Source organism: Cypionkella sp. (assembly GCF_030652235.1).
GTDB lineage: Bacteria > Pseudomonadota > Alphaproteobacteria > Rhodobacterales > Rhodobacteraceae > Cypionkella.
In genome coordinates this window covers 1-56,115 of record NZ_JAUSBA010000027.1, presented here as the reverse complement: position 1 = coordinate 56,115, position 56,115 = coordinate 1, and the positions used below count along the sequence as shown (strand labels likewise).

At 59.7% G+C, this 56,115-nt stretch carries 56 protein-coding genes, 1 tRNA gene and 1 pseudogene (1 of these 58 only partly in view); 36 read left to right on the top strand and 22 right to left on the bottom strand.

Annotation, left to right across the window (positions count from 1 at the left end; all coding sequences use genetic code 11):
- Positions 1-577, top strand: the 3' portion of a protein-coding gene (locus tag Q7V03_RS08715) for a 3-hydroxyacyl-CoA dehydrogenase NAD-binding domain-containing protein (RefSeq protein ID WP_304925211.1). Its footprint begins 368 nt before the window's first position; only the last 577 of its 945 coding nucleotides appear in the window; its start codon lies beyond the left edge, outside the window; the stop codon is at positions 575-577.
- A 2-nt stretch (positions 578-579) separates the two neighbouring features.
- Here the strand turns inward: Q7V03_RS08715 and Q7V03_RS08710 are convergent, their stop codons facing one another.
- Positions 580-1,698, bottom strand: coding sequence for a GlxA family transcriptional regulator (locus Q7V03_RS08710; protein ID WP_304925210.1), 1,119 nt, complete (start codon positions 1,696-1,698; stop codon positions 580-582).
- A 78-nt stretch (positions 1,699-1,776) separates the two neighbouring features.
- Here Q7V03_RS08710 and Q7V03_RS08705 point away from each other — a divergent pair, with 78 nt between their 5' ends.
- From Q7V03_RS08705 to Q7V03_RS08670, 8 genes are all read left to right on the top strand, one after another.
- The gene (locus Q7V03_RS08705; RefSeq protein WP_304925209.1) at positions 1,777-2,667 is read left to right on the top strand and encodes a 3-keto-5-aminohexanoate cleavage protein; all 891 of its coding nucleotides are present in this window, start codon (positions 1,777-1,779) and stop codon (positions 2,665-2,667) included.
- A gap of 2 nt (positions 2,668-2,669) precedes the next feature.
- Complete coding sequence (locus tag Q7V03_RS08700) at positions 2,670-3,677, top strand: ABC transporter ATP-binding protein (RefSeq protein WP_304925208.1); 1,008 nt, start codon at positions 2,670-2,672, stop codon at positions 3,675-3,677.
- 76 nt (positions 3,678-3,753) lie between these two features.
- Entirely contained in the window at positions 3,754-4,860 is a 1,107-nt protein-coding gene (locus Q7V03_RS08695; protein ID WP_304925207.1) for an extracellular solute-binding protein, read from the top strand.
- 67 nt (positions 4,861-4,927) lie between these two features.
- A complete protein-coding gene (locus tag Q7V03_RS08690) occupies positions 4,928-5,779 on the top strand; it encodes an ABC transporter permease (RefSeq protein ID WP_304925206.1) in 852 nt (283 codons plus the stop codon).
- On the top strand, positions 5,776-6,567 hold the full coding sequence (locus Q7V03_RS08685) for an ABC transporter permease (protein ID WP_304925205.1): 792 nt from the start codon (positions 5,776-5,778) through the stop codon (positions 6,565-6,567). The genes Q7V03_RS08690 and Q7V03_RS08685 overlap by 4 nt, the downstream gene beginning before the upstream one ends.
- Before the next feature lie 9 nt (positions 6,568-6,576).
- Positions 6,577-7,734 (top strand): acyl-CoA dehydrogenase family protein, encoded by a 1,158-nt coding sequence (locus Q7V03_RS08680; RefSeq protein WP_304925204.1) that lies wholly within the window; start codon positions 6,577-6,579, stop codon positions 7,732-7,734.
- Entirely contained in the window at positions 7,731-9,830 is a 2,100-nt protein-coding gene (locus tag Q7V03_RS08675; protein WP_304925203.1) for an acetate--CoA ligase family protein, read from the top strand. The genes Q7V03_RS08680 and Q7V03_RS08675 overlap by 4 nt, the downstream gene beginning before the upstream one ends.
- Positions 9,827-10,954: a serine hydrolase gene (locus tag Q7V03_RS08670; RefSeq protein WP_304925202.1), complete on the top strand. Its 1,128-nt coding sequence runs from the start codon at positions 9,827-9,829 to the stop codon at positions 10,952-10,954. Before Q7V03_RS08675 ends, Q7V03_RS08670 begins: the two co-directional genes overlap by 4 nt.
- Before the next feature lie 652 nt (positions 10,955-11,606).
- Here the strand turns inward: Q7V03_RS08670 and Q7V03_RS08665 are convergent.
- Genes Q7V03_RS08665 through Q7V03_RS08635 form a run of 7 tightly spaced genes read right to left on the bottom strand, consistent with a single transcriptional unit; the run spans position 11,607 to position 19,725 of the window.
- On the bottom strand, positions 11,607-13,613 hold the full coding sequence (locus Q7V03_RS08665) for an FAD-dependent oxidoreductase (RefSeq protein ID WP_304925201.1): 2,007 nt from the start codon (positions 13,611-13,613) through the stop codon (positions 11,607-11,609).
- A gap of 11 nt (positions 13,614-13,624) precedes the next feature.
- Positions 13,625-14,464, bottom strand: coding sequence for an ABC transporter permease (locus Q7V03_RS08660; RefSeq protein WP_304925200.1), 840 nt, complete (start codon positions 14,462-14,464; stop codon positions 13,625-13,627).
- Complete coding sequence (locus Q7V03_RS08655; protein ID WP_304925199.1) at positions 14,457-15,320, bottom strand: ABC transporter permease; 864 nt, start codon at positions 15,318-15,320, stop codon at positions 14,457-14,459. The genes Q7V03_RS08660 and Q7V03_RS08655 overlap by 8 nt, the downstream gene beginning before the upstream one ends.
- Positions 15,317-16,363, bottom strand: coding sequence for an ABC transporter ATP-binding protein (locus tag Q7V03_RS08650; RefSeq protein ID WP_304925198.1), 1,047 nt, complete (start codon positions 16,361-16,363; stop codon positions 15,317-15,319). The genes Q7V03_RS08655 and Q7V03_RS08650 overlap by 4 nt, the downstream gene beginning before the upstream one ends.
- A gap of 60 nt (positions 16,364-16,423) precedes the next feature.
- Positions 16,424-17,557 carry a PotD/PotF family extracellular solute-binding protein gene (locus Q7V03_RS08645; protein WP_304925197.1) on the bottom strand — a complete coding sequence of 378 codons (1,134 nt, stop codon included), beginning with the start codon at positions 17,555-17,557 and terminating at the stop codon, positions 16,424-16,426.
- A gap of 39 nt (positions 17,558-17,596) precedes the next feature.
- Positions 17,597-19,369 (bottom strand): choline dehydrogenase, encoded by a 1,773-nt coding sequence (gene betA, locus Q7V03_RS08640; RefSeq protein ID WP_304925196.1) that lies wholly within the window; start codon positions 19,367-19,369, stop codon positions 17,597-17,599.
- Entirely contained in the window at positions 19,366-19,725 is a 360-nt protein-coding gene (locus tag Q7V03_RS08635) for a cupin domain-containing protein (protein ID WP_304925195.1), read from the bottom strand. The genes betA and Q7V03_RS08635 overlap by 4 nt, the downstream gene beginning before the upstream one ends.
- 139 nt (positions 19,726-19,864) lie before the next feature.
- Here Q7V03_RS08635 and Q7V03_RS08630 point away from each other — a divergent pair, with 139 nt between their 5' ends.
- Entirely contained in the window at positions 19,865-20,821 is a 957-nt protein-coding gene (locus Q7V03_RS08630) for a LysR family transcriptional regulator (RefSeq protein ID WP_304925194.1), read from the top strand.
- A gap of 261 nt (positions 20,822-21,082) precedes the next feature.
- Here the strand turns inward: Q7V03_RS08630 and Q7V03_RS08625 are convergent.
- Positions 21,083-21,361: pseudogene (locus tag Q7V03_RS08625) on the bottom strand (transposase); the annotation flags it as partial.
- 136 nt (positions 21,362-21,497) lie between these two features.
- Here Q7V03_RS08625 and Q7V03_RS08620 point away from each other — a divergent pair.
- The gene (locus Q7V03_RS08620) at positions 21,498-21,890 is read left to right on the top strand and encodes a hypothetical protein (RefSeq protein ID WP_304925193.1); all 393 of its coding nucleotides are present in this window, start codon (positions 21,498-21,500) and stop codon (positions 21,888-21,890) included.
- A gap of 309 nt (positions 21,891-22,199) precedes the next feature.
- Here Q7V03_RS08620 and Q7V03_RS08615 read toward each other — a convergent pair.
- Together Q7V03_RS08615 and Q7V03_RS08610 are read right to left on the bottom strand one after the other, a co-directional pair.
- Positions 22,200-22,274, bottom strand: a tRNA-Asn gene (locus Q7V03_RS08615).
- 69 nt (positions 22,275-22,343) lie between these two features.
- Positions 22,344-23,237, bottom strand: coding sequence for an MBL fold metallo-hydrolase (locus Q7V03_RS08610; protein ID WP_304925192.1), 894 nt, complete (start codon positions 23,235-23,237; stop codon positions 22,344-22,346).
- A 19-nt stretch (positions 23,238-23,256) separates the two neighbouring features.
- On the opposite strand from Q7V03_RS08610, the gene Q7V03_RS08605 reads away from it, so the two are divergent.
- From Q7V03_RS08605 to Q7V03_RS08580, 6 genes are all read left to right on the top strand, one after another.
- The gene (locus Q7V03_RS08605; RefSeq protein ID WP_304925191.1) at positions 23,257-24,597 is read left to right on the top strand and encodes an ATP-binding protein; all 1,341 of its coding nucleotides are present in this window, start codon (positions 23,257-23,259) and stop codon (positions 24,595-24,597) included.
- Positions 24,598-24,964: 367 nt separating this feature from the next.
- Positions 24,965-25,594: an ATP-dependent Clp protease proteolytic subunit gene (locus Q7V03_RS08600; protein ID WP_304925190.1), complete on the top strand. Its 630-nt coding sequence runs from the start codon at positions 24,965-24,967 to the stop codon at positions 25,592-25,594.
- A gap of 196 nt (positions 25,595-25,790) precedes the next feature.
- Positions 25,791-27,056 (top strand): ATP-dependent Clp protease ATP-binding subunit ClpX, encoded by a 1,266-nt coding sequence (gene clpX / locus Q7V03_RS08595; protein ID WP_304925189.1) that lies wholly within the window; start codon positions 25,791-25,793, stop codon positions 27,054-27,056.
- A 304-nt stretch (positions 27,057-27,360) separates the two neighbouring features.
- Positions 27,361-27,735 carry an NADH:ubiquinone oxidoreductase subunit NDUFA12 gene (locus Q7V03_RS08590; protein ID WP_304925188.1) on the top strand — a complete coding sequence of 125 codons (375 nt, stop codon included), beginning with the start codon at positions 27,361-27,363 and terminating at the stop codon, positions 27,733-27,735.
- A 46-nt stretch (positions 27,736-27,781) separates the two neighbouring features.
- Complete coding sequence (gene mlaD / locus Q7V03_RS08585) at positions 27,782-28,282, top strand: outer membrane lipid asymmetry maintenance protein MlaD (RefSeq protein WP_304925187.1); 501 nt, start codon at positions 27,782-27,784, stop codon at positions 28,280-28,282.
- Entirely contained in the window at positions 28,279-28,719 is a 441-nt protein-coding gene (locus tag Q7V03_RS08580; protein ID WP_304925186.1) for a DUF2155 domain-containing protein, read from the top strand. The genes mlaD and Q7V03_RS08580 overlap by 4 nt, the downstream gene beginning before the upstream one ends.
- On the opposite strand, the gene aat is transcribed toward Q7V03_RS08580, so the two are convergent.
- From aat to accB, 3 genes are all read right to left on the bottom strand, one after another.
- A complete protein-coding gene (gene aat / locus Q7V03_RS08575; protein ID WP_304925185.1) occupies positions 28,683-29,312 on the bottom strand; it encodes a leucyl/phenylalanyl-tRNA--protein transferase in 630 nt (209 codons plus the stop codon). The two genes, Q7V03_RS08580 and aat, sit on opposite strands and share 37 nt — an antisense overlap.
- A 136-nt stretch (positions 29,313-29,448) precedes the next feature.
- Positions 29,449-30,798, bottom strand: a complete 1,350-nt coding sequence (accC, locus tag Q7V03_RS08570) for an acetyl-CoA carboxylase biotin carboxylase subunit (RefSeq protein ID WP_304925184.1) — start codon at positions 30,796-30,798, stop codon at positions 29,449-29,451.
- A gap of 4 nt (positions 30,799-30,802) precedes the next feature.
- A complete protein-coding gene (accB, locus tag Q7V03_RS08565) occupies positions 30,803-31,282 on the bottom strand; it encodes an acetyl-CoA carboxylase biotin carboxyl carrier protein (protein ID WP_304925183.1) in 480 nt (159 codons plus the stop codon).
- 226 nt (positions 31,283-31,508) lie between these two features.
- On the opposite strand from accB, the gene Q7V03_RS08560 reads away from it, so the two are divergent.
- Together Q7V03_RS08560 and preA are read left to right on the top strand one after the other, a co-directional pair.
- Positions 31,509-32,813 (top strand): NAD(P)-dependent oxidoreductase, encoded by a 1,305-nt coding sequence (locus tag Q7V03_RS08560; protein ID WP_304925182.1) that lies wholly within the window; start codon positions 31,509-31,511, stop codon positions 32,811-32,813.
- A gap of 10 nt (positions 32,814-32,823) precedes the next feature.
- A complete protein-coding gene (gene preA, locus Q7V03_RS08555; protein ID WP_304925181.1) occupies positions 32,824-34,125 on the top strand; it encodes an NAD-dependent dihydropyrimidine dehydrogenase subunit PreA in 1,302 nt (433 codons plus the stop codon).
- Positions 34,126-34,135: 10 nt separating this feature from the next.
- Here preA and Q7V03_RS08550 read toward each other — a convergent pair whose 3' ends face one another.
- A complete protein-coding gene (locus tag Q7V03_RS08550) occupies positions 34,136-34,750 on the bottom strand; it encodes a hypothetical protein (RefSeq protein ID WP_304925180.1) in 615 nt (204 codons plus the stop codon).
- A 249-nt stretch (positions 34,751-34,999) separates the two neighbouring features.
- Here Q7V03_RS08550 and Q7V03_RS08545 point away from each other — a divergent pair, with 249 nt between their 5' ends.
- Complete coding sequence (locus Q7V03_RS08545) at positions 35,000-35,980, top strand: LLM class flavin-dependent oxidoreductase (protein WP_304925179.1); 981 nt, start codon at positions 35,000-35,002, stop codon at positions 35,978-35,980.
- A 76-nt stretch (positions 35,981-36,056) separates the two neighbouring features.
- Here the strand turns inward: Q7V03_RS08545 and Q7V03_RS08540 are convergent, their stop codons facing one another.
- Together Q7V03_RS08540 and Q7V03_RS08535 are read right to left on the bottom strand one after the other, a co-directional pair.
- On the bottom strand, positions 36,057-37,886 hold the full coding sequence (locus Q7V03_RS08540; protein WP_304925178.1) for a potassium transporter Kup: 1,830 nt from the start codon (positions 37,884-37,886) through the stop codon (positions 36,057-36,059).
- Positions 37,887-38,059: 173 nt separating this feature from the next.
- Positions 38,060-38,701 carry a TetR family transcriptional regulator C-terminal domain-containing protein gene (locus Q7V03_RS08535; protein WP_304925177.1) on the bottom strand — a complete coding sequence of 214 codons (642 nt, stop codon included), beginning with the start codon at positions 38,699-38,701 and terminating at the stop codon, positions 38,060-38,062.
- Between the two features lie 143 nt (positions 38,702-38,844).
- On the opposite strand from Q7V03_RS08535, the gene Q7V03_RS08530 reads away from it, so the two are divergent.
- The gene (locus Q7V03_RS08530; protein ID WP_304925176.1) at positions 38,845-39,129 is read left to right on the top strand and encodes a cupin domain-containing protein; all 285 of its coding nucleotides are present in this window, start codon (positions 38,845-38,847) and stop codon (positions 39,127-39,129) included.
- A 7-nt stretch (positions 39,130-39,136) separates the two neighbouring features.
- Here Q7V03_RS08530 and Q7V03_RS08525 read toward each other — a convergent pair whose 3' ends face one another.
- The 4 genes from Q7V03_RS08525 to Q7V03_RS08510 form a co-directional block, all read right to left on the bottom strand.
- The gene (locus tag Q7V03_RS08525; protein ID WP_304925175.1) at positions 39,137-39,592 is read right to left on the bottom strand and encodes a heme-degrading domain-containing protein; all 456 of its coding nucleotides are present in this window, start codon (positions 39,590-39,592) and stop codon (positions 39,137-39,139) included.
- Between the two features lie 12 nt (positions 39,593-39,604).
- Positions 39,605-40,498, bottom strand: a complete 894-nt coding sequence (locus tag Q7V03_RS08520; protein ID WP_304925174.1) for a hypothetical protein — start codon at positions 40,496-40,498, stop codon at positions 39,605-39,607.
- 4 nt (positions 40,499-40,502) lie between these two features.
- Entirely contained in the window at positions 40,503-41,399 is an 897-nt protein-coding gene (locus tag Q7V03_RS08515) for an FkbM family methyltransferase (protein ID WP_304925173.1), read from the bottom strand.
- 76 nt (positions 41,400-41,475) lie between these two features.
- Complete coding sequence (locus tag Q7V03_RS08510; RefSeq protein WP_304925172.1) at positions 41,476-42,105, bottom strand: TetR/AcrR family transcriptional regulator; 630 nt, start codon at positions 42,103-42,105, stop codon at positions 41,476-41,478.
- A 130-nt stretch (positions 42,106-42,235) separates the two neighbouring features.
- Here Q7V03_RS08510 and Q7V03_RS08505 point away from each other — a divergent pair, with 130 nt between their 5' ends.
- From Q7V03_RS08505 to Q7V03_RS08440, 15 genes are all read left to right on the top strand, one after another.
- The gene (locus Q7V03_RS08505) at positions 42,236-43,486 is read left to right on the top strand and encodes a Zn-dependent hydrolase (RefSeq protein ID WP_304925220.1); all 1,251 of its coding nucleotides are present in this window, start codon (positions 42,236-42,238) and stop codon (positions 43,484-43,486) included.
- Positions 43,483-43,788, top strand: a complete 306-nt coding sequence (locus tag Q7V03_RS08500) for a hypothetical protein (RefSeq protein ID WP_304925171.1) — start codon at positions 43,483-43,485, stop codon at positions 43,786-43,788. Before Q7V03_RS08505 ends, Q7V03_RS08500 begins: the two co-directional genes overlap by 4 nt.
- The gene (locus Q7V03_RS23830) at positions 43,788-43,976 is read left to right on the top strand and encodes an MJ0042-type zinc finger domain-containing protein (protein ID WP_370651091.1); all 189 of its coding nucleotides are present in this window, start codon (positions 43,788-43,790) and stop codon (positions 43,974-43,976) included. The genes Q7V03_RS08500 and Q7V03_RS23830 overlap by 1 nt, the downstream gene beginning before the upstream one ends.
- 20 nt (positions 43,977-43,996) lie before the next feature.
- On the top strand, positions 43,997-45,448 hold the full coding sequence (hydA, locus tag Q7V03_RS08495) for a dihydropyrimidinase (RefSeq protein ID WP_304925170.1): 1,452 nt from the start codon (positions 43,997-43,999) through the stop codon (positions 45,446-45,448).
- Positions 45,448-46,239 carry an ABC transporter ATP-binding protein gene (locus Q7V03_RS08490; RefSeq protein WP_304925169.1) on the top strand — a complete coding sequence of 264 codons (792 nt, stop codon included), beginning with the start codon at positions 45,448-45,450 and terminating at the stop codon, positions 46,237-46,239. Before hydA ends, Q7V03_RS08490 begins: the two co-directional genes overlap by 1 nt.
- A 60-nt stretch (positions 46,240-46,299) precedes the next feature.
- A complete protein-coding gene (locus Q7V03_RS08485) occupies positions 46,300-46,635 on the top strand; it encodes a hypothetical protein (RefSeq protein ID WP_304925168.1) in 336 nt (111 codons plus the stop codon).
- Between the two features lie 67 nt (positions 46,636-46,702).
- Positions 46,703-47,233 carry a hypothetical protein gene (locus tag Q7V03_RS08480; protein ID WP_304925167.1) on the top strand — a complete coding sequence of 177 codons (531 nt, stop codon included), beginning with the start codon at positions 46,703-46,705 and terminating at the stop codon, positions 47,231-47,233.
- Positions 47,226-48,086 carry an ABC transporter permease gene (locus Q7V03_RS08475; protein ID WP_304925166.1) on the top strand — a complete coding sequence of 287 codons (861 nt, stop codon included), beginning with the start codon at positions 47,226-47,228 and terminating at the stop codon, positions 48,084-48,086. The genes Q7V03_RS08480 and Q7V03_RS08475 overlap by 8 nt, the downstream gene beginning before the upstream one ends.
- The gene (locus Q7V03_RS08470; protein WP_304925219.1) at positions 48,086-48,931 is read left to right on the top strand and encodes an ABC transporter permease; all 846 of its coding nucleotides are present in this window, start codon (positions 48,086-48,088) and stop codon (positions 48,929-48,931) included. Before Q7V03_RS08475 ends, Q7V03_RS08470 begins: the two co-directional genes overlap by 1 nt.
- 36 nt (positions 48,932-48,967) lie before the next feature.
- Positions 48,968-49,963, top strand: coding sequence for an ABC transporter substrate-binding protein (locus Q7V03_RS08465; RefSeq protein WP_304925165.1), 996 nt, complete (start codon positions 48,968-48,970; stop codon positions 49,961-49,963).
- A 154-nt stretch (positions 49,964-50,117) separates the two neighbouring features.
- A complete protein-coding gene (locus Q7V03_RS08460; protein ID WP_304925164.1) occupies positions 50,118-51,353 on the top strand; it encodes an XRE family transcriptional regulator in 1,236 nt (411 codons plus the stop codon).
- 122 nt (positions 51,354-51,475) lie between these two features.
- Positions 51,476-51,841 (top strand): response regulator transcription factor, encoded by a 366-nt coding sequence (locus tag Q7V03_RS08455; protein ID WP_304925163.1) that lies wholly within the window; start codon positions 51,476-51,478, stop codon positions 51,839-51,841.
- Positions 51,841-52,095, top strand: a complete 255-nt coding sequence (locus Q7V03_RS08450; RefSeq protein WP_304925162.1) for a hypothetical protein — start codon at positions 51,841-51,843, stop codon at positions 52,093-52,095. The genes Q7V03_RS08455 and Q7V03_RS08450 overlap by 1 nt, the downstream gene beginning before the upstream one ends.
- Entirely contained in the window at positions 52,095-54,782 is a 2,688-nt protein-coding gene (locus Q7V03_RS08445) for an ATP-binding protein (RefSeq protein WP_304925161.1), read from the top strand. The genes Q7V03_RS08450 and Q7V03_RS08445 overlap by 1 nt, the downstream gene beginning before the upstream one ends.
- Before the next feature lie 66 nt (positions 54,783-54,848).
- Entirely contained in the window at positions 54,849-55,808 is a 960-nt protein-coding gene (locus Q7V03_RS08440) for a FliM/FliN family flagellar motor switch protein (RefSeq protein ID WP_304925160.1), read from the top strand.
- Between the two features lie 3 nt (positions 55,809-55,811).
- Here Q7V03_RS08440 and Q7V03_RS08435 read toward each other — a convergent pair.
- Positions 55,812-56,115: hypothetical protein (locus tag Q7V03_RS08435; protein ID WP_304925159.1), on the bottom strand; the 304-nt coding region annotated here is incomplete at its 5' end.

Sequence of the window (56,115 nt, the reverse complement as noted above, 5' to 3'; positions counted from 1 at the left end):
GACGATGAGCCAGATTCAGGCCAACTGCATGACCCCGCAGCGCACGGTTATCGGCCACCCCTTCAACCCCCCCTATCTTTTGCCCTTGGTCGAAGTGGTCGGCGGCAAAGGCAGCAGCCCTGCGGCTGTGGCTTGGGCGGTTGCGTTTTACCAGATTGCGGGTAAAGCGCCGCTGGCGATGAAAAAGGAAATCCCGGGATTTGTCGCCACTCGCCTGCAAGAAGCGCTCTGGCGTGAAGCGCTGCACATGGTCGCCAACGGCGAAGCAACCCCCGCCGATATTGACAACGCCCTGATGAACGGCCCTGCGCCACGGATGGCGGTGCAGGGACAATGCATGGCGTTTCATGTGGCCTGTGGCGAGGGAGGCATGGCGACCAATCTGGACCAATTCGGCCCAGCCTTGAAATGGCCTTGGACGCGTCTGGAAGCGCCTGAACTGACCCAAGAGTTGCGAGATCGCATGGTGGACGGCTGCAATGACATCGCCGCCGGACGACATTTTGAAGATTTGGCGGTCACGCGTGACCGCGAAATCGTTGCTGTTCTGAACGCGATCCGCGACGTCCGCCGCTAGTTTCAGCTTTTGCGCAGAACCTGAATCGGTTTCGCAGTGCCCCGGTTCTGCAACGCCAGCAAAAATTTCGACAGTGTCCCCGGCCAACTGGGGGCGCTGTCTTTTTCCGGCCAAGCCTGACGGTATTCGCTGGGCCTGCGTCCAAAGCACTTTCCGAACGAAAACGCGAAATGCGACAGCGTATTAAACCCGGATGCCGTCGCAATGTCGCGCACGCTGAGGGTGGTCGAGATCAGCAAAACCCGTGCGTGCTGCAACCGCAAAAGCAAGCCAAACTGCACAACCGTGCAGCCAATCGTCTGCTTGAATTGCCGCTCCATCTGACGTTGTGATACCGCCAACGCATCGGCAATATCCGGAACGCTTAGCGGTTCGGTGATATTCCGCTCAATCAGGGCAATCGCCTCGCGCACCATTGGCACCATCGTATCGGTGCTGCGTCCCATCGTGCGGCGTTGCGGAGCCGTCGCCGGACGCACGGGGTGATGCATAAGTTGGTCCGCGATCTCACCGATAAGGCTTTCCCCATGGGCTTCACCAATCAGGCGCAGCATCATATCTACCCCCGCCATCCCGCCGCCGCAGGTCATCATCCCATCGTCACCGGTATATATTTGTTCGACAAATGTGATGTCGGGAAATTGCTCCTGAAATCCCGGCCCGTAGGACCAATGCGTGGTCACGCTGCGCCCCGACAAGATTCCGGATCGCGCCACCAGATAGGTGCCAAGTTCCACCGCGCAAATCCGTGCGCCCTCACGGGCCTGCCTGCGAATCCATGAAAACAACGTGGTGTTGCGATAACTTTCAGCGCCCCAACTGCCCATGACGAAGATCACCTCGCCGCGCCGATTGCGGTTTGTAGGCGCATGTGCGGGCAAAGAAAAACCATTGCTTGCCACGATCTCATCGCCGTCAAACGAGACAATTTCCCAGCTGTAAATTGGCCGTGGCGACAGATAATTCGCGATCCGCATCGGCTCGATCACGGTCATCAGCGTCGCCATGTTAAAGCGCGGCACGATCAGGAACGTCACGTTTGTAAGGGCGATTTCCTTCACATCCATCGAAGGGCTGGAAGCCGTGGGATCATCTGGATAGGTGGTGCGATTTTTCGACATCGATGAAGGATATATGGCGAATAAATGAAAGGAAATCGAAATCTTGCGCACAAGATAAAGCGAAACAGGGAGACCGAAATGAACTTCGAAGTTGTGGTGACATGTGCTGTAACCGGAGCAGGCGATACTATGGGCAAGAGCCCGCATGTGCCTGTAACACCAGCAGAAATTGCGCATGCAGCCATAGAGGCCGCGAAAGCCGGCGCCGCCATTGCCCATATTCATGTCCGCGATCCTGAAACCGGAAAGGGCTCTCGCGACCCTGCCTTGTTCCGCGAAGTGGTTGAACGCATCCGCGACAGCGGCACCGATGTTGTCATCAACCTGACCGCCGGAATGGGCGGAGATTGGACGCCAGATGCCCTGAACTGGGCGATGCCGGGGCCTGGAACCGACATGATCGGGCCAGACGAACGGCTGGCCCATGTGAAGGATTGCATGCCGGAAATTTGCTCGCTGGATTGCGGCACGCTGAACTTCGGCAATGATAACAGCATCTACATTTCCACGCCTCCGATTCTGCGCCGAATGGCGGCGCTGACAAAGGAATGGGGCGTAAAGCCCGAGCTTGAGGTTTTTGAACTAGGCCACATCCGCTTTGCCCGCCAGATGGTGGCTGAAGGCCTGCTGGCTGATCCGCCGATGTTCCAACTGTGTCTGGGGATTCCGTGGGGCGCGGATCAAACCGTCGAAACCATGAAGGCCATGAAAGAGCATCTGCCGCCTGACGCAAGCTGGGCAAGTTTCGGCATTAGCCGCATGCAGATGCCAATGGCAGCCGCCGCCGTCGCGATGGGCGGCAACGTCCGGGTGGGGTTGGAAGACAATCTGTTCCTTGATCGGGGTGTGCTCGCGACCAACGCCCAACTGGTCGAACGGGTGATTGGCATTGTCGAACGCATGGGCGCACGGGCGCTGACGCCGCAAGAGGCGCGCAACAAGTTGAAACTTCGCGGCGCGGTCGCCTGAGCATGGCAGAGCTCGGCAAAAGCGGCAGCCTGCAGTTGAAGGCGCTGACCAAGCACTATGGCACCTTCACCGCCGTTGAAAATGTTGATCTTGAAATCCAAAGTGGTGAGTTTCTGACGCTGCTTGGCCCGTCTGGTTCTGGCAAGACCACGCTTTTGATGATGATGGCCGGGTTTCAGGACATCACCTCGGGCGATATCTTGCTGGACGGCCGCTCTATTGCCGCCATGCCGGCGGAAAAACGCAACTTTGGCATGGTATTTCAAGGCTACGCGCTGTTTCCCCACATGACTGTGCGCGACAACATCGCCTATCCGTTGTCGGTGCGCAAACGCCCCAAGGCCGAGATTGATGCCCGTGTGGGCGAGATGATGGAGTTGGTGCGCTTGGGCGACTTCGCGCATCGTCTGCCAAAAGAGCTTTCGGGTGGCCAACAGCAGCGCGTCGCTTTGGCACGGGCGCTGTGCTTTGCGCCTCCGGTGTTGTTGCTGGATGAACCCTTGGGGGCTCTGGACAAAAACCTGAGAACCGAAGTGCAGGCGCAGTTGAAAGACATCCACCACCGCATCGGCACTACGTTTGTTTATGTGACACATGATCAGGAAGAGGCGCTGTCGATGTCGGATCGCATTGTGATCATGCGAAATGGTCATATCGAACAGTTGGGCACACCGACAGCTCTCTATCAGCAGCCAACCACGCGCTTTGCGGCAAGTTTCCTTGGCAAAAGCAACTTCCTGCACCGGGACGGCGCAGTTTATGCGCTGCGCCCGGAGAAAATCGATCTTGCGGCGGCTGGCCACGGGCAGGGGGCCAACAAGGTGGCCGGCATTGTGCAGTCAGTCACCTATTTTGGGTCGGTGCTTAAATATCAGGTCGAAGTGCTGGGCATGGGGCTGATCGAAGTCGATGTGGATGCTTGGCGCGGTGGTGCGCCGCTGCCGGAACACAGCCCCGTCGATCTGACCTGGGCGGACAACGCCGCCGTGCGGCTGAACGACCAAAGCTAATTGATAAGCCAAAGCCGGGATCAACCCGGTGACATGAAACAGGGTCGTTCTGACCCACTCAACAGGAGGAATGAAAATGCACGACAAACAGTTTATGCGTGAATCGCTGCTGCAAGGCGCTCAGGCTTTCCAAGCGGGCAAGATGGGGCGGCGCAGTTTTCTGGCACTTTGCGGCATGGCGGGATTCGCTAGCGCCTCGGTGTTGGCAGGCCGCGCCGAAGCCGCCGCCGGTGAGATCGTGATGTGGAACTGGGGTGGCCAGTCGGAAGAATGTCACACCAGCGCCATCGGCAACGCCTTCACCGCCGAAACCGGTATCCCGTTGAAGTTTGACACATCCGGCCCGCTTCAGGGCAAGATCAAGGAAATGGTCGACAGTGGCAATGTCACTGCCGATGTCTGCGATGGTGATCTGTTCGATGCCGTCGCTTTGGGCAAAACTGGCCATCTGGAGCCAATCGACTACACCGTGGTCGACAAGGCCAAGACCATTGACGGTTATGCGTTGGAGTTTGGGGTCTCAATCATCCTTTACGGCTACGCCTTCATGTATGACACCCAAACGTACCCGGATGGCGCGCCAAGCACTTGGGCAGATTTTTTCGACACCACCAAATTCCCCGGCACCCGTTCACTTTACAAATGGGCCAACGGTTCACTTGAAGCCGCTTTGATGGCCGATGGCGTTGCAAAAGACGCCCTTTACCCTTTGGATATGGATCGGGCGCTGGCCAAGATCAAAGCGATCAAGGCAGACACGATTTACTGGGGGTCGGGTGCCGAAGCCCAGCAGATGATCGTGAACGGCGAAGTTTCCATGGGCATGGTCTGGCAAAACCGGGGCCGCTCGATTGAGAATGATACCAATGGCCGTTACAAGTTGGTCACGAACCAAGCCATCGCGATGCCGGGCGCTTACATCGTGCCCAAAGGCAATCCGGGTGGGGCCGCGGTGATGAAGTTCATCGCAACGGCACAATCGGTTCAGGCCCAGCTTGATCTCTTCGCCTGTCTTGGCATGACCCCGACCAATCCCGAGGCAATCGCCGCCTTGGCCGAAGCAGATCAGCCCTATTCCATCACCTCGGCGGCGAACTTGCCGAATGTGGTGATGAATGATCCCACGTGGTGGGGCGAAAATACCGATGCCGCTGTGAACGCCTTCCTTGCAGCGATTAGCTGATATCTCCCGCCCGGCCGCGTGAAACTTGCCCTGCCGGGCACCCCTTTCCCTGATCAGGTAGCCGCAGATGAGCGCTTTGCCACGTCATGTCTTGAATACCGGATGGATTCTAGTGCTGCCCTTCCTCGTGTTGGTGGTCGCCCTGTTTCTTGGCCCAATTGTGAACATACTTTGGCTGAGTGTCAGCGAACCCACCCCGGGGCTTGGCAACTACGCCAAACTTTTCACCTCTGATTCCCTTGGCCGGATTATCGGGACAACCGTCCGGATCTGCGTGATATCCACTGCGATCAGCGTCGCGCTGGGCTATTCCATCGCCTACGCCATGGTTCATGCCGCCGATGCCTCACGCAATAAAATGCTTGGGCTCTTGCTGATGTCATTCTGGATTTCGGTCCTTGTGCGCACCTTTTCATGGCTGATGCTTTTGGGTCGCAATGGTGTTGTGAACAACGGCCTCGAAGCCCTTGGCATTATCTCACAACCGATTTCATTCATGCGAAATGAGTTGGGCGTGCTGATCGGCATGGTCCATTATATGGTTCCCTATGCGGTTCTGCCGATCCTGGCCTCGATGCAAAGCATTGACGGGCGCGTGGTGCAGGCGTCTCGCTCGCTTGGGGCCACCGGAGCGCAGACGTTCTGGCGCGTCTATCTGCCGCTGACCCGCGCAGGCATAGTTGCCGCCTCACTTTTGGTATTTATCATCAACCTCGGCTTTTATGTCGTGCCTGCGGTCCTGGGGGGCGGCAAAGTGCTGATGGTCGCCGAATACATCTCGGTTCAGGTCTTGGTCACGCTGCAATGGGGCACGGCGGCGATGCTGGCGGCGCTCATGTTGTTTGGCGTGTTGGCGCTCTTGTTCCTGATGTCGCGTTTCATGAAGCTTTCAACCGTTTTTGGGGGGGGTAAAGCATGAAGGCCGGCCTTCCCGCGCGGTTCAACTCGGGCCTGTCATGGGTCTTGCTGGTGTTTCTTGTCGCCCCGGCTTTGGTCGCCATTCCCGTATCGCTTACCCCGAAACGCTTTCTGTCTTTCCCGACAAACGAGCTTTCGCTGCAATATTACATCAAGCTTTTCAGCAGCCCGGAATGGATGTCCAGCTTCTGGCAAAGCGCGGTGATTGCCATCGCCTCAACCCTGCTGGCCACCGCGATTGGCACGCTTTGCGCCATTGGGCTGTGGCGCGTGTCCTCCAAAGCCGGTGAGGTGGTGCGCGCGATCCTGCTGCTGCCGCTGGTGATCCCGCCGATCATCGCTGCGATGGCGTTCTACCGCCTGTTCGTCCCTTTGGGCCTGATAGACAGCTATGCGGGCCTGATCCTTGCCCACACCGTTTTGTCAGCGCCCCTCGTGCTGATCACCGTCTCTGCGTCCTTGGCGGGCTTTGATCCAAGGCTGGAACAAGCCTCGCGCAATCTTGGGGCGTCAAACTGGACCACAATACGCCGCGTGATCGTTCCGGGCATCAAACCCGGCATTCTGGCGGGGGCTGTGTTCGCGTTCATCTCGTCTTGGGACGAAATCGTTGTCACGTTGTTTTTGTCAAAATTCAGCGTCTACACCTTGCCGCGCCGGATGTGGAACGGCATCCGCGAAAATACCGATCCAACCGTTGCTGCTGCTGCTGTGGTTCTGATGGCCGTCACCTTGGTGGCGTTCACCGTCTGGGCCTTGGCCGCGCGGCGCAACCGAACCACCAAATAGGGGAACCCTGTGACCAGCGATGTCCACGAAACCGAACTTCTGCTCAGCACCGTTCGCGCCTTCATGGCGGCCGAGATTTATCCTCACGAAGACATGGTGGATCGTACCGGCAGCGTCCCGCCAGAACTTGGCCTGCAAATTGAAACCCGCGCCAAACAGGCAGGGCTTTATTCCGCCAACATGCCCGAACGTGTCGGCGGTGGCGGGCTGTCGATGAAGGCGATGTCCTTGATTGAACGGGAATACGGCAAATCCACCCATGCACTCCATTCATGGATCGGACGGCCCACCGAACTGCTGTTGGCCTGCAAAGGCGATCAGATTGAAAAGTACTTGATGCCAGCTGTACGTGGCGAAAAGCGCGAGTTGTTCGCACTGACCGAACCCGAAGCAGGGTCCGATGCGATGGGGATGAAATCCAACGCCCACCGCGACGGCGCGGATTGGATTTTGAACGGATCGAAACACTTCATCTCTGGTCCACGGATGCCAGATTTTGCGATCGTCTTTGCTGTTACCGGCGTTGATGAAACCAAACGCGGCCCGCGCAAGCGCATCACAGCCTTTCTGGTTGACGTAGGCACTCCCGGCTTCGACGTCCGAGAAGGCAATAAATCGGTCAGCTATCGCGGCTACAAAACTTTTCAGCTTGCTTTCAACGACGTCCGTCTTGGGCCAGATCAGATTTTGGGCGAAGAGGGCAAAGGCTTTGAACTCGCAGGAGAATGGCTGGGGATGGGCCGGGTCTGGGTTGGCACCTGCTGCTGTGGCAAGGCCGAGCGGATCATCGGGCTGGCCACCGACTGGGCGGCCAACCGCAAACAATTCGGCCAACCGATTGGCCAGTTTCAAGGCACCGGGTTCAAGCTGGCGGATATGGCCATCGGCCTGCGCACCGCAGATTTGCTGGTGGCTGACGCAGTTGTGCGCGCAGAGGAAGGCCGCTTGACCGATGCCGATGTGTCTATGGTAAAAGTCTATTGTTCCGAAATGCTCAACCGGGTCGCAGACGACGCCGTCCAAATCTTTGGTGGCATGGGCCTGATGGAGGAATTGCCGATCCAACGCCTCTGGCGCGATAGCCGGTTGGAACGGATCTGGGACGGCACCTCGGAAATTCAGCGCCACATCATCACCCGCTCTATCCTAAGGCCGCTGGGCGCATGACAACGAAGCGCTCTGAAAACCTGCGCCGCCTGCTGTCGCCACGCCACATTGCCTTTGTCGGTGGGCGCGATGCCGAAGTGGCGATCCATGAGGCCGAACGCATCGGCTTTCAGGGCCAAATCTGGCCGGTGAACCCGCGCCGCGAAACCTTGGCGGGCTACCGCTGTTATCCCTCGGTCGATGATCTGCCCGAAGCCCCCGACGGCTGTTTTCTGGCTGTGCCTGCCGCTGCCGCCATCGCCACCACGGCAAAACTGGCTGCACGTGGCGCGGGGGGCATTGTTTGCTACACCGCCGGTTTTCGCGAAGCGGGGTCTGTTGGGGCGGCGTTGGAGGCCGATCTGATCAAGGCCGCCGGTGATCTCGCCCTTGTCGGCCCCAATTGTTACGGCGTGATCAACTACCTTGACCGCGCCGCGATGTGGCCCTTTGCGCATGGCGGCGGCGCGCCCGGCTACGGCGCCGCCATCATCACTCAAAGCGGTATGCTGTCCTCCGACATCACCATGAGCCAGCGATCGCTGCCATTGACCCATATGATTTCCTGCGGCAATCAATCCGTCCTAAGCCTTGAAGATTTTGTCGATCACCTGATCGACCACCCCGCCGTGCGCGCCATCGGCATGCATATCGAAGGTCTGCGCGACGTGCCCCGCTTTGCGGCAGTGGCGTTGCGCGCGGTGCAAAAGGGCATCCCCTTGGTGGCGTTGAAAACCGGGTCCTCGCAAATCGGGGCATCGCTGACGGTCAGCCATACCGGATCACTGTCCGGCACCGATGATCTTTACGATGCCCTTTTTGTCCGCGTCGGGGTCATTCGGGTCAACAGCCCGGCGCAACTGCTGGAGACTCTGAAATTCCTCTGTGTGGCCGGAGCCCCCAGCGGCAACCGGATCGCGGGTTTCACCTGTTCAGGCGGTGGTGCCACCATGTTGGCCGATCATGCCGAAACCATCGGCCTGGGCTTTCCAGCCTTCCCCGACGCGGCGCACACCACACTCACCACCCTGCTGCCCGATATCGCCACAGTGTCAAATCCGCTGGATTACACCACCCCGATCTGGGGTGATCCGGCGCGCACTGGCCCGGTGTTTCGCGCGGCGATAGACGGCTTGTCCGCCGACGCTACCCTGCTGGTGCAAGATTACCCGGCGGCGGGTTTGGACGAATCCAAAGGCTTCTACCGGGCCGACGCCTCCGCCTTCATCGCCGCCGCCCAAGCGCGCGGCATCCCCGCAGCCATCTGCGCCACCTTGCCTGAAAATATCGACGCTGAAACCCGCACGTGGCTGGTGTCGCAAGGCATCGCCCCGATGCAGGGTCTGACCGAGGCCCTGAACGCAATCCGCAGCGCCGTACTGTGGAGCGCGCGACGCGCCCAAATCCTGCAAGCGCCGCCAGACCTCCTGCACACCCCACCCGCCAACGCCGCCATCAAGGTTCTGGACGAGGCCGAAGGCAAAGATCATTTGCGCCAGCTTGGCTTGCCCATTCCGCAAGGCGAGGTCGTCTCCGCCGCAGGCATCATCGCCGCCGCAGCGCGCGTAGGCTACCCCTTGGTGCTTAAAATGATGGGCGCAAGACTTGCCCACAAATCCGAAGCGGGGGCCGTGGCCATTGGCCTTGATACCACTGCCGCGCTGAGCCAAGCCTTGGATAAGATGTGCGCCGATGTTCTGCGCCATGATCCTTTGGCTGTGACAGACCGCTTCCTTGTCGAACGCATGGCCCCGCGTCCTTTGGCCGAACTGCTGGTCAACCTGCGCCGCGATGCACAGTTTGGCCTGATCCTGACGCTTGGTGCGGGCGGCGTTTTGGTGGAACTGCTGAACGATGCCGAAACCCTGCTGCTGCCCACCACCGAAACCGATATTCTGCACGCCCTGTCGCGGTTGAAAATCTCCCCCCTGCTGACAGGCTTTCGCGGTGCCGCCGCCGCCGACATGCCCGCCCTTGCAGGCTTTCTGGCACAGCTTGCGACAACCTTTGAAGCCAACGCCCACAGCCTGACGGAAATAGAGATCAACCCGCTCTTCGTCACCCCAGCCGGAGTTTGGGTGGTGGATGCCCTGATCCAGAGTGCGGTGCAACCGTGACCCTGATCAGCCATCCAAACCCGGCGCTGACGGTGGGGGCCGATAACAAACAGGGCTGGAATCAGCCGCACCAGCGCCGCGCCGGGTTTCATAACGCGCATCTGTTGTTTCGCCGTACCTTGATGGTCCGCGCGCGCCGGGTGCTTGACCTGACGCACGCCCCAGATCCCGATATCGCCGGCCGCGCTCAAGCATCTGGTCTGACCGCACACCCCGCCTTTAGCGCCCTCGTGATAGCCCAAGGCACCAACTGCCTTTTTGAGGCCGCAGCGCCTGATTTTTCCACCAATCGCGTCCACTCGCTGCAATCCATCAGCAAGATGCACATCCACCTGATCATCGGAGAGCTGGTTGCGGCCGGCCACCTTCGCCTTGATGCCTACGTCGGGGATATCTTGCCGTGGATTGGCTCTGCCTATGCCACAGCAAGCCTTCAGAACGTGCTTGACATGAATGTCGAAAACGATTTTTCGGAAAACTACAGCGATTCGAACGCCGACTGCTTTCGCGAAGAACAGGCGCTGGGCTGGCGGCTTCCATCGGACGATCAGCCAGAATTAACCCTGCGCAGTTTCATTGGCAGCCTGACGGGAAGCGGCGCAGCGGGCCAAACTGCCTTTGCCCGCTATAAATCCGCCAACACCGATGTGTTGACGCTCATTGCCGCTGGTTTCGTTGATCTGCACGCGAAGATTGAGGAAATCGTAGACGCCGCTGGCTACGAAGCCGCGTTCCATATCAGCCTTAGTCCAGAACACCTTCCGGCCTTTTCGGGCGGCGGCTGCCTTTCGTCCCGCGATCTTGCCCGTTTTGGGTTGCTTTTGGCGCGGCAAGGGCAGGCAGTGTTTGGACCGTCGGTCGGGTCGCCGGATTTCCTGCGAGCCTCGATACGTCGCACTGCCCCCCTGCTTGGGCCAAAACGCGGTGCAATCCGGTATTCCAACCACCTGATGACCAACGGCCACTGGATCGGCCATGCCGGATATGGCGGCCAGTTCGTCATGGCAGACATGGCATCAGGCCGGGTAGCTGCGTTTCAAAGCGTCCTTGAGAACGACTCCGGCTATGATGATGACTATATGACAGACGTGATTGCAGGCCTCGAAGCGATCTGTTGCGGCTAAACAAGACAGGCCGCACCCTTTTCACATAAAGCTGCAACAACGTGTAGCCCGCCCACTCACACAGTCGAAGCGCCAATAAGTAAGCGATTTGAAGAAAAGCCTCACTTCATTGGCCTGCATCAAAAAAGGCTATCGGGTTTATGGGAACGATTAATTTTGCGCGTTGCAGGTGGTTTTCAACTCTAATCATGTCGCAACCGTTGCCAGAAAACGGACCCGATGCGTCGGCTTAAAATAGGCAGCCTAGCGCGGCCGTCGCGCGATATATGTGCCGTGCCTGCTGATCGCAAACCTGATGGCCAGACGGAAAACGCTCAGCTTTGCGGCGGGATCAACCGCAGTCTGGCGTGCGCAAATCGACCCGCCTTGGTAAGCGCTCCGGATAAAAGATCTTGTTCTGATGTCGTGACTTCAAGCACTGCAAGAAGCGGCGCACCTCAGTCACAGGCTGCGGCAGGCCTTTGAAGCCTCGTCAAATACCTCGGACGCTCCCACAAAGATCGACGCGCCACAGCTTGGTCTGCTTCGGGCGCTTTTCAACTGCTTACGAAACCTCAATTTTTTCGCCCTCGATTGCGGCTAGCGCTGATATCAGCATGAAGGCCGGGCATTTTGTAGAACACGTCGCCACAGGCCCGATCAGCCAGTAGCCTTAAAACAAACGCGCCAAGCGATGCGCTGCGTAGATGGCATGGGCAATCAGGCCAGGCGCCACGCAATCACCCACAGGGACGACAGATTGAATACTCGCCTCGGTCAGCCGGTTCCGGTCTGACAGCAACTGCGTTGCCAGCCCATCTTGCGGAATTCGGTCTGCGACCAACACAAGGTGATCTATCCGGCACTCCAACACCGGACCGCCGAGCTTAGAGACAAGCAGGGCTTCTCCTTCGGAAACACCGGCCAAATCGCGTCCCGCGATAAGTTCAACCCCAAGGCTTGTCAGACGGCGCAACACGCGATCCTGTTCTAGAGTCAAGCTCAGAAAGCCCGAATGTGACATCGCCGGGGTGGAAAATATAACCTCCGCCCCGGAAAGCCGCAGTTTTTCGGCAATCAGGCCGCCGATATAGCCGCCTTCGGTGTCATGCACCAAAATCCGGCCTTTGGGGCAGAGGCCATCCATAATGTCATCTGGTGTCAAAATCGGACAGGTAAACTCCACGCCACTCCGCCCATCACGCGCCATCGGCCCACGTCGCCACTCCGCACCGGTGGCAATCACCACGCGCGCGGCCCCAAAGCCCAGAATATCGGCAACCTCCATCCGGCTGCCGGGGTAGAGTTCGACATTGGGCAGCTTGGCCAACTGGCCCAAACGGTAATCGCGCACCCGGCCCCACGCAGCAATGCCCGGCAAGGCCGCTTCGCGCGACACCCGACCACCAAAGCTGTCGCGGGCTTCTGCCAGCGTGACGTGATGGCCGCGCCGCGCCAACGACAGCGCACATTCGAGCCCGGCTGGCCCGCCGCCCACAATCAACACCCGATCGTCAGAGCGGCGGGCGGGCATGATTTCAGGATGCCAACCCGCACGACCTTCCTCCATCATCGTGGGGTTCTGCGTGCAGCGGATCGGTACAAAGCTGTTTTCGCACGACAGGCAGATATTGCAGCCAATACATTCGCGAATATCGTCGATGCGGCCTTCGGCAATCTTTAGCGGCAGGAACGGATCGGCAATCGAAGGCCGCGCGGCCCCGATGAAATCCAGCACGCCCCGCCTGATCTGGCTGACCATGGTATCGGGCGAGGTAAAGCGCCCCACGCCTACAACCGGCTTGCCGGTGATCTGTTTGACAAATCGCACGAACGGCTCTTGATAGCCTTCTTGCGAAAACCGCGCGGTCTGGCTGTCATTTGACCAATCGGAAAGGTTGACGTCCCAAAGATCGGGCAAATCTTTCAGCAGCTCAACCACCTCTGCCCCTTCGCCATCGTGGGTCAGACCATCCGGGCCAAGGAACTCTTCCACGGCGAAACGCAGCGCCACGGCACAACGATCCCCTACCGCGTCTTTGGTATCCTCCAGCAGTTCGCGCAGCAGCCGGGCGCGGTTTTCCAGATTGCCGCCATATTCGTCGCTGCGGTCGTTGAAACGCCGGGCCAGAAAATGCGAGGCGATGGACAGGTTGTGGCTGGCATAGACATAGATGATATCGAACCCGGCCGCCTTGGCGCGCAAGGCGGCGGCGCGGTGATCTTGACGCAGGGTGCGGATGTCGGCTTTGTCCATCGCGCGAGCCTGAACCGGCTCGATCGCCTCGATCAGCAAACGCGACGATGGGCCGATGCTGGGCCGCCGTGACGTGCGGTTGGCCGAATAAAGCCCCATATGGGCCAGTTCCGCCCCCGCAAGCGCGCCATGCTTATGCACCAGATCTGCCATGCGAGCTTGGCGCGCAATGTCTGTGTCACTGGAAAACCGCAGGGCGGGATAGGGCGAGATATCTGCATCCTGCGAAATTTCGATATTCTCGGTGCAAACCACGCCCCAGCCGCCCATCGCCTTCATCTCGCGCATGGCGGCCACGTCGGCGGGGGCGCGATCTGCGATGCCGGTGCAATGCGGCACCTGGTAAAATCGGTTTGGCGCGGTGACAGGGCCGATGCGCACAGGTTCAAACAGCACGCTATAGCGGGGATCCATACGGGACATATCAACGCCTTTCATCGGGTGATTTTGCGCAATTGGCGGACATACCAAACCATGATCAGGCTGAGGCATGCAAAGACCGACAGGCTAATCACCACCGACGCCACCGCAATCTGTGGGGTGGCTGCGGATCGCAGGCCAAGCCACATCAACACCGGCAGGGTTTGAGTGTCGCGGTCGGTCAAAAACAGCACCATGACGAATTCGTTCAACGAGATGACAAAGGCGAACAACAGCGACGATATCAGACCAGTGGATATCATCGGCACTTCGATCTCGAAGAATGTGCGAAGCGGCGGGCAGCCCAGATCCTGCGCGGCCTCGATCACCCGGCGGTCAATCATCCGAAACACCGCCTCCATCAGCAGGAACACCAGCGGCATCGCCCAAAGTGAATGCGCGATCATCACCAGCAGATGCGATCCCAACAGGCTGTAGCCGCCAATGCTGAACCGGCTGAAGGTCAAAGCCACGCCCAACCCCAGAACGATGCCGGGCATGAACAGCGGCAACATCAACAGCACATAAAGCAAAGTGCTGAACCGCAAAGTATAGCGCGTGTAGGCGTAGGCCGCAGCCACTCCGGCGACGCTGGACATCACCGCCGTGCCAGTGGCGATGATCAGACTATTGATCAATGCCCCGGTCCATTGCGGGCTTGCCGCAAACTCGGCGTACCAACCCAAAGACCATGACCTGATGGGAAACCGCAGTTGTGCCGCACCACTGAACGACATGGCCAGCGTCACCAGCACCGGGATCAGGATATAGGCCACAAGACTGAGGGTGAAAACCGCCGCAATCGCCCGCAGCAAGCGCGGTCCGATCCGGGGTGCGCGCAGGGCGTCAGACATGGAACGACCTTTGCTGCAGTTGCAGCCACCGTGTCAGCAGAACCACCAGCGCCACCCCGACCACCAGCACCATCGACAGGGCGGCGGCCATCGGCCAATGGTGTTTGCCAAGCATCTGGGCCTGAATGAGAAATCCCAGCGTCCACAGCGTATCTGGCCCCAACGCCATCGGCGTGGCGTAGGTACCCATGGTCCAGATGAACGCTTGCGCGAAAGCCGCAAGCAACCCGGCCCGCGTTTGCGGCAACAAAACCTCGTAAAGGGTTGTCAGGGGCGGCGCGCTCAAATCTAACGCAGCCTCAAGAACCCGGCGATCCAGTCCATCGAACACGGAAAGCAGGATGAAAAAGCAATAGGGCAGGGTGATGTAGACCTGCCCGACCAACGCCGCACCCTCGGTATACGTCAGGCTGATCTTGTCGGTGATCAGGCCCGAAGACATCAGGGCGACACTCAGCAGCCCATTCCTTGGAAACACCATCCACCAGCCGAAAATGATTGCGATTTCGGAAATCAACAGCGGCAACAAGGCCAGCCCGATAAACCAAAGCCGCCAACGCGCGGGTTTCAGCCAGACAATCAACGCAAAGCCATAAGCCAGAACAATCGTCACTGCCGAGCCGATCAAGGCCAGCCAGATCGTGTTCCAGATTGCCCCCGCAATCACCGGATCGTGGGTCAGGCGGGCATAGTTCTCGAAGGTGAAGCCGGGGGTGAAATAGCTTTGCGGCGCGTGGGCGTTGACGCTCATCCGCGCCATGTAAAGGGCGGGCACACCAAAAAACACCACCGCAAGGATCTGCGCCGGGGTCAGCAACAGCCAAGGCGCAAGGCGGCTGCGTTTTGGGCCAGTCATTGGAATATCCGCATCGCGCTGGAATCCCAACCGATCAGAGCGTCTGCGCCCGACTCTGCCGTCAAGGCACCCGGCTGGTCACCCACAATCTCGCAGGGGCCTGCCATCAAATGGTGGCGGTATTTTTCACCCAGAAACGCGACAAAGCCAAGCCGTGCGATCACGCGGTTTGGCATGGCCTGCGCCGCCTGTCCAAGGCTGGGCTGCGAGGGGCGCAAATAAAGCCTGTAGGCGCCATCCGGCAAAGGTTGCGCCAGATGCAGGTCCAAAGTACCTGTTGCTGGATCAACTCCCCGTCCGCCCTCTATCCGGAATGTCAGACAACAGGTTTCCCCGACAAAGGTGTGAATGAACTCGTTTGCCGCCGCGTTGAACACGGTTTCGGGGCAGTCAGTCTGTTCGATTTTGCCGCTGCGCATTACCGCGACGCGGTCCGACATCGCCATCGCCTCACCTTGGTCATGGGTGACGTAGATTGCGCTAAAGCCGATTTCATCATGCAGACGTTTGATTTCAGAGCGCAATTGCAGGCGCAATGATAGGTCAAGCGCCGACAAAGGCTCGTCGAACAACAAGATCGCGGGCCGCACAGCCATAGACCGCGCCAGCGCGACCCGCTGCTTTTGTCCACCCGAAAGCTGGTCGGGATAGCGGTCTTCCAGCCCTTGCAGCCGCACCACTGCCAACGCTTCGGCAACACGAACCGCAATATCGGCCTTTGCAATCCGGCGCATCCGCAAGCCAAACGCCACGTTTTCGGCCACGGTCTTGTGTGGAAACAGCGCGCCGGATTGGAAAATCGTCGCGGTGTCGCGCAGATAGGGCGGCAGATGATCCACCCGCCCGCCGTTGAGGCCGATAGCCCCTGAATCGATGCTTTCAAACCCACCAATCAACCGCAAGGTCGAGGTTTTGCCAGCCCCCGAAGGCCCCAGCAGGGTCACGAATTCGCCCTTGGCCACGGTCAGCGACACGTCATCCACGGCCACGACCGGGCCGTAGTTTCGGCAGATGTGATCCAGATCAAGGGCTGTTTGTGGCACGGGGCAACTTTCTTGATTTCAAAAGCGGACGGCGGCATCTGCGGATGCCGCCGTTTCGGTTCAGCCCGCCGAGCGGGTGATGGTTTGTTTCATCCGATCATCGAAGGCCTGATAATTGGCGTTGATCTTGGCCCAGCCATCAATGGTGATCAGTTGGAACATCTTGTGGAAATCGGCGTTTGATTGCGGATAGCCAGTCCAATGCGGCGGCACCGTCACGTCCTTGCGCGACATGAACACCATGGACTTTGCAAGGAACCGGCCCTGCGTTTCTTTTTCCAGCAGATAGTTCAAAAAGAAATCCGCCAGATCGTTGTGCCGGGTGCCGCGCACCTTGATGAACCAGTCGGTCCAAGCCGAAGTGCCCTCTTTCGGCACGCCAGCGACATATTCATCGGGGCTATCGGTCAGAAAACCAAGCGCATCCGAGGAATAAGTCAGCGCCGCATCCGCCTCTTTTTGGTTGAGAAGGTTGGCCTGTTCGGCGCCGGTCATGTACCAGCGCGCGACTTTCAACTGACCCATCTTGGCAAACAACGGCTCGGCAGTGGCGAGTGCGTACATTTCATCAAGGCCCGGATGTGCCGTGCTCATCGCGGCCGGAACCGAAAGCGACCACCACCACGATGACCCATCCGCCGTGACCTTGCCTGCAAGCCGGTCATCCCACAGCACGCCCCAGGTATCAGGTGCAATTTCCAGGCGTTTGCGCACAATCAGCATCGACGTGCCCCCGGCAAATGGCACGCCCCAGCTTTCATAGCCAGGCCGGGTTTCGGCGAAATACGGATAGACCGCGTCAAGATTGGGAATCGAAGCGCGATCAGCCTTGGCCCACAGCCCTTCGGACTGGCCCTGGCCTGCGATGAATTCCTCGGTCACGGTGATATCGAATGGGGGATTGTCGGCCGGGGCTGCAATGATCTGCGGCACCATTTGATCCCAGCCGCCAACGCTTTCAACCTTGGTGCCGTATTGCGCGTTGAACGGGTCAATCACGGTTTCCTTGAACACCAGTTCATAATTGCCCGACCACGGCACAACGATCAGGCTTTCACCGGCAAAGCTGGTTTGTGCGGTGGCAAGCGCGGCTCTGCCGATGATTGCGGGCATCGCCAACAGGCCGACGCCTGCCGCAGTATATTGCAGCAAGCGGCGACGGTTCAAGGATTGGTCCTGGCGGATACGGCTCATCTTTGGCTCTTTGCTGTGGGTTGCGAAGGCGGGCGCGTGTCAGGTTGGCAGCGCCGTGCCCCGTGCGTTGGCCAGCAAAACGTCGCGCAAGGCGGCACGGTCGTTGGAATAATCCTGCAGGATGTGCGGCGACCGCTGAGCGGTGGCCCAGTCTTGCGCGGCCAAAAGCGGGGCATCGGTGGCCACAGGCAGGTGGCGACCCCGGATCAGATCGGCCATCCGTTCGGCTATCACCAAGGTTGGCGCGTTCAGATCGCCCGCGGTGGCCTGCGGCATGACCGAGGCATCAACCACCCGCAGCGCCTCCAACCCATGCACCCGGCCATCAGGGTGGGTGACTGCTGCCGCATCGGTGCCCATCCGGCAAGTGCCGCTGGGATGATAGGCGCTTTCCAGTTTACGCTTCAAAAACGCATCCAACGCCTCGTCGGTGGTCACATCGGCCCCCGGAGCCAGCTCTGCCCCGCGATAGGGGGCCATGGCGGTCTGTGCGAAAATCTCCCGCGTCAGGCGGATGCAGGCGCGGTAGTCCAGCCAGTCGTCCGGATGTGTCATGTAGTTGAACCGCACCCGCGGCAGGCTTTGCGGCCTTGCATCGCGCAGCCGCACCCAACCGCGGCTTTTTGAGCGTTTGGTGCCAACATGCACCTGATAGCCGTGGCCGCGCACCGCCGATTTGCCATCATAGGAAATCGCCAGCGGCAAAAAGTGATATTGAATATCGGGGTAAACAATTCCGGCGCGACTGCGGATATGGCCACCGCTTTCAAAATGGTTGGTGGCGCCCAAGCCGCGATGGGTCAGCAGCCATTCCACACCGATCCGCGCTTTGCCCAGCAAACTGATCGCTGGATAAAGGCTGATCGGCTGGGTACATTCCTGTTGGATATAGACCTCAAGATGATCCATCAGGTTTTCGCCCACCCCCGGGCTGTCGTGCCGCACCGTAATGCCGTGCTCTCGCAATTCGGCAGATGGCCCCACACCCGAGCGTTTCAGGATCACCGGCGACATGATCGCGCCGGCAGACAGAATAACCTCCCGCCCAGCACGCGCCCGGCAAGCCTGACCGTTGACCGCAAACACCACCGCCGTGGCCCGGCGGCCTGCAAATTCGATCTTGTCCACCAGTGCTTTTGTGATCACCCGCACATTGCCGCGCGCCATCGCGGGGCGCAGATAGGCCACGGCGGCGCTGCAGCGCGCACCACCGCCGACGTTCATCTCCATCGGGCCAAAGCCTTCGTGCTGGCGTTGGTTCATGTTCGGGCTTTGCGCATAGCCTGCCTGCACCCCGGCCTGCACAAACGCGTGGTAAAGTGGGTTGGTTTCCCGGCCACGCGTCACTTTGATCGGCCCATCGGTGCCCCGCAACGGCCCACCGCCTTGCACATCTTCCAGCCGCTGAAAATACGGCAGCACGTTGGACCATCGCCAGCCGTCGGCACCCAAAGCTTCCCACAGCTCATAGTCCATCGGATTGCCGCGCACCCAACACATGCCATTGATCGAGGACGACCCGCCGAGCCCCTTGCCGCGCGGCAGGTTCATCACCCGCCCGTCCAGACCTGGCTCGGGTTCGGTGGTCATGCCCCAGTTAAACCGGGTGGTGTTCATCGGGATTGACAGCGCCGAGGGCATGGCCACGATCGTGGCGCGGTCGTTGCCGCCAGCCTCCAGCACCAGAATACGCACCTTGGGGTCTTCCCCCAACCGATTGGCCAAAACACAGCCCGCCGATCCGGCCCCAATGATGACGTAATCGTAGCTGCCCTCATCGCGCAACGCAGGTTCAGCCTGACGCTGTGTCATTCGACGATCACATAGAATTTCAACATCGCCACAGGCTGCCGCCAGATGCCCTTGAAGCCTTTCGGAACCAAAAAAGCATCGCCCTTGCGGTAAGTTTCGCAGATTTCGTCATTCTCCAGCGTCACTTCACCTTCCAGAACGATCATGAATTCATCACAAGGATAGTTTTCGTAGTGTTCGGTATAAGCGGTAGATCGCCAGATTCCGGCGCGAAGTTTTGCCTCGGGGCGCTGAAAATAGCTGAAATCCTGACCCAGTGGCAGGCCAGCCAAAAGTTCTGCGTGATCCAGCGGCACGTCGGCCAAAGCACCCCAACCTGTTGGCCCTGATGATGAAAACCGGATCGGAACAACCATGCGAAGTCTCCTTTTACAGGCAAAGCCCTGCGGTATCTGCCAAAAGGCAGTGCCGCGGAACTATGCGGGTCGGCGATCAAGGGTGACAAGTGACAAGATTTCAGTCAGCGTAACCTCAGGTTATTCCAGAGGTGGCAGAATGCGGAAATGGCGATCCCTTACCGCCTTGCGGGCCTGTGACGCCGTGGCGCGCACCGGCAGCGTTTCGGCGGCCGCAACAGAGTTGCACGTCACCCGCCCTGCAATCAGCAAGCAGCTTGCCTTGCTGGAGCAGGACCTTGGCTGCGCGCTGTTTGAACGCACCGGCAACAGAATCCGGCTGACAGACGCCGGGCAAGAGCTATGTCACGGCTTGAAACAGGCGTTTGATCTGATCTCTTCCACAACCGAAAGCGTCGTCCGGCGGTCAGGTCAGGGCCAGCGCGTGCGGGTTCTGGTCTGCCGCGATTTCGCCTCGGGCTGGCTGGCGGGGCAGGTAGGGTCATTTCTGGTGGCCAATCCGGGCATTTCGGTTGAAATAACCGCCGAAAAGAATGGCAGTTTTCGCCATGACGAGGATTTCGATTTTCGCATCTTCTATGGGATGCATGGCGAACATCCGTCGGGTCTGCTGATGGAAAGCGAACTGTGCCGGTGGATTGACATGCCAGTTTGCACACAAGGCTTTGCCGACCGGTTTTTGCAGCCCGGTCAGTGCGTCGCACAAGCCCCGTATTTCATCGACAACAACTATGACGTCTGGGAAGAATGGTGCGCGTATTCAGGATTTGATCCGGGAGGCGCGCGCCTGCACAGGACCCTGTTCAACGAAACGACGCTGAGCATTTCGGTTGCAACCTCTGGCGGCGGGCTGGCGATGGGGGACAGCTTTCTGACATTGCCGCTGATCCGTCTGGGCGAACTGATTGTGCCGTTCGATGCGGGTTTGATCAGCACGCAAACATATTCCCTGTTTTCGTCGCCGAGCAGTGTCAGGTCAAAGGCTGCAAACCGTTTTGAACACTGGTTGCGCGCGGCTGTTGCGAGCTATCAATCGACGGTGCTGGAGCAGCTGGCTCTACGCGGAATTCGCGTGCTGGATAGGTCAGCGGCATAACGTCATCGGCCTTTTGAGCAAGCGGCAGCTTCGTCTTGCAGGGTCACTGATCGCCAAATCTGGCCAAGCAAACTCTACTCTGGCCAAACATGGTCGCATAGCGCTGTTGTCGCCTGTGATTTAAGGGTTTGGATTTCATTTGGCCCCAAATCGTGATCAGTTCAGCTCAAAGAGACGCGAAGATCAGCGACACTCAGAGACCCAGAACTGGTCCGGTGCATCCGTTGCCCGGCAGTTGATTGCTTGCAATCAACGAGAGGGGACATCGAACTCCCGGTTTAGAGTATTGTCCGCCACGACAGCGGCGCAGCCACCATAAGAACCGGGCTTCTTTTTGTAACCGATTTGGACCCTTATGCCCGCCAGCCGCGCCAAACGCCAAGCCCGGTTGGGGCTGATGTCTTCGCCGATGTCGCACAGACCATCATGCAGTTTGGGGTATCCATAGGCTTCACCACTTTTCTCCCAAGCTGTTTGGAGCAGCTTGGTTTGCCGCTGATCTTCCAACGCTCGTAGGGAAAACGGGTCGCGCAGCCTTGCAAGCATCGCCCAGATTTGCCGGGCCATCTTGTTGGCCAGTGCTATGGCTGCCAACATCTTCGGTTTACGCTGCATCATTCATGGATGTCCTCTTCTTCTGTGATGGCTTCAACACTCATCACATTGGCACTTTGCGATGCCGTCAGGAGGGGGCATCCACGCCATCAACAGAGCCGCTGCCCGCCATAAAGGCGTGCCCCTTGTTGAGGTCTGTGCCGAGTTTGGCGTCAATCTGCGCACCGGCCAGCGCATGATCCGGGGCTTGGAGGCAGCGTTTCCGAGCGTTGAGTTCTCGACCGACCAGGATCGATGGCGCTGGTGGAAGCTGAGTGACACGAGAACTCTGGGGATGCAGGGTATCCGTGACGGCGAGTTGGAGGCTTTGGAGATGAGCATTCGCCGCGCCCAACGCGAAGGGGCCATCAGGCATGTGGGGTGGCGCTGTTGTATGCGGTGCCAGCGCTCCTTCTGGAGCGATGACGTTGTGCGGTCGCGAATCTGCGCGCCTTGCAAGATGCGGATCGAATAGGAACACCCCTCGATGTGCCCAATGCACAGCGAGGGTCCGGGCTGGTGCCTCTAACGCCCGGCGGAGATAGGAAACCGAGCCTCCGTGACAAATATCGGACCCAGCAGCGCGGTTTGCTGCTCTTTGCTGCCTGGCGCTGTAGCACCCTCTGCCGAAAGGCTGGGGGTGTTTGCTTTCGCGCAAGCGAGCCAGTGACTTATGGCCGCCTACCGACCTCCTGCAAAACCTACGGTATTCTTACGGCTCGGTCATAAACTACGAGAAACCCCCTGAGGGGTTTCCGTAAGTAGCTGAAATCTTTGTAAGATTTGGCTCCGGCGGTAGGGATCGAACCTACGACCAATTGATTAACAGTCAACTGCTCTACCGCTGAGCTACGCCGGAACACGAGGGGTCTATAGCAAGGGTGTTTGGGGGCGTAAAGGGGGGGCACGCATAAAAATGCATTGCAGCTCAGATGATTTTGAACTGGGCCTCGGGGCCAAGCGGACCTGCCGAGGTCACGACACTTCTGTCATGCAGATCAATAAGATGCGCAAGAATGTTGCGGGCGGCGGCAGGCAGTAGGGCGGGCGGGGTATCGGTGTAAAGCTGCAAGGCGAGATCGGCGGGGCGGGCGGGGCCTGCCTGCAATGCGGCACGGATCGCGGTTTCGCGGGCGCGACGGTGGGCGACAAGCTCGGCCAGACGCGCAGCCGGATCGGCGATTGTCTCGCCATGGCCGGGCAAAAACTGCCGCCATCCGCGCGTGGCCAACCGCTGCAGCGACGTCCTATAGTCCGCCATATCGCCATCGGGCGGCGAGATCAGCGTGCTGGCCCACCCCATCACATGATCGCCGCTGAACAGATCCTCCCCCAGCGCGAAGCACAGATGCCCGCCCATATGGCCAGGGGTGTGCACAGCCTCAATCTGCAGGCCTGCCAGCGCCAGCACCGCACCATCCGCCACCCGCACATCCGGCGCAAAGCCCAGATCAACGCCCTCGCCGCCGCCCTGCAACCCAACCAAAGCCAGCCGTTGCATCACTGCCGAGCGCCCCGCCAAAGCTCGGCCAAAGCCGTAGACCTGCGCCCCGGTCGCCGCCCGTAACTTCGGCACCAGCGCGGAATGGTCCAGATGCGGATGTGTCAACAGAATCGCCCGCAACGGGGCATCCCGCAAAGCCGCCAGCACCGCCGCCAGATGATCGGGCAGGGCAGGGCCGGGGTCGATCACCACCGCGCCATCGCGCCCGCGCAGCACATAGGTGTTGGTGCCAGTCCCGGTCATCGGGCTGGGGTTTGCCGCCCTGATCCGCCACACGCCATCCGCTACTTGCATCCCGGCCTTCCCATCTTGCCGCATCCTCGCTAATCTTGCCGCTATGCAGCGCCGCCTCAAGCCCCTTCTGCCCCGCAGCCTGTTTGGGCGTGCAGCGCTTATTCTGGTGCTGCCGGTGGTGGTGGTGCAGCTGATCGTCTCGATCGCCTTCATCCAGCGGCATTTCGATGGCGTCACCCGGCAGATGACCGGCGGCGTTAGCATCGAGATTCGCTACATCCGGGCCCGTATTGATGCGGTTGAGACGCAAGCCCAAGCAAAAGCCCTCGCCTATGATCTCACGCGCGGGCTGGATCTTGGCCTGAAATTCCCGCTGAACGCGGCTGAAATCCCGCAAGCCGACAGCCGTGCGTGGTTCGACTATGCCGGGCGTGCCGTCGCCCTGACGCTGTATGAGCGGCTGTCGGGTGTGCGTGCGGTCGATCTGACCAGCAATCCCTTGGCGGTGCAGGTCTATCTGGATACCAACAAAGGCCCAATCCGGTTTGAGATAAAACGCTCGCGCATCTCGGCCAGCAACCCACACCAACTGCTGGTCTGGATGGTATTTACCTCGGCGCTGATGACCTTCATCGCCTATATTTTCCTGCGCAACCAACTCAGCCCGATCACAAGGCTTGCCCGCGCCTCGGACGCCTTCGGCAAGGGCCAAACCGTGCCCTACACCCCGCGCGGCGCCACCGAAGTCCGCGCGGCGGGCAATGCGTTTTTGAACATGCGCGCCCGGATTGAACGCCAGATCGAAAGCCGCACCCAGATGCTGTCGGGCGTCAGCCACGATCTGCGCACGCCGCTGACCCGGCTGAAACTTGGCCTGTCGTTCTTGCCCGAAGACGATGACACCCGCGCGTTGCAGCAGGATGTCGCGGATATGGAGCGCTTGGTGGATGAATTCCTGTCCTTCGCGCGCGGTGATGCGATGGAAGAGGCCGAGCCCACCGATCCCATCGCCTTGCTGCAACATGTGGTGGATAACGCCCGCCGCATGGGCCAACCGGTCACGCTTGGCGCCGCCAAATTTGACTCGGGTGATGCGCTGGATGTCGCCCGCCTGCGCCCGCAGGCCATCACCCGTGCGTTAGAGAATCTGATCGGTAATGCGGTGCGCCATGCCAAACATGTCGAGGTCAGCCTGCAAATCTCTGACCGCGCCTTGCGCTTTATCGTCGAAGATGACGGCCCCGGCATCGCCAAAGACCGCCGCGACGAGGCGCTAGAGCCGTTCAAACGGCTGGATCCGGCGCGCAACCCCAACAAGGGCGGCGGCGTGGGGCTGGGCCTGTCGATAGCCTCTGACATCGCCCGCAGCCATGGTGGTGCTTTACGTTTGGGCGACAGCGAGCGCATGGGCGGTTTGCGGGCAGAGATCAGCGTGGCACGCTGACCCACCGCCCTTCGGCCCTGTCAGGCCGCCTCGCTTGCCACGATCGCACCCCACAACAGCGGCGTGGCCTGAAGCGGCCAATAAGCGGCCAAATGCCTGCGCAGAATTTGTGTTCGCGTCGAGCGCGCAGCGGGGCCGCCCATACGTTGGCATCCCATTGAAACACCGCCGCCGCGTCCTATTTCAGCGAAGTTGAAATTCTTGTACGAACCAAATTTTCAGCACATCCCAGCTAAACCCAAACGCAACCCATCGCCGATTGCAGCAATGCGCCCGACCGCCCTTGCACCCCCCCGCGCGCGCCTCTAAGACTCTGCAAAGCATCCGGCGATAAAACAGTTCCACGGACCTAAACAGGCAGGTTTCCATGCGCGATCCAGTTGACCACTACATGAATACGCTCGTGCCGATGGTGGTCGAACAGACCAGCCGCGGCGAACGCGCTTACGACATTTTCAGCCGCATGCTGAAAGAACGTATCATTTTCCTGTCCGGCCAGGTGCATGACGGCATGTCATCGCTGATCTGCGCCCAGCTTTTGTTCCTTGAGGCGGAAAATCCGTCAAAGGAAATCTCGATGTATATCAACAGCCCCGGTGGCGTTGTGACAAGCGGTCTCTCGATCTATGACACCATGCAATACATCCGCCCCAAGGTTTCAACCTTGGTGATCGGGCAGGCGGCCTCGATGGGTTCGCTTTTGCTGCAAGCGGGCGAAAAGGGCATGCGCTTTAGCCTGCCGAACAGCCGCGTCATGGTCCACCAGCCTTCGGGCGGCTACCAAGGCCAAGCGACCGACATCATGATCCATGCGCGCGAAACCGAAAAGCTGAAGCGCCGCTTGAATGAGATCTACGTCCGCCACACCGGCAACGATTATGAGACGGTCGAAGCCGCACTAGAGCGCGACAATTTCATGTCCGCCGAAGATGCCAAGGCTTGGGGCCTGATCGATGAGATTCTCGAAAGCCGTGGCAAGGCTGACGAAGTGAAGTAAACTCGGTGCCCCCGCTGATACCGGGGGCGCTTTCGGCCCGTCCAGGCAGGGCGGGGGCACTTTCGGCCCGTCCACGCAGGGCGGGGCGCTTTCGGCCCGTCCACGCAGGGCGGGGCACTTTCGGATTGTAGAGGTTTGGGCCTTGGCCTACACTTCCTTCAAACGCCCCTTACGGGCGCAGGGCTAGAGGATACCCATGGCGAACAATACCGGCAGCGACAGCAAGAACACGCTCTACTGCTCCTTCTGCGGCAAAAGCCAGCATGAGGTGCGCAAGCTGATCGCCGGCCCGACGGTCTTCATCTGTGATGAATGTGTCGAGCTGTGTATGGACATCATCCGCGAGGAAACCAAGACCACGGGGCTGAAAACCACCGATGGCGTGCCAACGCCGCGTGATATTTGTAAGGTTTTGGATGATTATGTCATCGGTCAAGTCCATGCCAAGCGCGTGCTCTCGGTCGCGGTGCACAACCACTACAAGCGGTTGAACCACGCCAGCAAAACCGACATTGAACTGTCGAAATCCAACATCTTGCTGATTGGCCCAACGGGTTGCGGCAAGACGCTGTTGGCGCAGACCTTGGCCCGCATCTTGGATGTTCCGTTCACCATGGCGGATGCGACGACTTTGACCGAAGCGGGTTATGTCGGTGAAGATGTGGAAAACATCATCCTGAAATTGCTGCAAGCCTCGGAATATAACGTTGAACGCGCACAACGCGGCATCGTCTATATCGACGAAGTGGACAAGATCACCCGCAAGTCGGACAATCCCTCGATCACCCGCGACGTGTCGGGCGAGGGCGTGCAGCAAGCCCTGCTGAAGATCATGGAAGGCACCGTGGCAAGCGTTCCGCCGCAAGGTGGCCGCAAGCATCCGCAGCAAGAATTTCTGCAAGTCGATACCACGAATATCCTGTTCATCTGTGGCGGGGCATTCTCGGGGCTTGAGAAGATCATTGCGCAACGCGGCAAAGGCTCAGCCATCGGCTTTGGCGCGGCGGTGAAAGGCCCGGAAGATCGTGGTGCTGGCGAATTGTTCCAGGAACTAGAGCCGGAAGATCTGCTGAAATTCGGTCTGATCCCGGAATTCGTCGGTCGCCTTCCCGTGATCGCCACCCTGACCGATCTGGATGAGGCCGCGCTGATCACGATTTTGACCGAGCCGAAGAACGCTTTGGTCAAGCAATATCAGCGGCTGTTCGACATCGAAGGCACCAAGCTGACCTTCACGCCGGATGCCCTCATCGCCATCGCCAAACGCGCCATCAAGCGCAAAACCGGCGCGCGCGGCCTGCGTTCGATCATGGAAAGCATCTTGCTGAACACCATGTTTGAATTGCCCGGCATGGATGATGTCGAAGAGGTCGTGGTCAATGAAGAAGCCGTCAACAACGGCGCGGCTCCCTTGTTGGTCCACACCGAGACGAAGAAAAAAGAACCTGCAACCGCCAGCTAAGGCGTGCGCAGAACGGATGCAGCGGCGGGCCATTGGCTCGCCGTTTTGCTTTCTGCGGTGCGCGCCGCCATGCAACCCAAGTTGCCACCTGCATCGCTACTACATGTTGTGCAAATGCCCATCTATACCACAAGTCTCTCCCCGCGGGGAAAGCCGTTTTGGGAAAAAAGCCCCGCCGCCCCGGATAAACCCGGCCCCGGTCAATGCTGCGAAACTGCGCGCAAAGTCGTGTGGTGCTTGCGTGCCCCCTAGACCTTTCCACCCCTTTCGGCCATATCAAGACGAAACCCCTGCGGAGGCCTCTATGTATTTCCTCAAGCGAATGTTGACCTGGTGGAACAGCCAAACCCTTGGCACCCAGCTATACACCGCCCGCAAGGGTCAGAAGGTCGGCGAGGATGAGCAGGGCAATATCTATTACCAAACCGCCGACACCAAGCGCCGCTGGGTGATCTACAACGGCGAATCCGAGGCATCGCGCGTTTCGCCCGATTGGCACGGCTGGCTGCATTTCACCTGGAATGATCCGCCGACCAAAACCCCGCTGAAGCACAAAGCCTGGGAGCAGCCGCATCAGGAAAACCTGACCGGCACCGCCGCCGCCTATGCCCCTCCCGGCTCGATCCGCGCACATGCCCCCGCCTTGCGCAGCGATTACGAGGCGTGGCAGCCGAAATAATGCCAGCCTGAATAATGGCAGCCCGAATAAGGCCTGAGACCCAGACATGAGTGAAAATCGCGCAGAAATCTTGGCCGGAGCCGCCGTGCTCGCCGCCGCATTAGGCTTTCTGGTCTATGCTACGGGCGGGCAGGGCCTGACCGCAGCCGCCGGAACCTATCCGTTGAAAGCCTCGTTTCGCTCGGTCGATGGCATCACCCCCGGCTCGGATGTGCGGCTGGCGGGCGTCAAAGTGGGCAGCATCACAGCACTGACGTTGAACCCCGAAACCTTCTTTGCCGATGCCAGCATCGTCATCGACAGCAAAATCCAGTTGCCGACCGACACCGCGATTCTGATCTCGTCCGAGGGCCTGCTTGGCGGTAATTTTGTCGAACTGGTGCCCGGTGGCGCCCTCGATATCCTCGCCCCTGGCGATGAGATTGAAGACACCCAAGGTTCGGTCAGCCTGATATCGCTGTTGTTGAAATTTGTCTCGGGCGGCTCCTCCAGCGGCGACAAACCGGCTGATCCGGCCGCGACCGCACCGGATGCTTCAACACCATGAAGCGCTTGGCGATTTGCCTTAGTCTGCTGGCCAGCATGGCCACAGCGCAGGACGTCGCCGACGCCCCCGGAGCGAAACTGCGCCTGCTCGATAAGCTGACCGGCACGGTCACCGATCTTGATCTGTCGACGGGCCAATCGCAAACCGTGGGCCGCCTGACCGTGCAGATGGACGGCTGCCGCTATTACCCCGACAGCCCCGCCGCCGAGGCTTTTGCGCATCTGACCATCTTGGACGCCAATGTGCCTGACCCGGTGTTCAACGGCTGGATGACCGCCTCTAGCCCGGCATTGTCGGCTTTGGACAACGCCCGCTACGATGTCTGGGTGCTGCGCTGCGACGTGCCCGATGTGGTGCTGCCCGATGTCGAAGACCCGCCCGCAGATACACCCGGCGAAGGTCAAGACCCCAACGCCACTGATGGTGGCAACGGCTGATAGCCTTCGGGTGTGAAGGTCGCTTGGCCTTGCACCGCTGCCCCGAGGCGGCGCTGATACTCCGCACGCGGAATTTCCACAGCACCTAGCGACGCCAGATGCGGCGTCAGAAACTGCGTGTCAAACAGGGCAAACCCACCCGCCCGCAGCCGATGGGTCAGATAAGCCAGCGCAGTTTTAGACGCATTGGTCTGGCGTGAAAACATGCTTTCACCGAAAAACGCCGCCCCCAAAGTCACCCCATACACCCCGCCAATCAGCGCTTCCCCGTGCCAAACCTCTAGGCTGTGCGCAAAACCCGTTCGGTGCAGCGCAGTGTAAAGCCCGGTAATCTCGGCGTTGATCCAAGTCTCAGGCCGATCTGCGCAGCCTGCCACCACGTCCGAGAACGCCTCATTGACGCTGACGCGGTAATCCGCCGTCAGGATATGCTTGGCCAGCGAGCGCGAAATATGAAAGCCATCCAACGGGAAGATCCCACGCCGCTTCGGATCAACCCAGTGAATTTCAGGATCATCCCGCCCCTCCGCCATCGGGAAAATTCCGATGCCATAGGCGCGCAAGAGCATGTCGGGTGTCAGCATCTGGGTCATGGGCGTAGAGGGGGTCTTTACGGCTAATGTGTTAAAAATCCGTTAATGGCCCATAGTCAAGCCATTGACTTCAAATTATAAAAAAAGGTCCCGAGTTGGGACCATAAGAAAGGGCGCCCGAAAGCGCCCCTCAATTTCATTGCCCGAAGGTCGCTTCCAGCCATTGCTCCAGCCAGTGAATGCCATATTCCCCATTCTGAATATCCGGTTCGGCCAGCAGCATATCAAACAGCGGCACCGTGGTCTCAATGCCGTCGATGATCAACTCCCCCAGCGCCCGCTTCAACCGCGCCAAAGCCTCGGGCCGATCCCGGCCGTGCACGATCAGTTTCCCGATCAAGCTGTCATAATAAGGCGGAATCGAATAGCCGCCATACAGCGCCGAATCCATCCGCACGCCCAAACCACCCGGCGCGTGGAACACGTTGACCTTACCGGGGCGCGGCGCGAAATCGGGCAGCCGCTCGGCGTTGATCCGCACCTCAATCGCGTGGCCGTTGATTTCCAGCTCATCCTGCGTGAAGGACATATCCATCCCGGCAGCCACCCGGATTTGTTCGCGCACAAGGTCCACCCCGAAGATCGCTTCCGTCACAGGATGTTCCACCTGCAACCGGGTGTTCATCTCAATGAAGAAAAACTCGCCATCCTCATACAGAAACTCAATCGTGCCTGCGCCGATATAGTTGATCTTGGCAACAGCATCGGCGCAAACCTTGCCAATCCGCGCCCGCATTTCTGGCGTGATGCAGGGGCCGGGGGCCTCCTCGAACACCTTCTGGTGGCGGCGTTGCAGGGAACAATCCCGCTCACCCAGATGCACCGCGCGCCCCTTGCCGTCACCGAACACCTGAATCTCGATATGGCGCGGCTTTTGCAGATATTTCTCGATATAGACTTCGTCATTGCCAAATGCCGCCTTTGATTCCGCCCGCGCGGTCCGAAACGCGATCTCAAGTTCCTCAGCGTTCTTGGCAACCTTCATGCCACGGCCGCCACCGCCTGCGGTGGCTTTGATGATCACCGGAAAGCCGATGCCCGCCGCCACACCGATCGCCGTTTCATAGTCGGCCACCCCGCCATCCGAGCCCGGCACCACTGGAATCCCCAGATCTTTTGCGGTGATCTTGGCGGTGATCTTGTCACCCATTATGCGGATGTGCTCGGCTTTCGGGCCGATAAAGGTGATGCCGTGATCCTCCAACGCCTGCGCGAACGCGGCATTTTCAGACAGGAACCCATAGCCCGGATGCACCGCCTGCGCGCCGGTGATCTCGCAGGCCGAGATGATAGCGGCTTTAGACAAGTAGCTTGCCGAGGACGAGGCGGGACCGATACAGACCGACTCGTCGGCCATCCGCACATGCATCGCATCAGCGTCTGCGGTAGAATGCACGGCGACCGATTTGATCCCCATCTCCTGGCAGGCGCGGATCACGCGGAGGGCGATCTCGCCCCGGTTGGCGATCAGGATTTTTTCAAACATCGGCTTACTCGATGATCATCAGCGGCGCGCCGTATTCGACAGAATTGCCGTCGGCGACAAGGATGCGTTTCACGGTGCCGGCCCGCTGGGCGGGAATGTGGTTCATGGTTTTCATCGCTTCGATGATCATCACGGTCTGACCCTCGGTCACCACCGAGCCTACGGCGACAAAGGCCGCAGCCCCGGGTTCCGCTGATAAATAGCAGGTTCCCACCATCGGCGACGTCAAAGCGCCGGGATGCTGCGCCGGATCTTCGATGACGGCAGGTGCTGCAGCGGCGGCTGCAACAGGCGCAGGCGCGTAGTGCATCGCGGGCGCAGCGGCCACCTGAACGATATTGGCTTGCTTGACGACGCGGACTTCAAGGCTGTCATCCTCGCCATACTCACGTTTAACTGACAGTTCGGTCAGTTCATTCTTATTCAAAAGCTCTGCAAGAGCCGAGATAAACGCAACGTCTGCGTCGGAAGATTGTTTGCTCATGCCGTCCTCTTTTGGCGTCATTGCTGCGCGCTGGATGGGCCATATCCGCGCCTTGATCGCACACATATACATAAGCCAGCGCCTAGAAAAAAGGCCCAAGATCGGTTGCGGCTGGCCAGAGCTAAAAAAACTGCCCACAAACCTTCTTAGATAAAATTTACCATTTGATAAAAAAATAAAGCTGTGCCAGCCTCAAGAAAACAACACAGCCAAGGGAGGCTCCGCCTTGTCCAATAGCCCGTTGACCCCCGGTGTGGTGGCAGAGCGCTTGTCGCCCGCTGCTTACGCCGAGAACTTTTCCGATGTGCAGCCGGTGTTTGATCGACACGAGGCGCGGGTGGCGGCGGATCGCTGTTACTTCTGCTTTGACGCACCCTGCATGACGGCGTGCCCGACCTCAATCGACATTCCCCTGTTCATCCGCCAGATCGCTACTGGCACGCCGGATGCGGCGGCCAAGACGATCTTTGCGCAGAATATTCTGGGGGGAATGTGCGCGCGGGTCTGCCCGACCGAGCAGCTGTGCGAGGAGGTTTGCGTGCGCGAAGTGGCCGAGGGCAAGCCGGTGGAAATTGGGCGGTTGCAGCGCTTTGCCACCGATACGCTGATGGGTAAGGGCGTGCATCCTTTCACGCGGGCGGCTTCGACGGGCAAGCGGGTTGCGGTGGTCGGGGCAGGGCCTGCGGGGCTTGCCTGCGCGCATCGCTTGGCGCTGAAGGGGCATGAGGTCACGGTGTTTGAGCGCCACGCCAAGCCCGGTGGTTTGAACGAATACGGAATCGCTGCCTATAAAACACCTGAGAATTTCGCCGCGCGTGAGGTGGAGTGGTTGCTGAAAATCGGCGGAATCACGGTGAAAACTGGAGTCGAGCTGGGCCGCGATGTGACGCTGGATGAGCTGGAAAAGGACTATGACGCAGTGTTTCTGGGCATCGGTCTGGCCGGGGTGAATGCGTTGCGGGCAGCGGGCGAGGATCTGAAGGGTGCGCGCAATGCCGTTGATTTCATTGCCGAACTGCGGCAATCGGATAAGCCCTCGGTTGCGGTTGGCCGCGATGTGGTGGTGATCGGCGGCGGCATGACGGCGGTGGATGCGGCGGTGCAATCCAAGCTGCTCGGTGCCAATTCGGTGACGATGGTGTATCGGCGCGGCAAGGATAAAATGAGCGCTTCGGAATATGAGCAAGACCACGCGACGCAAAGCGGCGTGCGGATCATCTATGGCGCGGCTCCGGTTAGGGTTCTTGGCGATGCTTCGGTCGAAGGCGTTGAGTTTGCCTATACCCATGATGGCCCGAACGGCCTTGAGATGGGCGAGACCTTCACGCTGAAGGCCGATCAGGTGTTCAAGGCGATTGGCCAGACGCTGGGTGCTGCCCCGATTGGCAAAGACGGCGCCAAGTTGGTGAAACAGCAGGGCAAAATCTGGGCCGGTGGCGATTGTGCCGCAGGCGGCGAAGATTTGACGGTGACGGCCGTGGCCGAGGGCCGCGATGCGGCTGAAGCCATTCATGCAAGCCTGATGGCGTAAGGGGATTATCATGGCAAATCTGACAACCGACTTTATTGGCATCAAATCCCCCAACCCGTTCTGGCTGGCCTCGGCGCCGCCGACAGACAAAGAGGTCAACGTGCGCCGCGCCTTTGAGGCGGGCTGGGGCGGCGTGGTTTGGAAAACCTTAGGCTCGGAAGGGCCTCCGGTGGTGAACGTCAATGGCCCGCGCTATGGCGCGATCTGGGGCGCAGATCGGCGCTTGCTGGGGCTGAACAATATCGAGTTGATCACCGACCGCCCGTTGGAAATCAACCTGCGTGAAATCAAATCGGTGAAGCGCGATTACAAAGACCGCGCCATGATCATCAGCCTCATGGTGCCATGTGATGAGGATTCGTGGAAGGATATCCTTGGCCATGTCGAAGATACCGAAGCCGACGGCGTCGAGCTGAACTTCGGCTGTCCGCATGGTATGGCCGAGCGGGGTATGGGCGGGGCTGTCGGTCAAGTGCCTGAATACATTGAGATGATCACCCGCTGGTGCAAGATGCACACCCGCATGCCGGTGATCGTCAAGCTGACGCCAAACATCAGCGACATTCGCAAACCTGCCGAGGCGGCCAAGCGCGGTGGCGCGGATGCGGTGTCTTTGATCAACACGATCAATTCGATCACATCCGTCAACCTCGACAGCTTTGCGCCGGAACCGACGATTGACGGCAAAGGCACCCATGGCGGCTATTGCGGCCCGGCGGTGAAGCCGATTGCACTGAACATGGTGGCGGAAATTGCCCGAAGCCGCGAAACCCACGGCCTGCCGATTTCCGGCATCGGCGGTATCACCACGTGGCGCGATGCGGCGGAATTCATGGCTTTGGGGGCGGGCAATGTGCAGGTCTGCACGGCGGCGATGACCTATGGCTTTAAGATTGTGCAGGAAATGATCTCGGGCCTGTCGGAGTATATGGACGAGAAGGGTATGGCCAATACGTCTGAATTGGTCGGGCGCGCGGTGCCCAATGTCACCGATTGGCAATTCCTGAACCTGAATTACGTCACCAAAGCTCATATTTCGCAGGATGATTGCATCAAATGCGGCCGCTGCTATGCGGCCTGCGAGGATACCAGCCATCAGGCGATTTCGATGTCGGATGATCGCACCTTTACCGTCAAAGACGACGAATGTGTCGCCTGCAATCTGTGCGTCAACGTCTGCCCGGTGGAAAACTGCATCACCATGATCGAGCTGCCGAAGGGGGCGATGGACGAACGTACAGGGCGTCCGGTCAGCGATTATGCCAACTGGACAACGCATCCGAACAACCCGACCGCTACGGCGGCGGAATAACCTTGGGGCCTCAGGCGCGCTTATCAACGCTTGGGGCCGCCTGAGGATTGGGCGGATCGGGGTTGGCCTGATCTGGCTCCGGCAGATCTGTGGGGCGCGCAGGCTCTGCCCGCAACGCTGAAATTTCGCGCGCGTCGAGGTAGGCGCGTTCGGCGTGGTCGGACAGCACCTGATCGGGGTCCACCTGCGCCGCGGTTTCGAGATTAAGAGCGGCAGGCGTCACAAAAGCCAATGCCGCCTGATCGGTTGGTTTGGCTTTTGGCGCAGCGGCGGGCTCGGCTTGCGGCAGATCATCCAGCAACACCGCGCCGTCGCGCAGATAGGGGATGCCGTCAAGGCTGATGCCGTCGACCTCGGTCAAAGTTTCGATTTGGCCGCTGTCCGCCGCCTGTATCGTGGTTGGCAGTACCGGCAGCAGACCCTTGAAGATTTTCTCGCTGCGCGCGGGCGGCAAGATTGGGCGCGGTGCGGCTTCTGTCGGCGGTTCTGCCCGCTGCTTCTGCGCGGAAACATGGCTGTCTGGGCTGGGCGTCGTTAGGGCCGCCGCCGTACGGGCCACGGGTTTGACGATCAGCGATTGGAATTGCGGCGCAGACAGCGCCGCAAGCGACGAGATCTGTCCCATCCTTGCACCTGTTTTACAACAGCCCCCAAGCCTGAACTTAGCAGAAATGAACCGCCTTCGCTGATACAAACTGCCAAGCTTTCTAAACGCTTGCCACGCTTTCGCCATGATCTGACGTGGGATTTCACCCAGCGCCCCAATGCGCAGATAAATCCCTGCGTGCATCTTTCAATTCGGCAAACTAAACCCAACTGTATAGTAAGCCCGCGATGGCTTCGCGTCCGGTGCATCCACAACAAAAGAAATCCAATGCAATATTCGCTTCTTGATCTGTCTCCGGTGGCCGAGGGCCAAACCGTATCTGAGGCCCTCGCCAACACGCTGGACCTTGCGCGCCATGCAGAGGCTTGGGGCTATCACCGCTTTTGGCTGGCCGAGCATCACAACATGCCGGGGATAGCGTCGGCCGCGACCTCCATCGTGATCGGGCATGTGGCAGGCGGCACCAAGACCATTCGGGTGGGTTCGGGCGGCATCATGCTGCCCAATCACGCACCTTTGGTGATTGCCGAGCAGTTTGGCACCCTTGCCACCTTGTTCCCCAACCGGATTGATCTGGGCCTTGGCCGTGCGCCAGGCACCGATCAGGCCACCGCACGGGCGTTGCGGCGCAACATGCAAGCCTCGGATCAATTTCCCGAAGATGTGTTGGAATTGATCAACTACCTTGACGCGCCGCACCCCGATGCCCGCATCCGCGCGGTGCCCGGGGAGGGCACCGAAGTGCCGGTCTGGATCCTGGGATCAAGCCTGTACGGCGCGCAACTGGCGGCCTATCTGGGCCTGCCTTACGCTTTCGCCAGCCATTTCGCCCCGGCGATGCTGGACCAAGCGATTGAGACCTACCGCGCCACCTTCCGGCCCTCGCAATGGCACGACAAGCCCTATTTCATGCTGCTCGCTGGGATGGCGGCGGCAGAAACCGATGCCGAGGCGGAATATCTGCGCAGTTCGCAAGTGCTGGCGTTTTCGCGACTGCGCTCGGGTCAACCCGGCAAACTGCCGCTTCCGGTGCATGATTTGTCCGAAGTCACCCCACAGATGCGGGCTGAGGTGGAACAGGTTTTGTCCTGTGCGGCCGTCGGGTCGCCCGCTACGCTGCGCCGTCAATTGGCCAAGCTGATTGAAACCTATGCGCCGGATGAAATCATGCTGACAGGCATGATCCATGATCACCAAGCCCGTCTGCGCTCGTTCGAGATCGCGGCAGAGGTGATGCGCGAGCTTTAAGCCGCTAACCCTCCCTTGCAGGCCTTTGCGCTATGGTTGACTCCAGCGCAGAGCGCCCGGAGCAAGCGATAAGCAATCAGATTGCCAGTTGTTGCCCCAGTTCCACCACCCGGTTCGAGGGCAGGCAGTAGAATGCCGTCGCATCCGAGGCCGATTTGGTCATCGAGATGAACACGCGTTCCTGCCAGAACGGCAGGCCATGGTTGCGGGCAGAGCGGAAAGTGCGGCGGTTCAGGAAGAACGAGGTGGTCATGATGTCAAACTTCTCACCGCGCCTGCGCGCCAAAGCCAAGGCGCGCGGCACATTCGGCGTCTCCATATAGCCAAACATCAGCCGCACCCGCACGAAGTTAACCGACAAGCGCTCAATCGTGATGCGGTTTTCGTCATTGACCTTTGGCGTGGTCGCCACTCCTACGGTGACGATGAAATTCTGACTGTGCAAAACCCGGTTGTGCTTGAGATTATGCAGCAAAGCTGAGGGCGCGGTATCTGGGTCTTGCGTCAGGAAAACGGCGGTGCCCGGCACTTCGATGGGGTGGGATTTTTCCAGCATCTTGATCAGCTTGGACAATTCCACCGCAGAATCATGCGCCTTGCGTTGCACATGTGCGGTGCCACGCACCCATGTCCAGATCAGGAAGCACGAGGTGGCCGCCATCAGCACCGGCACATAGCCGCCATCCGGCAGCTTGATCAGGTTGGCCGACAGAAACATCAACTCGATGATAAAGATCGGCAGCAGCACGGCGATCACACCCCAAAGCGGCCATTTCCACGCTTTCAAGAACAGGATCGACGCAAGGATCGTGGTGATCACCATATCGCCGGTCACCGCAATGCCGTAAGCCGAGGCTAGGTTCGACGACGATCCAAACGCCACAACGAGGCACAAGACGCCCACCATCAAAATCAGGTTCACTTTCGGCAGATAGATCTGGCCCAGCGTGGTTTCCGAGGTGTGGCGGATCTCAAGCCTTGGCAGCAGGCCCATTTGCACGGCTTGGTGCATCATCGAAAACGCACCCGAGATCACGGCTTGGCTGGCGATGATGGTGGCGGCCACCGACAACAGCACCAACGGCAGCAGCAGAAAATCCGGTGCCATCAGAAAGAACGGATTGTGGAATGTCTCAGGATGCGCCAAAACCAGCGCCCCTTGGCCAAGATAAGACAGCGTCAGCGCCGGGAACACCAAAAGCGCCCAAGCCAGCCGGATCGGACGGCGTCCAAAATGCCCCATATCGGCATAAAGCGCCTCGCCCCCGGTCACCGCCAGAAACACCGACCCCAGCACGAAGAATGACGCTTTACCATTGGTGACAAGAAATCCCAAAGCATGAGCGGGGTTAAAGGCTGTCATGATGCTTAGGTCATCACTTAGATGATAAATCCCCAAAGCCGCCATCACCAGAAACCAAGCCACCATGATCGGGCCGAACAAGATCGCCACCCGCTCGGTGCCTTGGCTTTGGAACAAAAACAGCCCCAGAATGATCACCAGCGTCAACGGCAACACGAAGGGGCCCATCGAAGGCGCGACAAGGTCCAAGCCTTCAACCGCAGACAAAACCGACATTGCCGGTGTGATCATCGCATCGCCGAAAAACAGCGAAATCCCGATCACCCCAATCGCCAGCAACCAGCCGGGGCGCTTGTTCAGCGCGCGCTGCACCAAGGCCACCAGCGACAGTGTGCCACCTTCGCCCTTGTTGTCGGCCCGCATGATCAGGGCCACATATTTCACCGTCACGATCAGAATCAGCGTCCAGATCAGCAGAGAAATCACCCCGATCACATCATCACGAGACAGCCCGTCATAGCTGGCGGCGTGCAGCGATTCCCGCATAGCGTAAAGCGGCGAGGTGCCGATATCGCCATAGACGACACCAATGCAGCCAAGCACCAATTTCCCCATGTTTTGTGGGGTTTGATGCTCGGGGTGCGGGGGAACGGGAGTCGGGATGGCAGCCCGATCGGGGGTTTCGTTTGGTGGGTTCATAACCTTCGACCGGAAACTCTTGCAGGGATGCTCCCTATACTGACTAGGTTCAAAGGTCCAGCACTACACGCATGATGTTAGAGTGCCGCTGCGTCGCGAGACGGGGTGACTCCAGATGGGACGAGCAGTTTTGTGAACAGGGTTTGCAGAAACTCCCCGGCCTCAGTGAAAGGATCATGATCCGGCCCTAACACCGCGCGCACTTGCACGTCGAAATCGGCATAATGCTGGGTCATCGCCCAGATCGAGAAAATCAGATGCACCGGGGGCAGCTTTGCAATGCGGCCCTGATCCATCCACGCCTGCAAAACCGCGGCTTTCTCATCGACCAAGGTTTTCAGATCACCCTCGATCACATCGCGCATTCGGGGCGCACCTTGCAGCATCTCATTGGCGAACAACCTGCTTTCGCGGGGGAAATCGCGCGACAGTTCCAGCTTGCGATGCACATAGGCCATAATCTCGGCCACCGGATCGCCCTCGGGGTCCATCGCGCGTAAAGGGTCCAACCAGGTGCGCAGCAGCTGGTTTAAAAGGGCGGTGTGAACGGCTTCTTTCGAGGGGAAATAATACAAAAGGTTCGGCTTCGACAGCCCGGCCACATCGGCAATCTGATCCAGCGTCGCGCCGCGAAAGCCCTGTTGCGAAAACACATCCAATGCCGCATCCAGAATTGTGGTCGAGTTGCGCGCTTGTATGCGGGTTCGGGGTTTGGTCATAGCATCGGCCACCGTTTGCACCTTGGGGGGCTAGGGTGGCGTATTCTTCAGCAGATTGTAAACCCCATTCGGCGCAGGCTTGACGCGCGCGCGATAACCCCTAGCCTAGCAACGCCGACCCTGACCGATAAAGGAGACCCTGCATGCGCGCGCCTTGCACTGCCACCCAACTGGTTGATGACAATCGCGTGCGCGTCACCCGTTTTGACTTTGCACCGGGGGCCGAGACCGGATGGCACCGACACAGCATGGATTATGTGATCACCGCCGTCACCGATTGCCATATGCTGCTGGAAGACCCCGACGGTAGTACGCGGCAGGTCTTGGTCCCCGCAGGAACCGCCTATCGCCGCGCCGAAGGCGTCGAGCATAACGTGATCAACAATGGCGATCAGGTGATGAGCTTTGTTGAGGTTGAACTAAAGTAGTTTGTAGTCACCCTACCAGCATCGCCTGAATCGCCGCCACGACCAGCGCGTGATCGTCGGCTTGCGGCAGACCCGAAACCGTCGCGCAGGCTACCACTCCCACGCCGGTCACGCGGATTGGCACTGCGCCGCCGTGGTCGGCATAATCGGCCTCGGCCAGCCCATTGCGGGCCAGCGTGTGACCGTTCTCACGGTTGCGCGCGCCGACCAGAAATGACGGCAGTTGAAACAGCAGCGCGGTATTGCTTTTGCGCCGTGCCCACAGATCATTCAGCGGGGCCGATCCCGGCAGGGCGGCATGAAACAACATCCGCTCTGTGCTGCGAATATTGATCACCACCGGGGCCGCGCCCGCCAGTTCCGCCAACTTTTGCCCCAAAGTCCAAGCCTCGGCTTCGGCAAAGCGGGGAAAGTGCAGTTCGGCGTATTCGGCTGCAAGGCTTGCTGCGGTGGCGGTTGTCATGTCAGGCTCCGGTCAGAATTGATCTTGGATGCGGTCGGGCAACCGATAGGTTTTACGGTTGTGCAAGCGGTCGTGCCGCCAGATGCCAGCCTCTGCATCATATGCCCAACTGTCAATGATGCGCTTGCGCTGCCAGCCAAAGCTGAAATCTGTGTCAAGCGGCGGGCCTGCATCGACAAAGCTTTGCAGAAAATCCGTCATATCCTGCGCACCCTTCAGCCAGCCCGCGCCAGCCACTTCGGCCCCCTTGGCGGCTCCCGGCTGCATCAACGCCTGACGGCTGGCTTGCCGCGCCCGCAGCATGTCATGGTCAACAAAGCGCAGATGAAACAGGAACAGGGCAGGGTCTAGGTTCAGCACCGGGTAATCCGAATAATGCCCGCCAATGCTCCAGTTGATCGGCTTTGTGGTGATGCAAGGCTTGCAATAACTGGCGTTGATCCGACCGAACCGCCGCTGCGTCAGCACCGGGCGGCAGGGGTCCAGCGCCTCCGGCTCCAGATCAAACCGATGCAGCATTTCAATCGCGAACGGCGAGATCACCCCAACCTCGCGCGCCCGCCCGATATGGCCCAGCAAATCGCCGCCCTGCGCCGGATCGGCCAGCAGAATCTCATCAACATCGTTGAACACCACAACGCCAAAGCGCTGCAGCAGCGTATTGGTGAACAGGGAAATCATCCGCCACCGCGCCACATCCCAACCCGGCCCCGGCACAACGCCCGGAAGGCGGATCACCTGACAGCCCTCGGCCTCGGGCGGGATCACCCGATGCAGGCCATCGACCAGAATGAACAGCTGCGCTTTCGGCACGAAGCGCGCGTAATAGTTGATCCAGATCGGCAGGAAAATCGGCTCATCCCCAACCATGGTGGCAAAGGCGATATCGTTGGGCGCAGGTTGCATGGGTTTACCGTTTCACATCCGTCCGCAAAGCCTCTGGCATCCGGTCGACATATTGCCCCGGCAGTTCTACAGCGATGGCCTTACGCGCCACCAGCGCATCCAGACAATACAGCACCAGCGAATGGCTGTGAAATACCCCAGCCGCCAAGATCGCCTGATGCTTCAACTGCTCATCGCTATAGGCATCTAACTCGGCGATATTGCGCAGATAGACGCCATCACCATCAATCAACTGATCTGTCAGCTTCTTCGCCTTCAACCGCCGCGCCTGCGAGTTGGTCAGCATATAGCCTTTGTTGAACATGAACTTGTGCAGATAAAACCCCTGACGGCGCAGTTCTGTATCCACTCCGCCCAGCATCGGCTCACCATGATACAGCCGCATATAGCGCAACTCGACCATCACCGAGATACAGCCCTTCAGCACACGCTCGGCACCCTGAAACACCAAATTTTCCGCGCCCTGAATGTCGATCTTCAGCAGATCAAACTCGGGCAGGTCGGTGGTCTGATCCAGCGCCACCGTGTCCATAGCCACGGTTTCACGCACTCGCGCCATGCCCATCTCATTCACCATCGCCATCGTCGGCACATAGGGATCGAAGATTGAGGTCATGCCAGAGGATTTGTAGATCCGCAGGCTCAGCGTCTCGCCCGTGCCGACCGCGAAGGGATAATAGGTTTCATCCGGCCCCTTGTTTTTCTGCAACTCGGCAAAGGCTGCCGCCTGCGGCTCAAACCCCACCACCTTGCAGCCGCCCACCCGCAACAAGTCAGCATAATCCGGCGCATAGATAGGGTTTGCGCCAACATCAACGATGGTGGTCTTGCGGGCCGGGGCAAGTGCTGCCAGCAGCCAAGTCAGAGTGTCCGCCGGTGTTTTGCTATCTTCAACGTCCATCACGCCACACCGTTTCCAAAAGGGATACAATCACCCCGATATCTTCGAGATTCGGTAAGACGGCAAGAAAAACCCATCAAACCGCCCCGATCCCACGCAGGATCATCACCTTGACGCTGTCTTTCGCCTCGCGCCATTGGCTCTCCGTCAATGGCCCCCCATTCAGCGTCTCAATCTGATGCCCGAAATCGGCATAATGCTGGGTGGCGGCCCAGAGCATATACAGCAAATGATCCGGGTTTACCGCAGCCATCTGCCCGGCATCAATCCAGCCCTGGATCAGTGCCGCCCGCCCCGCTGTCCAGTCGCGCAGCGTCGTCTCCAGATAGTCCTGAATAACCGGCGCGCCATGCATCACCTCGGATGCCCAAACCTTTGATCCGTCAGGATGCCTGCGCGAAATCTCCATCTTGGCGTCGATATAAGCGCCAATGCCTTCGACCGGGCCGGGCGCATTGTCCATGCTTTCCGCCGCGTGCAGCCAAATGTCGAAGATATTCGACACCACCTTGCGGTAAAGCTCCTCTTTGCTGGTGAAGTAATAATGCAGGTTCGCCTTTGGCAATCCCGCCACATCGGCGATCAACTGCATGGTCGCGCCGCCAAAGCCCGCCTCGGCAAAGACTTTCTCGGCTGCCTGTAAAATCAGCGCCTCATTCTGTTGGCGGATCTCATTGCGCCGCAGAGGGCGGAGGGCTTCGGACATTGCAGATTGGCCTTCAGATTTTAGTTGACCGCTTGGTCAGGTTGTATCAGCCTTCTAGCTGACCATACGGTCAGGAAAAGATTCGCAGCAAGCGAGATCTGGGGCAACGTCCCCGCATGGAGTTTTGATGATGACGACGCTCGGTGCAAATCTGCGGATCAATGCAGCACGTCTGTGGGAGAGCCTCGACGCGATGGCGCAGATCGGCCCCGGCGTGGCGGGCGGCAACAACCGCCAGACCCTGACTGATGCCGACAGCGCAGGCCGCCATTTGTTCGCGGATTGGTGCAAGGCTGCTGGCATGACCATGGGGGTGGATACCATGGGCAACATGTTCGCCACGCGGGCAGGCACGGACCCTGATGCTTTGCCGGTCTATATGGGTTCGCATCTCGACACCCAACCGACCGGAGGCCGCTATGACGGCGTGCTCGGCGTGCTGGGGGCCTTGGAAGTCATTCGCACGATCAACGACACGAACATCCAGACCAAGCACCCGATCGTGGTGACGAACTGGACCAACGAGGAAGGCGCGCGTTTCGCCCCGGCCATGCTGGCGAGCGGCGTATTCGCGGGCCTGCACAGCCAAGACTACGCCTACAACCGCACCGATATGGACGGGTTGAAGTTTGGCGACGAATTGGCCCGCATCGGTTGGGTCGGCTCCGAGGTCGTAGGCGCCCGCAAAATGCACGCCATGTTGGAGTTGCATATTGAGCAGGGGCCAATTCTGGAAGCCGAGGGCAAAGAAATCGGCGTCGTCACCCACGGTCAAGGCCTGTGGTGGCTGGAAATCACTCTGACCGGGCGCGATGCCCATACAGGTAGCACCCCAATGGCAATGCGGGTGAACGCAGGCCTCGGCATGGCCCGGATCACCGAGCGCGTGCATCAGATCGCCATGGGCCACCAGCCGGGGGCGGTGGGGGCTGTGGGGCAGGTCAAAGTCTTCCCCAACTCCCGCAACGTGATCCCCGGCAAGGTGATCTTCACCGTCGACATCCGCTCGCCCGATCAAACCAAACTCGACCTGATGCGCGGCGAGGTCGAACGCGCCGCCCATGCGGTGGCCGCCGAGTTGGGCCTTGGCTGTTCGATTGAGGCGGTCGGCCATTTCGACCCCGTAACCTTCGATGCAAACCTCGTGAACATCGTCCGCCAAAGCGCTGAAAAGCTGGGCTATTCCCATATGGACATCGTCTCTGGCGCAGGCCACGACGCCTGCTGGATCAACCGCGTCGCCCCCACCGTGATGGTGATGTGTCCCTGCGAGGGCGGCCTGTCGCACAACGAGGCCGAGAAGATTTCCCCCGAATGGGCGGCTGCCGGGACCGATGTTCTGCTGCACGCCGTGCTGGAAGTGGCGGGGGTGGTGGGGTGAGTCGTGATTCGGGAGAAAGCAACGGGTTGGACTTACAGTCCATCATTAATATCTTATTCGTGCTGGCGATGATGCTGTCACTACCCGTGCAAGCGCTCTGTGAAGCTCTCTTTTGGTTGAAAAATGGATTCTGGTTAAATTGGTCAGCCTTAGACGCATTTCCGCAGATATTCTCGCTCATTGATCAAATAAAATGGGTTGGCCTCCGCCATCTGCTGCACTTAATCGGGGAATATTGGGTCACACTGCCGGTGGCGGTAATCGGCGGGTTGTTTACATTTAGAATGGAGGGGTTCGGCTGATGGTCAGAACTTGGAACGAAGGGCGTGGCAACGATTTTGCGTGTCCCCATTGCCATGCTTTGTACTCGGTAATGACTGAGAGACTGCCTGCAAGAGACAGAGATACTGCGGATTGTGAAGTTTGTGGAATGAAAATGAGCGAGTGGAATGGTACCGAAATTCGAGTGTTTCGCTTGAAGGCAAATTGACCGGATAGGAGCAAAAAAAAATGACCACAGTCATCAAAAACGGCACCATCGTTACCGCTGATCTGACCTACAAGGCCGACGTGCTGATCGACCAAGGCAAGATCATCGAGATCGGCCCGAACCTGAAGGGCGACCGCTCCCTTGATGCCTCGGGCTGCTATGTGATGCCCGGCGGGATTGATCCGCATACGCATCTGGAGATGCCGTTTATGGGCACCTACTCGGCGGATGATTTCGAATCCGGCACCCGGGCGGCGCTCGCGGGCGGCACCACGATGGTCGTCGATTTCGTGCTGCCGGGGCAGGGGCAGGGGCTGATGGATGCAGCCCAAATGTGGCACAACAAATCCACCCGCGCGAATTGCGACTATTCCTACCATATGGCGATCACCTGGTGGGGCCAAAAGGTGTGGGAGGATATGGAGCTTTCCGTGAAAGCGGGCATGACCAGTTTCAAGCATTTCATGGCCTACAAAGGCGCGTTGATGGTCAACGACGATGAAATGTATCAATCCTTCAAAAGGGTCGGCGATCTGGGTGGCCTCGCCATGGTCCATGCCGAGAACGGCGATGTGGTGGCGGAACTGACCGCCAAACTGCTGGCCGAGGGCAATACTGGCCCCGAAGCCCACGCCTATTCCCGCCCGCCGCAGGTGGAAGGTGAGGCCACCAACCGCGCCATCATGATCGCCGATATGGCCGGGGTGCCCCTATATGTCGTGCATACCTCCTGCGAAGACAGCCACGAAGCCATCCGCCGTGCCCGGATGCAGGGCAAACGGGTGTGGGGCGAGCCGCTGATCCAGCACCTGACGCTGGACGAAAGCGAATACCAAAACCCCGACTGGGACCACGCCGCCCGCCGGGTGATGTCGCCCCCCTTCCGCAACAAATCCCACCAAGACAGCCTGTGGGCTGGCCTGCAATCTGGGTCTTTGTCGGTGGTGGCCACCGACCATTGCGCCTTCACCACAGACCAGAAGCGCTACGGCGTCGGCAATTTCTCCAAAATCCCGAATGGCACGGGGGGGCTAGAGGATCGGATGCCAATGCTGTGGACTTACGGCGTGGCCACCGGCCGCCTGACGCCGAATGAATTTGTCGCCGTCACCTCCACGAATATCGCGAAAATCCTCAACTGCTATCCGCAAAAAGGCGCGGTTCTGGTCGGCGCCGACGCCGATCTGGTGGTGTGGGACCCCGAGAAGTCGAAAACCATCCACGCCTCCAGCCAACAATCCTCGATTGATTACAACGTCTTCGAGGGCAAATCTGTCAAAGGCCTGCCGCGCTACACCCTGTCGCGCGGCGTGGTCTCGGTCGATGATGGCGAGATCAAAACCCGCGAAGGCCATGGCCAATTCATCGCCCGCGACCCCCGCCCCGCAGTGAACCGCGCGCTGAGTGCATGGAAAGACCTGACCGCGCCGCGCGCCGTAGCGCGGTCAGGTGTGCCGGTGACGGGGGTGTGATGAAGGATACCGTTACCTCTCCCGTCATTGAGGCCAAAAACCTGCAACTGGTGTTCACCACCAATGACGGCCCGGTGCAGGCGCTCAAGGATGTGAACCTTACAATCAACAAAGGGGAGTTTGTCTCTTTCATCGGGCCTTCTGGCTGCGGCAAGACCACGTTTCTGCGCGCCATTGCGGCTTTGGAGCATCCGACGGGCGGTACTCTGACCGTAAACGGCCTGACGCCGGACGAGGCCCGCCGCAAGCGCGCTTATGGCTATGTGTTTCAAGCGGCGGGGCTTTATCCTTGGCGGACGATTGCGGGGAACATCCGGCTTCCGCTGGAAATCATGGGGTTCTCGAAAGCCGAGCAGAACCAGCGGGTTGAGCAGGTGCTGGAGTTGGTCGAACTTTCCGGCTTCGGCAAGAAATTCCCGTGGCAGCTCTCCGGCGGGATGCAGCAGCGCGCCAGCATCGCGCGTGCGCTGGCGTTCGATGCCGATATTCTGCTGATGGACGAACCCTTCGGCGCGCTGGATGAGATTGTGCGGGATCGGTTGAATGAGGAGGTCTTGAAGCTTTGGGCGCGCACCGGCAAAACTATTGGTTTTGTGACCCATTCCATCCCCGAGGCGGTGTATCTGTCGACCAAGATTGTGGTGATGTCCCCCCGTCCGGGCCGGATTACCGATGTGATCGACAGCCCTTTGCCGAAAGAACGCCCCTTGGATATTCGCGATTCCGCGGCATTCATCGAGATTTCGCATCGGGTGCGTGAGGGCTTAAGGGCGGGGCATTCTGATGAATAGGCACTGTAGGCAAGCCGTGCTTTATCCGTGCTTTTTCGGTACATATACGCGGGGCGCGCGATGAACCTTGTCACCCTCGCTTGGTTGGTCACCTCTACCGCCGTGTTTGTCGCAGCCAATGGCGTGCTGAAAACGTATGCGCAACAGGGCGGCATCTGGGTGCTGGTGGGCGCGCTGGCGCTGTTCTGTCTGGGCAACACGCTGATGGTGCAGGTGATGCGCGGCAACGGCCTTGGCGTGGCGATTTCCTTGTCGGTGGTGTTCCAACTGGTGGCGATCACCGCGATGGCGGTGGTGGTGTTCGGCGAAAAACCCAGCCCGCTGCAACTGGCCGGGATGGCTTTGGGCGTGGTGGCGGTGCTGATGATCGCTTGGCCCAGCGGGGGGCAGGCATGAAGCGGACGTTGCGAATGCTGGCAGTTATCGGCGCTCCAAACCATCCCTTTATGAAGGGGGCGATGGCGTGACATCGGTTTTGCAAGGATGCTTGCTAATCATCTTGTTCGTTGCTGTCGTTCTGCTTGCTTTCGGGCTCGATTATGTCTGGAAACTCATGCTGCTGTTGGGAGTTCCATTCATTTTCTTGTTTGTTTTGAGCAGCATAAGAGCTTGGACATTTGGACCAGTTCCGGCGAAAGTGGCCTGCCTATATCCGCGCGATGAGGTTGAGGATTGTCGGAGGCGCTATAAGGATTTGATGCTGGGCCTCTCAATGTTTTGGCTTCATGCGGTGATCATGGTGTTGTTCTGCAACTGGGTCTTAGAGGGTGTGTTAGGTGAAGACTATGTATTCTTTGAGTTTCACCCCAGCCTTCAAAAACGTGGCAGTCAGTCTGAATATTCGCTGTTCCAAGCCGTAATGGCTATTGAGGGGGCGATTGCTCTCTCTGGTCTTCTGTGGCTGCCGATGTATGCGTTTTTCGAGCGGCTGGAGATGCAGAAAAGTATTAGGTCATTGGGGGGCATCTTAAAGTCGGGTGAGACAAATGCGTAAGTTTCTTCCCATCCTGACCGTTCTCTTGATCATCGTCGCCGTCTGGTATGCGGCAGCGGTGTGGATGAACGCGCCTTGGGCCTATGATCAGGCGGCGCGGGCGGAGGCTGCGGCACCTACTTGGGCAGAACTGCCGGGGCTGACGTTGAACCAAGATCGCCCGGTGTTGCCAAGCCCGCATCAGGTGATCGCCGAGTTGGCGCGCTCGACCTTTGGGTTGCCGCCAAGCTCAAAAAAATCGCTAGTTTATCATGCTTGGGTGACGATTTCGGGCACGCTTTTGGGCTTTGCGATGGGCACGACATTGGGTGTGCTTTTGGCGGTGGGGATTGTCTATTCGCGCAGCATGGAGATGAGCGTCCTGCCTTGGGCGATTGCCAGCCAGATGGTGCCGATCATCGCCCTCGCGCCGATGCTGGCGGTGGTGATGCATGCGGTGGGGGCGACGCCTTTGATGACCAAAGCGGTGATCTCGGCTTATCTCAGTTTCTTCCCGGTGGTGGTAGGGATGGTGAAAGGCTTGCGCAGCCCGGAGGTGATGCAGTTGGATTTATTGCAGACCTACGCGGCCCCCGGTGGAGCGGTGTTCTGGAAGCTGCGGTTGCCGTCCTCGATGCCGTATTTCTTTGCAAGCGTGAAGGTGGGGATTGCCGCGAGTTTGGTCGGTGCGATTGTCGCCGAGTTGAACCAGCAGGCGGGCTTGGGCGCGCGGTTGTTGCAGGGGTCTTATTACGGGCAAACCACGCAGATTTGGGCAGCGTTGTTCCTGTCAGCGATCCTCGCGGCGGTCTTGGTGATGCTGGCGGGGCGGATTGAGGCGTGGGTTCTGCTGCGGATGGGGATGGCGCGATGATGGTGCTGGACCCGCGGCTGTGGTGTTTGCTGGCGTTCTGGGCTGGGGCTTGGCTGCTCAATTCTGAATTGTCGAAAGGCCGTGCGGCTTGGGTGCGCTATGCGGTGCCCTTGATGTTTGGGGTCACCGTGCTGGTGCTTTGGCAGGCGGGGGTGACGGCTTACGGCGTGAACAAGATCATCCTGCCGCCGCCAAGCGATGTGGCCGCACGCATGGCACGCAGTGTGCCGACGCTTTGGGCCGATCTGGTGCAGACCTTCTTCAAGGGCGCGTTGAGCGGCTATGCGATTGGCTGTGCAGCGGCGGTTTCTACCGCGATTGCGATTGACCGCTCACCTTTCCTGCAAGCCGGGTTGCTGCCGGTGGGCAATTTCGTCGCAGCTTTGCCGATAGTGGGCATCGCGCCGATTCTGGTGATGTGGTTCGGCTTTGACTGGCAATCGAAGGCCGCCGTGGTGGTGGTGATGGTGTTCTTCCCGGTGCTGGTGAACACCATCGCGGGGCTTGCGGCATCCGAGGTGATGCAGCGCGATCTGATGGCGACCTATTCGGCGAGTTACTGGCAGACGCTGTTCAAGCTGCGGCTGCCTGCGGCGATGCCGTTCATCTTCAACGGGCTGAAAATTGCGACAACTTTGGCGCTGATCGGCGCGATTGTTGCCGAATTTTTCGGCAGTCCTATCGTGGGCATGGGATTCCGCATCGTGGCAGAGGTTGGGCGCTCGAATCCCGACATGGTTTGGGCTGAGATTGCGGTGGCGGCATTGGCGGGATCGGCGTTCTATGGGCTGGTTGCGCTGATCGAGAAGCGGGTGACGTTCTGGCACCCGTCACAAAGAAACTAACGAGCCCAAAACCGGGCTTCAACTTGGAGGTTGAGAATGAAAAAGTTACTCACAGCGGCGCTGTTCACCGCACTGGCGACGGGCGGTCTGACTTCGGCCGCGCAGGCAGCCGATGACGTAACGCTGCAACTGAAATGGGTCACTCAAGCGCAGTTCGCAGGCTACTATGTTGCCGCGGCGAAAGGCTATTACACAGAGGAAGGCCTGAACGTCACCATCCTGCCCGGCGGCCCGGATGTGGCCCCAACGCAAGTGATCGCAGGCGGTGGCGCGGATGTGGTGATTGACTGGATGCCTTCGGCACTGGCCGCGCGTGAAAAGGGGCTCGCATTGGTCAACATCGCGCAGCCGTTCAAATCTTCGGGCATGATGCTGACCTGTCTCAAAGAATCCGGCGTCGCCACTCCGGCGGATTTCGCGGATAAAACCTTGGGCGTCTGGTTTGGCGGCAATGAATATCCGTTCCTGAACTGGATGAACAAGCTGGGGCTGAAGACCGATGGCTCGGCGGGCGGTGTCACCGTGCTGAAGCAGGGCTTCAACGTCGATCCGCTGCTGCAAAAGCAGGCGGCGTGTATCTCGACCATGACCTATAATGAATATTGGCAGGTGATTGATGCGGGCGTGAAGCCGGAAGATCTGGTGACCTTCAAATATGAAGACGAAGGCGTCGCCACTTTGGAAGACGGGCTCTACGTCATGGAAGACAAGCTGGCCGATCCGGTATTTGAAGACAAAATGGTCCGCTTCGTGCGCGCCTCGATGAAGGGCTGGAAATACGCCGAAGCCAACACCGACGAGGCCGCACAGATCGTTTTGGATAATGACGCGACCGGACCGCAGACCATCGAGCATCAAAAACGCATGATGTCTGAGATTGCCAAGTTGACCGCAGCGTCGAACGGCACCTTGGATGAGGCCGATTACAAGCGCACCGTGGCCGCCCTGATGTCGGGTGGTTCGGACCCGGTGATCACCAAAGAGCCTGTTGGCGCTTGGAGCCATGCTGTGACGGACAAAGCCCTGCAATAAGCGCAAGGCTTAGCGATGAAGCGGGCGCGGGGGAAACCTCGCGCCCACTTTGTTTGCGCAAGACGATTTATCAAAGACATTAATTGTGACCATTCTGCACATTGTAAAGTTTTCAATTTCTTGTAAATTTCATGGTACAAGTGGGAGTTATGCCATGCCAATCTCTGCCCTGACCGGAACCCGCCTGCGTGAACGCCGGGTGGCTTTGGGCCAAAGGCAGGCCGATCTAGCCGAAACCGTCGGCATTTCAGCATCCTATCTCAACCTGATCGAACACAACCGCCGCCGCATTGCCGAGCCCTTGTTGGCGCGGCTGGCAGAAGCTTTGGGTCAGCCGCCGCAAAGCTTTCACGAAGGCGTGGGCGGAACCGTTCTGGATGATTTGCGCGCGGCGGCGGCGCGGTTGCCCGGGGCGGAAATTGACCGCAGCGAGGATTTCGCGGCTAGGTTTCCCGGTTGGGCCGCGACGGTGATCGGTCTGCATCAGCGCGTGGCCGGGTTGGAGCGGGCGTTAGAGGCAATGAACGACCGGATGAGCCACGATCCGCATTTGTCGGCCAGTTTGCATGAGGTGCTTTCCGCCGTGGCCTCGGTCCGATCGACTGCCGTCATTCTCGCCGATACCGAGGATATCGAGCCGGAATGGCAGGCACGATTCTTGGGCAATCTGCAAGATGACAGCAAGCGGTTGGCCTTAGGGGCCGAAGCTTTGGTGCGCTATCTCGATACGGCGGGGCAAGAGCAAGAGCAGGGTCTGGCCTCGCCGCAAGAGGAATTAGAGGCATGGCTGGCCGCCAATGACTGGAAGGCGGGCGAAGTGCGTGGGCTGGCGTCAGGGGCGGCGCGGCAGATGGCGGCTGCGTGGCAGGCACAGGCCGCGCGCGATCTGGCGGCGTATCCGGCGGCGGGGTTTGCACAGGCTTTGGCCGAGCTGGGTCCTGACCCGGCGGAGCTGGCGACGCGCTTCGGCGGCGATGTGCTGGCAGCATTCCGACGGATTGCTTTGCAGCCGGGGATGCAGGCGGGATTGGTGGTCTGTGATGCCTCGGGGACTCTCACATTCCGCAAGCCGATCTCGGGTTTTGCCTTGCCGCGCTTCGGCGCGGCTTGCCCGCTTTGGCCATTGTTTGCAGCCCTTGCGCGACCGATGACGCCGATTGAGACGGTGATTGAGACCGCCGGGCCGCAGCCCCTGCGCTTTCGGGTGCGGGCATTTTGTCAGCCGCGCTTTCCGCAGGGCTTTCGCGGCCCAGAGTTGCGCGAGGCGGCGATGTTGATCTTGCCCGAGCTTGGGCGTGGCGGAGAGGCCTTGGCGATTGGCTCGACCTGTCGGATTTGCCAGCGGGCGGCCTGCCCTGCGCGGCGCGAGCCTTCGATTTTGTCGGCGTAAGGTTTGGTGGTGGCGTCGGAGCCTCCGGCGGGAGTATTTGGGCCAGTCTGAAATGCAAAGGGTGTGGCTTCCTTTTGACACGGGGAGGCTTTGCCCTGATAGTCGGCTTCCGGGGGGGATTTATGCGTCAGGTTTTGCTGATCGAGGACGAGGCCAACATCGCCGAGGCGTTGCGCTTTATTCTGTCGCGGGATGGCTGGGCGGTGTCCGTCGTGTCGGATGGCGCGCGGGCTTTGGCAGATGTGGTGCGCATACGGCCCGATCTGGTGATATTGGACTCGATGCTGCCAGGGATGAGCGGGCTGGAGATTCTTCTTGCTTTGCGCGCCGATCCGGCCAATGCGGCGCTGCCGATCCTGATGCTGACCGCCAAGGGCCAACTGCGCGACCGTGAGGCGGCAGAGCGGGCCGGGGTCACAGCGTTTATGAGCAAGCCGTTCGATAACTCGGAAATCCGCGCCAAGGTGCGGGAATTGCTCGGGGCCTGATGCGGGGTCCGCGCGCGCCCCTGTTTCTCGCCCGCGCCGTTTACCGCCAGCGCCGCCTGCGCGATGCGGCCCGGTTGTTGCCGCTGGTGGGGTTCTTCCTGCTTATGCTGCCGTTGATGTGGAGCGATGCCGCAGGGGCAGGCCACACGGCGGTCTATGTGTTTGGGGTTTGGGCGCTGCTGATCGGGCTTGCCGCCTATGTCGCGCCCGGCTTGGCGCAGCCTGAGGCCGACTCACCCGCCGAGGACGCCTGATGCCGTTCAATGTGCTGGTGCTGACCTGTCTGGCCTATGTGGCGTTTCTGTTCCTTGTCGCTTTCGTCGTTGAACGTCGCGCTTCGCGGGGCGAGATGCGGTTCTTGCGCTCGCCCTTGGTTTATACTTTGTCGCTGTCGATCTATTGCACGGCTTGGACGTTTTATGGCGCGGTAGGCTCGGCGGCGCGCACGGGGCTGGAGTTTCTGACGATCTACTTGGGCCCAACCTTGGTGTTCGTCGGCTGGTGGTGGGTGCTGCGCAAACTGCTGCGGATCGGGCGCAGGCAGAGGGTGACGTCGATTGCCGATCTGATTTCCAGCCGCTATGGCAAATCCAACCTGTTGGGCGTGCTGGTCACAGTGATCGCCGTGGTCGCAGCCACCCCCTATATCGCGCTGCAACTGCAATCGGTGACGCTGTCGTTCAGCGTTTTCGCCCAAAGCTCGCCCGAAACCTGGGCGATGCCCGACCGTGATGCCACCGCGATCTGGGTGGCGGCGGGGCTTGCGCTGTTCACAATCCTGTTTGGCACCCGCAATCTGGATGCCAAAGAGCAGCACCACGGCATCGTCATGGCCATCGCCGTCGAGGCCGTGGTCAAGTTGGTGGCATTGCTGGCGGTTGGGATCTTTGTGGTCTGGGGCTTGGGCGGCGGCCCCGTCGCGATGATCACCCGGATTGAAAACTATACCGACCCTAACTGGGCGATCCAGCCCGGGCGCTGGGGGGGGTTGATCTTTCTCTCTGCCGCCGCCGTGATCACCCTGCCAAGGATGTTTCAGGTGCTGGTGGTGGAGAATGTCGAAGAGGGCCACCTTGCCCGTGCCTCGTGGGCGTTTCCGACCTATCTGTTTCTGATCAGCCTGTTCATCCTGCCCATCGCCATGATCGGGCTGGAGCGGATGCCCGCAGGCGCGAACCCTGATATGATGGTGCTGACCCTGCCGCTGCATGAAGGTCAGGGCGGGCTGGCATTGCTGGCCTTCCTTGGCGGGTTTTCCTCGGCCACTTCGATGGTGATTGTCGAAACCATTGCGCTGGCCACCATGGTATCCAACCACATCCTGATGCCCGCGTGGTTGTGGCTGCGCCCGCAAGCCGCCGTCTCTGGCGATCTGCGCGGCGCGATCCTGCTGGCGCGGCGGTTTTCCATCATCGGCGTGCTGGCGCTGGGGCTGGAATATTTCCGCCTGTCCGGCGGCTCGGCAGCGCTGGCGGCCATCGGCCAGATTGCCTTTGCCGGCATGGCGCAGGTGCTGCCCGCGCTGCTGGGCGGAATTTTCTGGCGCGGCGGCACCAAGCTGGGCGCAAGTTTGGGCCTGAGCATCGGCTTTGCCACTTGGGGCTTCACCCTGTTTCTGCCGTCGTTTGGCGCGGGCGGGGTGATCTCGGCTGAAGTGCTTCAGCACGGGCTGTTCAATCTGCAATGGTTGCGTCCGCAAGCCTTGTTTGGCAGCGAGGGCATGGACCCGCTGATCCATTCGATCTTCTGGTCGCTGGCGCTTAACATCGCGGGTTATGCGGCGGGTTCGCTGCTGTCTTTCCCCGATCCGGTCGAGCGCATCCAAGGGGCTGCCTTCGTCAATGCCTTCGACGATGAATTGCAGGCCGAACGCTTGGGCTGGACGCATGGTCAGGCGGAACCCGAGGCGCTGATGAACATGGCGCAGCGCATCTTGGGCGACGAAGCCGCGATTTCGTTTTTTGAGGCCGAGGCGCGCGCGCAAGGCAAAGCGGGTTTCCTGCCCGATCTGACCCCGCGCTTTCTGGCGGAGCTGGAGCGTAATCTTGCAGGCTCGGTCGGGGCTGCGACCGCCCATGCCATGATCAGCCAGCTGTTTGGCCGCGCCACGGTGACGGTGGAAGATCTGATGGCGGTGGCCACCGAGGCCGCGCAGATCATGGAGTATTCGGCGCGGCTGGAAGAACAACAGGGCGAACTTTCCCGCACCGCCCGACAGTTGCGCGAGGTCAACGAAAAGCTGACCCAGCTTTCGGTGCAAAAAGATGCCTTCCTCAGCCAGATCAGCCATGAGTTGCGCACCCCGATGACCTCGATCCGCGCATTCTCCGAAATTCTGGCCGAGGGCGATCTGCCCAGCCCGCGCGTCGCCGAATATGGCCAGATCATCCATGCCGAGGCCAAACGGTTAACCCGGCTGCTGGATGATCTGCTGGACCTTTCCGTGTTGGAAAATGGCACGGTGCAGCTTGATCTGGGGCTCGCGCATCTGGGCCAAATGATCGACCGCGCCTTGGCTGCGGCCTCCCAAACCCGGCCCGAGCGCAACTTTGACATCCAGCGCGACTATGCGTCAGAGGAGATACATCTGCGCACCGATGCCGATCGTTTGGTGCAGGTCTTCATCAATCTGATCTCAAACGCGCGGAAATATTGCGATTCCACCGCGCCGATATTGCGTATCGCGGTGCGGCAAAAAGGTGGTCGGGTGGTGGTGGATTTCATCGACAATGGCGCAGGCATTGCGAAAGATGCGCAGGGTCTGATCTTTGAGAAATTCGCCCGGCTGACCGATGATGCGCGGGTCGGCGGTGCCGGGCTGGGTCTGGCGATTTGTCGCGAGATCATGGCGAATTTGGGCGGCACCGTCAGCTATTTGCCGGGGCAACGCGGGGCTGCGTTTCGGGTCTCTGTGCCGCTGCGGATGGAAAAATCTGGCTGATGGTAACCCTTTGTTAGGGCCGGGGCCGCTAATCTGACCACAGGGCGGTCCGATCAGGGGAACCAAGTGGCAGAAGCACAGCAAGACGGCGTTATTCGGCGCAAAATCGCGTCAGCCAAGGCGCAGATGGCCGAAGGCGGGCCGGGGGCAGATCGCGGTTGGCGCTTGGCTTTGGCCCGGGCCGCACGCGATCAGCTTAGCCTGTCGGTTGAGGTGACGGCGCTTGCGATGCAGCGACATTCCCTGGCCGAACTGCTGGAACTGCCACCACAGCAGGCATTGATCGCGGTGCTGCAAGGTCCGGCAGAAGGTATGGGGCTATTGATTCTGACACCGCCGGTGCTCGCCGCGATGATCGAGGCGCAGACTTTGGGCAAAGTCTCCAGCAGTCCTTTGGCCAGCCGCAAACCCACCCGCACCGATGCCGCCATGGTGGCGCCCACGCTGGATGCAGCGCTTGAGGGGCTGGAGCAGACCTTGGAGCAAGAGGCGGATTTGCACTGGGCGGGCGGCTTTCGCTACGCCAGTTTTCTCGATGATCCGCGCCCTTTGGGCTTGCTGCTGGAAGATATCGACTACCGGGTGTTGACCGCAGAGCTGTCCTTGGGGCAGGGCGCACGGCAGGGCATGATCCTGTTGGCGCTGCCTGCCGAGGGCAAGGGCGTGATGCCCGCCGCGCAGGTGTCGGGGCCAGAGGCTGCGGCGCAAATTGGGCAGGCTTTCGCGCAGGCCTTGGCGGAACAGGTCGACGCTGCCCGCTGTGTGCTGGATGCCGTGGTCAGCCGGGTGTCGCTGCCGTTGGCGCGGGTGATGGCGTTGAAAGTGGGTGAGGTGATCACCTTGCCGCGCGCCGCGATTGACCGGATTTGTTTTGAAGGGCTCGATGGCCGCGTGCTGGCCGAGGGCCGCTTGGGGCAGAATCGCGGCATGCGTGCCATCCGGCTGAACAGTGGCGAAGTGCAGGCGCGCAAGGCCGTGGGGATTGAACTGGCCTTGCGCGCAGAACCACTGCGCCAGACCGGCTGAACACTAAGCAGCCCACACCTGACCAATTTCCGAAACGGAAATCGTGTGCGGAATTTTTAGAAATTTTCGGCTTGCGGCAAGTGTTAAGTCTTTATGAACGAATGGGGGGTAAGCCCTTGATTTACTAGGTGGCAACCGTGTGTCCACGCGTGGACACATCCCAAAACTCATACCAACGGCCATTGTTTCTGACTCTGAGGGGATTCCCAAAGCGTTCAGATTCTGATTCTCTTGTTCCGACGGCAGGGAGGATCGAATGGCAATCGAGGTCACGCGGAAGGAATTGACGGCGGCGGAGCTGCGGGCG

Excerpts from the sequence above, each read along its gene's own strand:
- Q7V03_RS08710 (WP_304925210.1), bottom strand. The coding sequence starts at position 1,698 with ATGTCGAAAAATCGCACCACCTATCCAGATGATCCCACGGCTTCCAGC.
- Q7V03_RS08705 (WP_304925209.1), top strand. The coding sequence starts at position 1,777 with ATGAACTTCGAAGTTGTGGTGACATGTGCTGTAACCGGAGCAGGCGAT.
- Q7V03_RS08700 (WP_304925208.1), top strand. The coding sequence starts at position 2,670 with ATGGCAGAGCTCGGCAAAAGCGGCAGCCTGCAGTTGAAGGCGCTGACC.
- Q7V03_RS08695 (WP_304925207.1), top strand. The coding sequence starts at position 3,754 with ATGCACGACAAACAGTTTATGCGTGAATCGCTGCTGCAAGGCGCTCAG.
- Q7V03_RS08690 (WP_304925206.1), top strand. The coding sequence starts at position 4,928 with ATGAGCGCTTTGCCACGTCATGTCTTGAATACCGGATGGATTCTAGTG.
- Q7V03_RS08685 (WP_304925205.1), top strand. The coding sequence starts at position 5,776 with ATGAAGGCCGGCCTTCCCGCGCGGTTCAACTCGGGCCTGTCATGGGTC.
- Q7V03_RS08675 (WP_304925203.1), top strand. The coding sequence starts at position 7,731 with ATGACAACGAAGCGCTCTGAAAACCTGCGCCGCCTGCTGTCGCCACGC.
- Q7V03_RS08665 (WP_304925201.1), bottom strand. The coding sequence starts at position 13,613 with ATGTCCCGTATGGATCCCCGCTATAGCGTGCTGTTTGAACCTGTGCGC.
- Q7V03_RS08660 (WP_304925200.1), bottom strand. The coding sequence starts at position 14,464 with ATGTCTGACGCCCTGCGCGCACCCCGGATCGGACCGCGCTTGCTGCGG.
- Q7V03_RS08655 (WP_304925199.1), bottom strand. The coding sequence starts at position 15,320 with ATGACTGGCCCAAAACGCAGCCGCCTTGCGCCTTGGCTGTTGCTGACC.
- Q7V03_RS08645 (WP_304925197.1), bottom strand. The coding sequence starts at position 17,557 with ATGAGCCGTATCCGCCAGGACCAATCCTTGAACCGTCGCCGCTTGCTG.
- betA (WP_304925196.1), bottom strand. The coding sequence starts at position 19,369 with ATGACACAGCGTCAGGCTGAACCTGCGTTGCGCGATGAGGGCAGCTAC.
- Q7V03_RS08635 (WP_304925195.1), bottom strand. The coding sequence starts at position 19,725 with ATGGTTGTTCCGATCCGGTTTTCATCATCAGGGCCAACAGGTTGGGGT.
- Q7V03_RS08630 (WP_304925194.1), top strand. The coding sequence starts at position 19,865 with ATGCGGAAATGGCGATCCCTTACCGCCTTGCGGGCCTGTGACGCCGTG.
- Q7V03_RS08620 (WP_304925193.1), top strand. The coding sequence starts at position 21,498 with ATGCCGTCAGGAGGGGGCATCCACGCCATCAACAGAGCCGCTGCCCGC.
- Q7V03_RS08610 (WP_304925192.1), bottom strand. The coding sequence starts at position 23,237 with ATGCGGCAAGATGGGAAGGCCGGGATGCAAGTAGCGGATGGCGTGTGG.
- Q7V03_RS08605 (WP_304925191.1), top strand. The coding sequence starts at position 23,257 with ATGCAGCGCCGCCTCAAGCCCCTTCTGCCCCGCAGCCTGTTTGGGCGT.
- Q7V03_RS08600 (WP_304925190.1), top strand. The coding sequence starts at position 24,965 with ATGCGCGATCCAGTTGACCACTACATGAATACGCTCGTGCCGATGGTG.
- clpX (WP_304925189.1), top strand. The coding sequence starts at position 25,791 with ATGGCGAACAATACCGGCAGCGACAGCAAGAACACGCTCTACTGCTCC.
- Q7V03_RS08590 (WP_304925188.1), top strand. The coding sequence starts at position 27,361 with ATGTATTTCCTCAAGCGAATGTTGACCTGGTGGAACAGCCAAACCCTT.
- mlaD (WP_304925187.1), top strand. The coding sequence starts at position 27,782 with ATGAGTGAAAATCGCGCAGAAATCTTGGCCGGAGCCGCCGTGCTCGCC.
- Q7V03_RS08580 (WP_304925186.1), top strand. The coding sequence starts at position 28,279 with ATGAAGCGCTTGGCGATTTGCCTTAGTCTGCTGGCCAGCATGGCCACA.
- aat (WP_304925185.1), bottom strand. The coding sequence starts at position 29,312 with ATGACCCAGATGCTGACACCCGACATGCTCTTGCGCGCCTATGGCATC.
- accC (WP_304925184.1), bottom strand. The coding sequence starts at position 30,798 with ATGTTTGAAAAAATCCTGATCGCCAACCGGGGCGAGATCGCCCTCCGC.
- accB (WP_304925183.1), bottom strand. The coding sequence starts at position 31,282 with ATGAGCAAACAATCTTCCGACGCAGACGTTGCGTTTATCTCGGCTCTT.
- preA (WP_304925181.1), top strand. The coding sequence starts at position 32,824 with ATGGCAAATCTGACAACCGACTTTATTGGCATCAAATCCCCCAACCCG.
- Q7V03_RS08550 (WP_304925180.1), bottom strand. The coding sequence starts at position 34,750 with ATGGGACAGATCTCGTCGCTTGCGGCGCTGTCTGCGCCGCAATTCCAA.
- Q7V03_RS08545 (WP_304925179.1), top strand. The coding sequence starts at position 35,000 with ATGCAATATTCGCTTCTTGATCTGTCTCCGGTGGCCGAGGGCCAAACC.
- Q7V03_RS08535 (WP_304925177.1), bottom strand. The coding sequence starts at position 38,701 with ATGACCAAACCCCGAACCCGCATACAAGCGCGCAACTCGACCACAATT.
- Q7V03_RS08530 (WP_304925176.1), top strand. The coding sequence starts at position 38,845 with ATGCGCGCGCCTTGCACTGCCACCCAACTGGTTGATGACAATCGCGTG.
- Q7V03_RS08525 (WP_304925175.1), bottom strand. The coding sequence starts at position 39,592 with ATGACAACCGCCACCGCAGCAAGCCTTGCAGCCGAATACGCCGAACTG.
- Q7V03_RS08520 (WP_304925174.1), bottom strand. The coding sequence starts at position 40,498 with ATGCAACCTGCGCCCAACGATATCGCCTTTGCCACCATGGTTGGGGAT.
- Q7V03_RS08515 (WP_304925173.1), bottom strand. The coding sequence starts at position 41,399 with ATGGACGTTGAAGATAGCAAAACACCGGCGGACACTCTGACTTGGCTG.
- Q7V03_RS08510 (WP_304925172.1), bottom strand. The coding sequence starts at position 42,105 with ATGTCCGAAGCCCTCCGCCCTCTGCGGCGCAATGAGATCCGCCAACAG.
- Q7V03_RS08505 (WP_304925220.1), top strand. The coding sequence starts at position 42,236 with ATGACGACGCTCGGTGCAAATCTGCGGATCAATGCAGCACGTCTGTGG.
- Q7V03_RS23830 (WP_370651091.1), top strand. The coding sequence starts at position 43,788 with ATGGTCAGAACTTGGAACGAAGGGCGTGGCAACGATTTTGCGTGTCCC.
- hydA (WP_304925170.1), top strand. The coding sequence starts at position 43,997 with ATGACCACAGTCATCAAAAACGGCACCATCGTTACCGCTGATCTGACC.
- Q7V03_RS08490 (WP_304925169.1), top strand. The coding sequence starts at position 45,448 with ATGAAGGATACCGTTACCTCTCCCGTCATTGAGGCCAAAAACCTGCAA.
- Q7V03_RS08485 (WP_304925168.1), top strand. The coding sequence starts at position 46,300 with ATGAACCTTGTCACCCTCGCTTGGTTGGTCACCTCTACCGCCGTGTTT.
- Q7V03_RS08475 (WP_304925166.1), top strand. The coding sequence starts at position 47,226 with ATGCGTAAGTTTCTTCCCATCCTGACCGTTCTCTTGATCATCGTCGCC.
- Q7V03_RS08470 (WP_304925219.1), top strand. The coding sequence starts at position 48,086 with ATGGTGCTGGACCCGCGGCTGTGGTGTTTGCTGGCGTTCTGGGCTGGG.
- Q7V03_RS08465 (WP_304925165.1), top strand. The coding sequence starts at position 48,968 with ATGAAAAAGTTACTCACAGCGGCGCTGTTCACCGCACTGGCGACGGGC.
- Q7V03_RS08460 (WP_304925164.1), top strand. The coding sequence starts at position 50,118 with ATGCCAATCTCTGCCCTGACCGGAACCCGCCTGCGTGAACGCCGGGTG.
- Q7V03_RS08455 (WP_304925163.1), top strand. The coding sequence starts at position 51,476 with ATGCGTCAGGTTTTGCTGATCGAGGACGAGGCCAACATCGCCGAGGCG.
- Q7V03_RS08450 (WP_304925162.1), top strand. The coding sequence starts at position 51,841 with ATGCGGGGTCCGCGCGCGCCCCTGTTTCTCGCCCGCGCCGTTTACCGC.
- Q7V03_RS08445 (WP_304925161.1), top strand. The coding sequence starts at position 52,095 with ATGCCGTTCAATGTGCTGGTGCTGACCTGTCTGGCCTATGTGGCGTTT.